This is a genomic window from Rhizobacter sp. Root404 (assembly GCF_001425865.1).
Taxonomy (GTDB): Bacteria; Pseudomonadota; Gammaproteobacteria; order Burkholderiales; family Burkholderiaceae_C; genus LMDS01.
On the sequence record NZ_LMDS01000009.1, the window covers coordinates 1 to 53,373 of the forward strand.

The window sequence follows — 53,373 nt, forward strand, 5'->3', positions numbered from 1 at the left end:
AGCCCAGGCACGGGCACAGGAGCCAGCGGCGTGCCGGTCTACCGCTTCGACATCCGCCTGCAGGGCGAGGGCGAGACGGTGTTCTTCGACATCTGAGCCCGACCCCCGGCCGCGCGTGCGGCCGGGGTGCAGGCCCTTACGGGCAGGCCGGCGTCGTCGCCGCGATGATCTGGCGCAGGCCCAAGGTGCTGGCCGAATCGTCCGGCCCCGACGTGTTCTTCGTGAACGTGCAGCCGTAGGTCGTCGCGGCCACGGTGGCGGGCGTCACCACATCGTCACCGGCCGGCTTGGCGCCGCCGGCTTCCCACTTGACCATGTCATCGAATGCGGTCACCTGCTCGGCGACCGTGAAGTCGCAGTGGCTGATGCCGCGGATTGCGCGCTGCACGAGCCAGGCGCTGTTGCCCTTGGCGGTCGGTGCGCAGCCGGTTGGCGTCGGCATCCGGCGTGATCTTCTGCACCGACGCGTTCAGCGCGGTCGTCGCGGCGGCGTCGCCGTCGATCGTGTACGTGAAACCGGTGGTGTCGAGCACGTTCTTGTTCAGGATGCCGGTGACCGAGTCGTAGGGTGTGTTCGGGTCGGCCGCGAAGGTGCCGTAGGCCGACGGGAACGACTGGCCGTAGGCCAGGCCCTGCGCGAACATCGGCCGCGGGCCGCCGGTGATGTTCTGCAGCACCGACACATACTGGGCGCCAGGCCCCGCGGTCGCCACGATCGACGGCGTCGGGAACGCCGGCGTGCGACGCCGGCGCGCACGTCGTAGTAGTTCTTCGCGTAGCTCGAGGCCGCCCACGCGTAGCCGTTCTGGATCAGGTAGCGACGAATCGTCGGAGCCCCGACGTTGAGGTTCGCCCCGGTGCCGGCGTAGCCGTGTGCATACATCACGAGCTTGCCGTTCCAGTTGGCGGGCACCTCGACCTGTCACCTGCGGGACAGCAACCTTGTAAAGGGATTTTTCAGACGGACGGCGGGCCGAGCAGGCGCTCGCGCACGAGGCGGTCCTCGAGCTCGCCGACCTGCGCGGCCAGTGCGTTGCTGCTCTGCTCGATGGCGATCCGCGAGTCGCTCTGCATGCGGTCGAGCCGCGCCATCAGTTCACTGCGCAATTCGGTGAAGCGCGACGCCTCAGCACGGTCCGCGAGGTCGCGCTGGGCCTGCAGCTCGCGGGTCTGGCGGCGGGCTTCCATCAGCGAGCTGGCCTGCATCGTGACCACCCATACGGTGAACAGCACGCACAGGAACGCGACCAGCCCGAGCATGATCAGGCCGAGCGGCGCCTGGACGGTGGTCAGGCCCAGGTTCAACGGCGTGAGCGCCGAGAACGCATCCCAGTTGAGCAGGGCGAACAGCCCGACGAGGACGAGGACGAGAAAGAATGCGAGCGCGCGGACCATGGTGTCGGCCTCCGTGTGGCAGGAAACGAGTAGGTTAGCCGCCGCCGACGACGCTGCCATCGGTGCAGCCCGCGTGGCGTGTCGGAATCGGCGCGCTCGTGGCGCCGGACGACGCGCCGTTCGCGCAGGTGCCGGAAGGCGCGAGAATGCCCACCACGCGTGATGCGGCCGATGCGCGTTCCTCTGTCCAGCCACGAGACCTTCTCCGCGATGCAACCCGTCATCACCAGCCTGCTCGACACCGACCTGTACAAGTTCACGATGTGGCAGACGATGCTGCACCGGCACCCGGCGACGCAGGCGGAGTACACCTTCGTGTGCCGCAACGAGCCGGCGTTCCCGCTGGCCGAGCTGGTCGACGACGTCAACCGGCAGCTCGACCACCTGTGCAACCTGAAGTTCACCGCGCCCGACCTGGCCTACCTGGGCGGGCTGCGCTTCATGCGCTCGGACTTCATCGACTTCCTGCGCATCTTCCACTTCCAGCGGGAGTTCATCAGCGCGCGCGCGGTCGGCAAGCAGCTCGAGATCGTCGCGAACGGTCCGCAGGTCCACGTGATGGCGTTCGAGATCTACGTGCTCGCGATCGTCAACGAGCTGTACTTCCGCCGCTTCGACCAGACGCCGGCGTTCGCCGAAGGCCGCAAGCGCCTGCACGCCAAGATCGAGCGCCTGCGCGCGTTCGATGACGAGCCCAAGCGCCGCCACCCGTTCGAGTTCTTCGACTTCGGCGTGCGCCGCCGCTTCTCGGGCGACTGGCAGCGCGAGGTCGTCGCGATGTTCAAGCGCGAGGTGCCGCAGTACTTCAAGGGCTGCTCGAACGTGCTGTACGCGCGCGACCTCGGCCTGGTCCCGATCGGCACGATGGCGCACGAGTACCTGCAGACCTACCAGACCCTCGGCGTGCGCCTGCGCGACTTCCAGCGTGCCGCCCTCGAGGACTGGGTGCAGGAGTACCGCGGCGACCTGGGCGTGGCGCTGACCGACGTGGTCGGGATGGACGCCTTCCTCGGCGACTTCGACCTCTATTTCGCCAAGCTGTTCGATGGCCTGCGCCACGACTCGGGCGACCCGTACGTCTGGGGCGAGAAGGCGCTCGCGCACTACGCGAAGCTGCGCGTCGACGCGCAGACCAAGCGGCTGGTGTTCTCCGACGGCCTGGATTTCGACCGCTCGATCGCGCTGCACCACCATTTCTCCGACCGCACGCAGTGCGGCTTCGGCATCGGCACCAACCTCACCAACGACATGGGGCTGAAGACGCTGCACATCGTGATGAAGCTGACCCACGCGAACCGCCAGCCGGTGGCCAAGCTCAGCGATTCGCCCGGCAAGCTCTTGTGCGACGACGAGACCTTCCTCGCGTACCTGCGGCAGGTGTTCGCGGTGAACAGCTGATGCCCGCGGTGCGCGCGCCGGAACGACCCGCGGCCGAGTCCTACGGCCGGCCGCAGACGGGCTGGCGGTTGCAGCTCTACACCATCATCTTCGAGGCCGACACGCGCGCGGGGCGCGCCTTCGACCTGGTGCTGATCGCCCTGATCGTGGCCAGCGTCGGCGTGGTCATGCTCGACAGCATGGCGGCCGTGCACGCGCGCCACGCCGATCTGTTCCACGCGCTCGAATGGGGCTTCACGCTGTTGTTCGCGGCCGAGTACGTGGCGCGGCTGATCTGCGTCCGGCACCCGATCCGCTATGCGCGCAGCGTGCTCGGCATCATCGACCTGCTCGCGGTGCTGCCGACCTTCCTCGCGTTCCTCGTGCCCGGCCTGCATGCGTTGATCGACGTGCGCATCCTGCGGCTGCTGCGTCTGTTCCGGATCCTCAAGCTGGGCGCCTACGTCGAGGAGTTCGGTGCGCTCGGGAGCGCGCTGGCCGCATCGCGCCGCAAGATCTTCGTGTTCGTGACCTTCGTGCTGATGGTCGTGCTCGTGATGGGCACGCTGATGTACGTGGTCGAAGGGCCCGACAACGGCTTCACCAGCATCCCGATGGCCGTGTACTGGGCGATCACGACGATGACGACCGTCGGCTTCGGCGACATCACGCCGCGCACCGACCTCGGCAAGAGCATCGCCTCCGTGATGATGCTGCTCGGCTGGGGCACGCTCGCCGTGCCCACCGGCATCGTCAGCGCCGAATACGCGGCGCAGCGCAGCGGCGCCGGTCCGACGACGCGCACCTGTCCCGAATGCCTCAGCGAAGGCCACCTGCCCAGCGCGCGGTTCTGCCGCGACTGCGGCGCCCGCCTCCCGCCGTGGCGCACCGACCTTCCCACTGCCCCATGAACCCTGCCGACAATTCGATCCACGAACCCGCCCTCTGGCGCGACAACGGCTGGACCGCACGCGTCATCAAGAACGAGGACGACGAGGGCTGGGCCGTCGCGATGACGCGCGACGGTGAAGCCGAGCCCGCGCTCGTCGGCCCGTGGACCATGGGCCGCGACAAGAAGAACCCGAAGCCGCTGGACACCGCGGCGTTCAACGTGCTGGTCAAGACCGCCGCCGAAGTGATCCGCCGCCACGAGCAGGCGCTCCACGCGCAGCACCACAAGAACGTCAGCGTCACGGTCGACGGCCGCCGCGTGCTGGTGACGCTGGACATCGTGCCCGACGAGGACGACCCGCACGCGGTGCTCGCGGCGCAGGATCCCTATGGCGAGACGCTGGCATCCCTGCGCGTCAAGCCCGATTTCCGCCTGACGACTGCCAGCGCGAGCGCCTGGATCGAGGACGGCTTTCGCAAGCCGGGCTGAGCGGCGTCAGCCGGCGGCCTGCATGCGCAGCCGCCGCGCTGCCTCTTCCATCTTGGCGTCGTCGATCTCGCGCAGCACGCCGCCCAGGTCGACCGCCCCGGCCTGGCGCTCGTAGCGGCCGGTCAGCGCGCTGTCGTTCGTCAGTTCGCCGCGCTCGTACAGGCTCCAGATCTCCGCGCCGTACTGCGTGGGCAGCAGTTCGGGCGCGGACTGCCCGAAGAAGTGACGCAGGTTCGCCACGTCGCGCAGCAGCATCCGCTGCGCGTGGTTGTTGCCGGCCGCGTCGACCGCCTGCGGCAGGTCGATGATCACCGGCCCGTCCGCAGCGAGCAGGATGTTGAACTCCGACAGGTCGCCGTGCACGACGCCGGCGCACAGCATGCGCACGACCTCGCGCAGCAGCGTGGCGTGGTGGGCGCGCGCCTCGTCTGGCGTGAAGCGGCAGTCGTTCAGGCGCGGCGCGGCGGCGCCGTCGGCATCGGCGACCAGTTCCATCAGCAGCACGCCTTCGTGGAAGTTGTACGGCCTGGGCACGCGCACGCCGGCCGCGGCCAGACGGTAGAGCGCGTCGACCTCGGCGCTCTGCCACGCGGCCTCCTGCGCCTCGCGGCCGAAGCGCGTGCCCTTGGCCATCGCGCGCGCCTGGCGGGTGTTCTTGACCTTGCGGTTCTCGGTGTAGTCGACGGCCTGGCGGAAGCTGCGGTGCGTCGCTTCCTTGTAGACCTTGGCACAGCGCGTCTCGTCGCCGCAGCGAACGACGAACACCATCGCCTCCTTGCCGCTCATCAGCTGGCGCTGCACCGAGTCGATCAGGCCTTCGTCGATCAGGGTCTGCAGTCTGGCGGGTGCTTTCATCGGCGGATTCTGCGCCCGCCGGCGTTCAGTGCGCCCCCACGACGACGGGGATCTCGGTCGCCGGCGGCGTGTTGCGGCTGCGGCCGCAGCGCACGATGCCGTCGATCATCACCATGCCGACGCCCGGGATGTCGCCAAGCTGCACGCTCTCCAGCAGCGTGCGCCCCGCGGTGTGCTGGGCGCGGTCCATGAAGACGAAGTCGGCCGCGCGCCCGGCCTCGATCAGCCCGCAATTGAGGTTGCGGATGCGCGCGGTGTTGCCGGTGGCGAAGCAGAACACCAGCTCGGCCGGGATGTTGCCGAGGCTGGACAGCAACGCGACCATCCGCAGGATGCCCAGCGGCTGCACGCCGGAGCCGGCGGGCCCGTCGGTGCCGAGGATCACGCGGTGCGGGCACTTCAACTGCAGCGCCGCCTGGGCCGCCGCGATCGCGATCTTCTCGTTGCCGTTGTGGACGATCTCGATCGCGCGGCTGCTCTTCTCGCAGAGTTCGCAGACATGCTGTTCGCTCAGCGACGTGTGGCCGCCGTTGATGTGGCCGATGATGTCGGCGTCGGCCTCGAGCACCACGTCCTTGTCGATCAGGCCCGAGCCGGGGATCGACGGCCCGCCGGTGTGGATCGTGCTCTGGATGCCGTGTTGGCGTGCCCACTTGACCATCGTCGCGGCCTCGGTGCCCCCCTTGACGGAGCCGAGCCCGATTTCGCCGAGCAGGCCGACGCCCGCCTCGGCCAGTTCCTTGAAGTCGCTCTCGACCATCCCCTTCTCGATCACCGGCGCGCCGGCCAGCACCTTCACGCCGCCGGGACGGAAGTTGTCGAACGCGCGCTGCGCGGTGATCGCCAGCGCCTTCAGGCCGACGATGTCCTTGGGCCGGCCCGGCAGGTGGACCTCGCCGGCCGAGATCATCGTGGTCACGCCGCCGTTCATCGTGCTGTCGATCCAGCCGAGCTGGTTCTGGCGCGGCGTCCAGTCGCCGAACACCGGGTGCACGTGGCTGTCGATCAGGCCGGGGGCGACGCAGGTCTGGCGCGCGTCGATCAGCGTGTCGGGTTCGTCGGTGTCCAGGTCGGCTTCGCGGCCGATGCCGACGATCAGGCCGTCGCGAACGACGATCGTGTCGGCGTCGAGGATCGGACGGTCGATGTCGCCCGACAGCAGCAAGCCGATGTTGCGGATCACGACCTTGCCCGATTTGCCGGCGGTTGCTGCGTCTGCCATGGGTGCTCCGGAATGCGCCGGCTGCCGGGTGCAGGGGCTCGCGGGAAATTATGACGTGGGCATGCGGCGCCGACCTACAACGCGCGCGCAGCGGTGTCCTAGGCTTCGCGTTCGCCATCTCTCCAGCGACCCCCCGCCGATGAACCTCCTGCACCACCCCGCCCCGCACGTCCTCGACGCCGAGTTCCGCTACCCCCTCTACAGCCCGCGCGGCGGCATCGAGGGGGCGATGCTGCTGGTCGACGAGGACGAGCTGCAGCTGGTGTTCGATCCGCACGACGCGGCCGGCGCCGCGGCCTTCGAGCGCCTGCGCGCCGGCGCCCGAATCCGCGTCGAAGCGCGCCCGCAGCCGGCCTCCGATCACCATGGCGAGCCCGCGCACCAGGTCTATGCCCTCGAGCGCCTGGTCGACATCGACGGCCGTGCGGCCAGGGACCCCGCGCAGGACCCGCGGCGCGCGCCCTACAGCGGCATCGTCGTGCGCCTGAATTTCGCGCGGCATGGCGAGCCGAACGGCTTCGTGCTGGACACCGGCGACTTCATCCACACCCGCCCCGAAGGCATGGCGCAGCTGCGACTCGGGATCGGCGACCGCGTCGAGGCGGACGGCGAGGCACGGCCGCTGGCCGGCGGCAGCGGCCGGGTCGTCGAAGCCTCGGTCGTCAACGGCCGGCCGCTCGGCAAGGCGAAGCGCCCGGTCCACGCCTGAGGCCCTTCCTGCGAGGCGCCGCCTATCATCGGCGCATGCCCAAACCGCCCTCGACCCTGCGGCTGCTCCAGGACGGCCTCGGCGACCTCGGCCGCAGCGGCCTGCGCTCGTCGATCGGCTGGTCGGTGAGTTGGTGGCATGTCGTCAAGGTGGGCGCGCTGATCATGGTGCTCGCCCTGTCGCCGTCGACCTACGACCGCGCGAACCGCCGCGCGCTTGCGCACCATGTCTACCTCGACACGGCGCCGATCCTGCCGTGGTTCGCGCTGCTGTCGGCGGTGATCAGCGTGGTGCTGATCCGCATCGTGCTGGTGACCGCGCTGAGCTACGGCCTGTCGCAGTACGCGCTGCAGCTGCTGATCCGGGTGCTGGTGCTGGAGCTGATCCCGCTGACCGCAGCGCTGTTCGTCGCGATGCAGGTCACGGTGCCCAGCGGTGCCGCGCTGCTGCGCCTGCATGCGCGCGGCGCCTTCACCGAGCTCGTGCAGGCCGGCGGCGATCCGCTGCGCCACGAGCTGATGCCGCGGGTGGTGGCCGGCATCTTCGCGGTGCTGCTGCTGGCGGCGGTCAGCTGCGTGATCGCGACCGGCCTGGCCTACGCCGCGGTGTTCGGCTTTACCTTTGGCGCGTTCGACGGCTTCACCCGCGCGATGGGCCAGATCTTCGATCCCGGCGTGACGATGATCCTGGCGCTGAAGACGCTGTTCTTCGCGCTCGCGGTCTCGCTGATCCCGGTCGCGGCCTTCCTGCGCGGGCCGCGCGGCGGCGCGGGCAGCGCCGAGCTCGACAGCCTGGTCCGCCTGTTCGCGGCGATCCTGGTGATCGAAGTCGTCTCGCTGATGGGCAACTACTACTGACTCGCCGATGGACGAACCCGCCGAACCCGTGACGTCGCCGCCGGCGCCCGCCCACCTCGAATTCAAGGCCTCGCTGCTGTTGCTCGTGCTGCTGCTGCTGGTAGCCGGTGCCGGGCTGTACCTGAGCTATGCGCGCGGTGCGTTCGAGCGCACCCAGCAACTCGTGCTCGTGGCCGAGGATTCCGAAGGGGTCGCGGTCGGCATGGACATGACCTTCGCGGGCTTCCCGATCGGCCGGGTGCGCCGCATCGAACTGGGCCCGGACGGCAACGCCCGCATCGCCGTCGACGTGCCGGTCAAGGACGCGCACTGGCTGCGCGAATCGAGCGTGTTCGCCGTGCAGCGCGGCGTGGTCGGCAACACCAACATCCGCGCCTACACCGGCGTGCTGACCGACCCGCCGCTGCCCGACGGCGCGGTTCGCACGGTGCTGCGCGGCGATGCGGCGGCCGAGATCCCGCGCCTGATGGCGGAGGCACGCCAGCTGCTGGTCAACCTGAACGCGATCAGCGCCGAGGGCTCGGCGATCAACGAGAGCCTGGCGAACCTGAAGACCTTCACCGGCAAGCTGAACGCGCCTGGCGGCGCGATGGGCGCGCTGCTCGGCGGCGACGCGCAGGCCGCCAAGATCCTGTCCGCGCTGGACCGGACCAACGCATTGCTCGCGCGGCTCGACGGCCTGGCCGCGAAGGCCGACACCCAGGTATTCGGCGCCGATGGCGTGATGCGCGACGCGAAGCAGACCGTGCAGCAGCTCAACGCCGTGCTCGGCGACGCGCGGGCGAGCTTGAAGAAGGTCGACGCGGTGCTCGATGACGCGAAGGCCGTCGGTGCGAATGCGCGCGTGGCCACCGCCGATCTGGGGACGCTGCGGGCCGAGGTCGAGGCCAGCCTGCGCAACATCGACCAGCTGATCGGCGAGGTCAACCGCAAGTGGCCGTTCGCGCGCGACACGGAGCTGAAACTGCCATGAGCGCGCGCTGGCTTGCCCACATGACCTGTGCCGCCGCGCTGGCTGCCTGCTCGAGCCACCCACCCGCGCCCGACTGGCAAGGCCGTGCCAAGGCGGCGAGCGAACGTGCGGTGGCCGCCTACCTCACCGGCGACGCGCGGGTCGAGGCCGCCGAACTGGCACGCGCACGCAGCGAGGTTTCGCGCACCGGGCGCGCCGATCTGCTGGCGCGGGTCGAGCTTGCGCAGTGCGCCGCGCAGGTCGCGAGCCTCGTCTTCGGTCCGTGCGCGGCGTTCGAGCCGTTGCGCATGGATGCCCCCGCCCCGGAACGCGCGTATGCGGCCTATCTGGCGGGCCGCGCCAGTAGGGACGACGTCGCGTTGTTGCCGGCAGCGCACCGCGGCGGGCCGGTGGCGGGCATCCCGGATCCGCTCTCGCGCCTGATCGCCGCCGGGGTGCAGTTCGAGACCGGGCAGGCCGATCCGTCGGTGATTTCTACCGCCGTGGACACCGCTTCCGCGCAGGGTTGGCGTCGACCGCTGCTGGCCTGGCTCGGCGTCCAGCTGCGTCTCGCAGCGCAGGCCGGCGACGCGGACGAGGTGGTTCGACTGAAACGGCGGATCGCGTTGACCGAGGGGCCGGCGGCGCCCTGAGTCGACCGCGGCTCAGCCCGGCAGGCGCTCCATGTCGTGCACCTCGCGCTCGTGCGTCGGCGGGCCGTCGAGGGAGATCGTTTCCCAGCCGCTGTCGTAGTCGACGACGCGGAAACGGCGCTCCGGCAGGTGGCCATGGGTCGACGGGAACAGCGCGAAGACCTCGTGCCCGGTGTGCAGCGCACGCACCGCGTCTGCCACCGGCGCGACCGTTTCGCCGTCGGCCCATTCGTTGCGTCGGGTGTCTACCTCACCCCACAGGACGTGGGTGATGCGCCCGTCGGCATCCAGTCGCACCTTGGAAACGGCATACACCTTCATCGAGATCTCCGCGCAGCGTGGCCTGGGCGCGATGATGCTACGGTTTCGGCGTCGCCGCGTCCTCGAGTTTCTCGCCGCCGCGGCCGATCGCCTCGCCGGTCTTGCGCACGCCCTTGCCGATCGCGTGGCCGGCCTTCTCGGCACCGTGCTTGATCGCATGCCCGGCGCGGTGCGCGCCGCGCTTCATCGAGTTCTCCGCGCGTGCGGCCGGGCCCGGTTGGGGATTGCGGTAATCCTCGTAGGCCTGGTCCATCCGCTCGCGGCGGGCGGCCTCGGCCGAAGCGTCGGCGGCAAACGTGCTCATCGAGGCGACGCCGAGCAGCGCGGCCGTCAGAGTCAATCGAATCGTTTTCATGGTGAGTCCTCGTGGTTGAGACAGGCGAACCTTATTCACGAAGCGCGGGCCAGGACAGCGGTCGACGACGGGCGTCCCTGTCGGTGCGGTCCTACCTTCCGTGCCGGCGACTAAACATCTCGAGACGTTTGATTGGTACGGACACATATGCGGCATACCTAGGGGTATCGCGACGTGCACGCGGCTACCTAGACTTTGTCCAATCTTGAACCTTCCTCATGGAGTGCGCATGTCTGCAGTATCGAAACCTCTCGTCGCCATCGCCGTCGCCGTGGCCGCCCTGACGGGCGCCAGCGTGGCGCAGGCTGCGGCTTGTACTGCCACGGCAGGGTTCGAAAGCTTCATCGGCAATGCATCGACCGACGATGTCACGCTCGGCGGGATGGATTCGTCGATGTGCGTGCTCTCCGGCGTCAATCCCTCGCAGGGGCCGAATGGCAACACCAGCGGCTTCGACGGCACCTTCGGTGGCGGCTGGACGTTGCTGAGCAAGGGCGCCGGTTCGGCGACGGTCGGCGGCGTGACCTTCACGCTGGGCTTCTCGCAGGCCGACGGCACCTGGTCGCTGACGACCGACCTGAACGCGACCTATGACCTCGTGTTCGCGATGCACGCTTCCGACCGCAGCGGCGCGTTCTTGTTCGACGACCACACCTCGTTCGCGTCGGTCACCCAGAACGGCACCTGGTCGATCGAGTGGCTGAACAACGGCGGGCAGGTGCCCGGGTTCTCGAACATCAACTTCTTCGTTCGCGACGTCGTGACCCCGGTGCCCGAGCCCGAGACCTACGCGTTGCTGCTGGCTGGCCTGGGCGCCATCGGCCTGGTCGCGCGCCGCCGCCGCGGCTGACCGGCGAGTCGGCGGCGACGCGAAGGCTCAGGCCTTCAGTCGCCAGCCCGTCCGCATGATCCACGTGGCGAACCACAGCGCCACGAAGAAGAACACCAGCGTCACCGAGAAGCTGACGCCGATGTGCAGTTCCGAACTGCCGAAGAAGCTCCAGCGAAAGCCGCTGATCAGGTAGACCGACGGGTTCAGCATCGACAGCTTCTGCCACAACGGCGGGAGCATGCTGATCGAGTAGAACGGTCCGCCGAGGAAGGTCAGCGGCATCACGATCAGCATCGGGATCAGCTGCAGCTTCTCGAACCCGTCGGCCCAGATGCCGATGATGAAGCCGAACAGGCTGAACGTGACCGCGGTGAGCACGAGGAACAGGAACATCCACACCGGGTGCTCGATGTGGATCGGCACGAACAGTGCCGCGGTCGCCAGGATGATCAGGCCGATCACGACCGACTTGGTCGCCGCCGCACCCACGTAGCTCAGCACGATCTCCAGGTGCGAGATCGGTGCCGACAGCAGCTCGTAGATCGTGCCGGTGAACTTCGGGAAGTAGATGCCGAACGACGCGTTCGAGATGCTCTGCGTCAGCACCGACAACATGATCAGGCCCGGCACGATGAACGCGCCGTAGCTGACGCCGTCGACATGCGCGATGCGCGAACCGATCGCCGAGCCGAACACCACGAAGTACAGCGCCGTCGACAGCACCGGCGAGATGATGCTCTGCGTGATGGTGCGCCAGGTGCGCGCCATCTCGAAGTTGTAGATCGCGCGCATCGCGTGCAGGTTCATCGTGCGCCCTCCACCAGACTGACGAAGATGTCCTCGAGCGAGCTCTCGCTGGTCTGCAGGTCCTTCAGGCGGATGCCGGCGCGCTGCAGGTCGTCGAGCAGCGAGGCGATCGCGTCCTGCGAGGCGCGCGGGTCGTAGGTGTATTTCAATTCGGTCCCTTCGGCGTTCAACGCCAGCGTGTGGGCCTCGAGCCCGGGCGGGATCCTGGCGAGCGGCTGTTGCAGCGACAGCGTCATCTGCTTCTTGCCGAGCTTCTTCATCAGCTTGGCCTTCTCCTCGACCAGGATGATCTTGCCCTTGCTGATCACGCCGACCCGGTCGGCCATGTCCTCGGCCTCCTCGATGTAGTGGGTGGTCAGCACGATGGTCACGCCGGACTCGCGCAGCTGCCGCACCATCGCCCACATGTCCTTGCGCAACGCCACGTCGACGCCGGCGGTCGGTTCGTCCAGGAACAGCACGCGCGGCTCGTGCGACAGCGCCTTGGCGATCATCACGCGGCGCTTCATGCCACCCGAGAGTTCGCGCAGCTTGTTGTCCTTCTTGTCCCACAGCGAGAGTGCGCGCAGCGTCTTCTCGATGTACGCCGGATCCGGCGCCTTGCCGAACAGGCCGCGGCTGAACGACACGGTGGCCCACACGGTCTCGAACGCGTCGGTCGTCAGTTCCTGCGGCACCAGGCCGATCATCGCGCGCACCGCGCGGTAGTCGGTGCCGATGTCCAGGCCCGCCACCGTCACCCGGCCCTCGCCGAGCTTGACGATGCCGCAGATCAGGCCGATCAGCGTCGTCTTGCCGGCCCCGTTCGGGCCGAGCAGCGCAAAGATCTCGCCCTGGCGGATCTCGAGGTCGATGTGGTCCAGCGCCCGAAAGCCGGTGGCGTAAACCTTCGAGACACCGGCGACGGAGATGATGGCGTTCATGCGGGGGTGGGCTTTCGGCGGCGAGGACGCGACATTAGACCAGCCGCGCCCCGATCGCGTCGGCGGTCGCCCGGCCGGCCGCGCCGCCGGCCGGAACGTCCGCCGGGTCGACATGGCGTCGAACGCATGAACCCATTGCGTCTGCCGCGCCTTCCGCCCGCGCGGGTGCCCACGTATCTTCATCGCACCCCGAGGCGCGATGGGCGCGCCATCGACATCGAAGGAGAAGCCGCATGGACAAAAGCACCCTCGACACCGCGATCGACGGCATCACGGCGGACTGGGGGCCCTTGAGCACCCAGGTCGTTGACGGCTGTCGCGCGCACCTGGAGCGCCTGCTCCAGGCCCCCGTCGCGGAATCGTGGCTGGCCGCGCTGCGCCGTGAAGGACCCGCGAATCGGGAACTGCACCGAGACCCCGACCGCGGCTTCGTGCTGCTGGCGCACACCGAACACGCCGGCCTGTACCGGCCGCCCCACGACCACGGCCGCGGCTGGGTGATCTACGCGATCCAGCAGGGCGAGATCGACATGGGGACCTACGGCCGGGTCGAGGACGCGGACGGCCGCGTCCGGCTGGTCAAGCGGAACTCGACCCGCGTCAGGCCCGGCGAAGTGCAGGTGTACCTGCCCGGGGACATCCATGACACCCGCTGCGTCAGCGGTCCCGCGCTGCTGTTCAGGTTCACTGAGCGGGACCTGAAGAAGGAGGACCAGGAGGCGCACCGCGTGACGCGTTACGTCGAACGGGACGGCGCGTGGACGACCGCCGGGTCGCCATGACCGCCTCCGTCGGTCCGGGCCTGGTCGGGCGCGAGCGCACCATGGCGATCGCCGCCGTGCTCGGCGCGATGGTGCTGGCGGTGCTCGACGCCGCCATCGTCAACGTGGCGCTCCCGACGATGGCCCGATCGCTGCAGGTGACGCCGGCCGCCGCGGTGGGGATCGTCACCGCCTATCAGGCGGCCCTGGTGATGGGCCTCCTGCCGTGTGCGGCGCTGGGCGACAAGCTCGGCCATCGGCGGGTCTTCACGGCGGGGGTCGTGCTCTTCACGCTGGCCTCCGGCGGCTGCGCCGAGTCCGGCTCGCTGCCGGCCTTGCTCGCGGCGCGCTTCGTTCAAGGGCTGGGCGCCGCCGCCGTGATGGCGCTCGGGATCGCCCTGCTGCGGCGTGTCGTACCGCCGCGCGAACTGGGCGCGGCCATCGGTTGGAATGCGCTGGCGGTGGCCCTGTCGTCCGCCGCCGGTCCCGCCCTCGGCGCGGCCGTCCTATCGTTCGCGGACTGGCCCTGGCTCTTCGCGCTGAACCTCCCGTTCGGCGTGGCGGTGCTCTTCGCGACGCGCGCGTTGCCCGATTCGCCCGGGACGGGCCGAAGCCTCGATCGGTTCAGCGTCACGCTCCATGCCGTCGCGTTCGCTTCGCTGGTGGTCGGTGCCGAGATGTTGGCGACGACCCCGGACCGTGCCGGCGGGTTGCTGCTCATGGCGGTGGTGAGCGGCACCGTGCTGATCCGACGTGAGCTGAAGCGCGACGTGCCGCTGGTCCCCTTCGATCTGCTTCGAGCCGTCTCCTTCCGGCGTTCCGTCCTCGCATCGGTCTGTTGCTTCGCCGGGGTGACCCTGGCGCTGCTGGCCCTGCCGTTCCACCTGCAGCACCAACTCGGTCGGTCCGCGCTGGCCACGGGGCTGCTGATGATGCCGTGGCCGCTGACCGTCGCGGTCGCGGCGCCGCTCGCCGGCCACCTCGCGAGTCGCGTGCCGACCGCGTGGCTGTGCGGCGCCGGCGCATCGTTGCTGTGCGGCGGGCTCGCCATCGCATCGTTGCTGCCGGTGCACGGTGGCGCGGGGCCGCTCGTCTGGACCACGGTGGCATGCGGTCTCGGATTCGGTCTCTTTCAAGTCCCGAACAACCGCAACATGTTCCTGTCGACGCCGGCCGAGCGCAGCGGTGCGGCCGGGGGCATGCAAGGCACCGCCAGGCTGGTTGGCCAGACCATCGGGGGCATCGGCATGAGCCTGCTGTTCGCGCTCGCGCCGACCGGGTCGGCGCCGCGAATCGGCCTGGGTCTCGCGGCTGGGTTGGCGCTCGCCGCGGCAGCGATAAGCCTGGCGCGCACCGAGCCTACGCCGGCGTCGGATCCGTCACCCTGCACACCTCCCTGACGCAGCCGCGCAGCCACCGGTGCGCCATGTCGCCATCGAGCCGCGGGTGCCACAGCAGCGAGACGGTGAACGGCGGGATGTCGAGCGGGATCGCAAAGCTGTGCATGCCGGCATAGAGGTTGCCGGTGTGCCGCTCGTGGACACAGGCGACCAGATCGGTGGCCCGGGCGAGCGCCAGTGCCGCCGTGAACCCGCCGACGGTCGTGGCCACCTTCCGCTCGAGGCCGAGCGCGGCGAGCGCCTCGTCCAGGGGCCTCTTGTCCTGGTCGCGGCGAGAGACGTGGACGTGGCTCGCGGCCGCGAAACGTTCTGGCGTGATCTCGCCCTGAGTGAACGGGTGACCGGGACGGACGACGCCGACATAGCGATCGCGAAACAGCGCCTGGGTGCGGACCTCGGGCGAAATGTCCTTGTCCAGCACGCCGGTTTCCAGATCGACGGTGCCGTCGCGCAGCGGGCCGCTGTCCTTCTCGAGCTTGTGCAGGAAGTGCAACCGGACCCCCGGTGCGTCCGCCGACGTGCGGGCCAGCAGTTGCACGCCGAAGTTCTCGACGAAGCCCTCGCTGCACCGGATCCTGAACGTGCGGTCCAGGGCGGCCAGGTTCAATTCGCCGGCCGGACGCAGCGCGGCCTCGGCCTCGCGAACGAGGCGGCCGATGGAATCGCGGAGTTCGAGCGCGCGTGGCGACGCCACCAGCCCGCGACCGGCCCGGACGAGCAGCGGGTCGCCGGTCGCTTCGCGCAGCCGTGCGAGGGCCCGGCTCATCGCCGAGGGACTCAGGTGCAAACGCCGCGCGGCGCGCGCCACGTTGCCTTCGGCCAGCAGCACGTCGAGCGTGAACAGCATGTTGAGGTCGGGTCGGGACACGTCTTGCTCCGGTGTCGGACATTCCTGCGCTCGGGCGACGCCATCTCGCGCCCGCCCCGACCCCTCACGCGACGCGGACTGTCGTCTCGTCGCAGCTGGGTCGCCCTTCAGTATCGCGCTTCGCAGAATGGGCTTCCTTCATCGATCGGAGCCCCATGAACCTCGTCGCATCCACCTTGCTCTCAGCCGCCGCGGCCTTGGCCGTCGCGCTCGCCACCGAACCGGCGCAAGCCGCAGGCTTCCAGCAAGGGACCGCAGCCGACCCCGCCGCCCCGGCGCTCCAGGTGGGCATCTGGTACCCGAGCCGCAGCGCGGGTCGGCTCATCGCGCTGGGACCGACGAGCATGACCGTTGCGACCGACGCGCCGATCGACGGTTCGGGGTTGCCGCTGGTGGTGATCTCGCACGGCACGGGCGGCTCCGTCCTCAGTCACTTCGACACGGCCATCGCGCTGGCCGACGCCGGCTTCGTCGTGGTGGCCCTGAGCCACACCGGCGACAACTACGCGGACCAGCGCCGCAGCGTCGACGTCATGGACCGACCGCGCCAGGTCAGCCGGGTCATCGACCACATGCTGTCCGCATGGTCCGGGCGCGCCGCGATCGACCCGGCGCGCATCGGGATGTTCGGCTTCTCGTCGGGCGGCTTCACCGCGCTCGCGAACATCGGCGGCGTGCCGGATTTCGCGACGGTCGCGCCGATGTGCCGCCAGCACCCGGGCGATTTTGCCTGCCGCTTGCTCGCCACCCGCGAGGCGCCGGGGGCGGCCCCGGCGCGGGTCGATTCGATCGACCTGCGCATCAAGGCGGCCGTCGTGGCCGCGCCCGCGCTCGGCTTCACCTACGCGCACGGCGGCCTGGACAAGGTCAGGGTGCCGGTGCAGCTGTGGCGGGCCGAGAACGACACGATCGTCCCCCATCCCCGGTACGCCGAAGCGGTGCGGCTGGCCCTGCCGAACGACCCTGAATACCATGTCGTCCCCGGCGCCGGCCACTTCGACTTCCTCGCGCCTTGCAGCGAGGCGCTCGCGACGCGGGTCCCCTCGATCTGCACCAGCGCGGACGGCTTCGACCGGGCGGCCTTCCACGCGGACTTCAATGCCGACACCGTGCGCTTTTTGAAGGCGAACCTGCCTGCCCGCTGAGGCGGCAGCGCCGCTTCAGGTCACCGGCGCCGGGTTGAACAGCACCAGCGCGTTGTGCAGCTTCCAGCGCTCGGCCCAGGTCTGCTGGCGGCCGCTGGCCACGTCGAGCATCAGGCGGAACAGCTCCCAGCCGACCTCCTCGATCGTCGCCTCGCCGTCGGCGATCCGGCCGGCGTTCACGTCCATCAGGTCGTGCCAGCGCCGCGCCAGGTCGCTGCGGGTCGCGACCTTGATCACCGGCACCTGCGCCAGGCCATAGGGCGTGCCGCGGCCGGTGGTGAACACGTGCAGGTTGATGCCGGCGGCGAGCTGCAGCGTGCCGCAGATGAAGTCGCTCGCCGGCGTGGCGGCGTAGACCAGGCCGCTGGTGATGCCGCGGTCGCGCAGCTTCTCGCCCGGCGACAGCACGCCGCTGATCGGCGCGCTGCCGCTCTTGACGATCGAGCCCATCGCCTTCTCGACGATGTTGGACAGCCCGCCCTTCTTGTTGCCCGGCGTCGTGTTGGCGCTGCGGTCGACCCGGCCCTTGGCGAGGTAGGCGTCGTACCAGGCCATCTCGCGGATCATCGCGTCGGCGACCTCGGGGGTCGACGCGCGTGAAGTCAGCTGGTCGATGCCGTCTCGCACCTCGGTGGTCTCGCTGAACATCACGGTCGCGCCGGCGCGCACCAGCAGGTCGGTGCAGAAGCCGACCGCCGGATTCGCGGTGACGCCGCTGAACGCGTCGCTGCCGCCGCACTGCACGCCAACGACCAGGCTGCTGGCCGGGCAGGTCTCGCGGCGGCGTGCGTTCAGGCGTTCCAGGTGCAGCTCGGCCGCGGCCATGATCGACTCGATCATCGACATGAAGCCCACGTGCGCCTCGTCCTGCAGGCACACCACGTCGAGCGGGGTCTCGGCGCTCGCGCCGACGTCGGCGACGCTGCGCTCGTCGACGATCGCGAACGAGCCCGGCGGCAGCAGCCGCTCCGGCTGCAGCTTCTCGCAGCCGAGGCTGACGACCATCACCTCGCCGCCGAAGTTCGGGTTCAGCGAGATGTTGCGCAGCGTGCGGATCGGGATGATCGCGTCAGGCGCATCGATCGCGACACCGCAGCCGTAGGTGTGCTCGAGCCCGACCACGTCGTCGACCCTCGGGTACTTCGGCAGCAGCTCGGCCTTGATGCGCTTGACCGCGAAGTCGAGCACGCCAGCCACGCACTGCACCGTCGTCGTGATCGCCAGGATGTTGCGCGAGCCGACCGAGCCGTCGGCGTTGCGGTAGCCCTCGAAGGTGTAGCCGGTCAATGGTTCGAGCGCGGGCGGCCTGACGGTGGCGATCGGCAGGCCGTCGAGCGAGCGCGCGTCGGGCATCTCGAGCAGGCGCTCGTGGACCCAGCTGCCCTTAGGAATCGCACGCGCGGCGCGGCCGATCACGACGTTGTAGCGCCGCACCTCGTCGCCGGGTGCGAAGTCGACCAGCGCGAGCTTGTGGCCTTGCGGCACCTTGTCGACCAGCGTCAGCCCCGAGGCGAACACGGTGCCGGCCGGCAGCCCGCCGTCATTGGCGACGATCGCGACGTTGTCGAGCGCGTTCATCGTGATGAACAGCGGGGCGCGGGTCGAAGTGATCTCGGTCATGGGGGCTCTCGTGGAACGGCGGTCTGATTTTCGGTCAGGTTCGGCTAATCGTCATACCATTCGCGTACAACCGAACCACGGAGACAAGCGCATGCAGATTTCCCGTCGCCACTTCACCCTGACCGCCACGCTCGCGGCCCTTGGAGGCCGCGCCTCCGCGCAGGACAAATGGCCCGGCAAGCCGATCACCTACATCGTGCCGTTCCCGGCCGGCGGCACGACCGACGTGCTCGGCCGCCTGATCGGCCAGAAGCTCGGGCCGATGCTGGGCACCACGATCGTCGTCGACAACAAGGGCGGTGCCGGCGGCAGCGTCGGTTCCGAGATGGCAGCACGCGCCGCGCCGGACGGCTACACGCTGCTCGGCGGCACGATCAGCTCGCACGCGATCAACGTCAGCCTTTATCCGAAGCTCGGCTACGACCCGATCAAGTCGTTCGCGCCGATCACGCTGATCGGCACCAACCCGGTCGTGCTCGTCGTCAACCAGGCCAGCCCGTACAAGACGCTGGCCGACGTGGTCGCGGCAGCCAAGGCCAAGAAGCCGCTGAGTTCCGCGTCGGCCGGCAGCGGCACCTCGCAGCACTTGGCGCTGGAACTGCTCAAGTCCAAGGCCGGTATCGACATCACGCACATCCCGTACAAGGGCAGCGGCCCGGCGATCCAGGACGTGATCGCCGGTCAGGTCGACATGATGTTCGACACCACCGTCGTCGCCGGCCCGCACATCGAGAGCGGCAAGCTGCGTGCGCTGGCCGTGACCTCGGCCAAGCGCCTGCCGACGATGCCGAACGTGCCGACCGTCGCCGAGAGCGGCGTGCCCGGCCTGGCCGACTACGAAGTGATCTCGTGGCAGGCGATCTTTGCGCCGGCCGGCACGCCAAAAGCCATCGTCGACAAGCTGCACGCCGACATCGGGAAGATCCTGAAGGAGCCGGAGATGCAGGAGCGCATCGCCAAGCTCGGCATGCAGGGCGCCGACATGACGCTCGAGCAGATCGCCGCGTTCCAGAAGGCCGAGGTCGCCAAATGGGCCGCGGTGATCAAGTCCGCCAACATCAAGCTGGAGTGAACGACAACATGCAGAAGATCGGATTCATCGGTGCTTCGGGCCTGATGGGCCACGGGATGGCCAAGAACCTGCGCGCCAAGGGCCATCCGCTGGCGCTGACCGTGCACCGCAACCGCGAGCGCGTGGCGGACCTGCTCGCCGCGGGTGCGACCGAGGCGGCCTCGCCGGCTGCGCTCGCGCAGGCGTGTGAGATCGTCTTCATCTGCGTCACCGGCTCGCCGCAGGTCGAGGCGGCGGTGACGGGTGCGAACGGGCTGCTCGGCGCGGCGAAGCCGGGGCTCGTGATCGTCGACTGCTCGACCAGCGAGCCCGGCTCGACGACGACGCTGCGCGAGCAGTGCGCGGCCGCCGGTGTCACGTTCGTCGACGCGCCGCTCGCGCGCACGCCGGTCGAGGCCGAGCTCGGCAAGTTGAACGTGATGGTGGGCGCCAGCGCCGAGCACTTCGCGCAGCTGCAGCCGGTGCTCGCGACCTTCGCCGAGAACGTGATCCACGTCGGCGGCCCCGGCGCCGGCCACACGATCAAGCTGCTGAACAACTTCATCGCGCAGGCGATCTGCACCGCGACCGCGGAGGCTTTCGCGACCGGCCAGCGCGCGGGTGTCGACCTGAAGAAGCTGGTCGAACTGGTCTCGGCCGGGGCGGTCAACTCGGGCCTGTTCCAGGCGATGGCCAAGACGCTGAACGGCGACATGACCGGCCTGAAGTTCGAGCTCGACAACGCCCGCAAGGACCTGCGCTACTACACCCATCTGGCCGAGTCGCTGAACGTGCCGAGCGTGATCGGCGAGGCGGTGCACCAGTCGCTCGCGATCGCCAGCGCGCTGGGCCACGGCGGCAAGTACGTGCCGGCACTGGTCGAAGCGCAGGAGCAGCTCACCGGCGCAAAGATCGTCCCGCGATGAAGGGACGCTCGGCGAGCGGCGGGCTCGTCTACTCCACCGACGCTGGGCGCATGTGCCCGGCGTGCCGCCAGCCGATCGCGGCGTGCGTCTGCGGTCAGAGGGCGGTGCCCGCGGGCGACGGCATCGTGCGCGTCTCGCGCGAGACCAAGGGCCGCGCCGGCAAGGGCGTGACGCTGGTGAAAGGTCTTGCGCTCGACGCGGCGGCGCTGACCGTGATGGGCAAGCAACTCAAGGCCGCCTGCGGCTCCGGCGGCACGGTCAAGGACGGCGTGATCGAGATCCAGGGCGATCACGTCGAGCGCGTGATCGAACGCCTGAAGGCCGAGGGCCACGTCGTCAAGCGCGCGGGCGGCTAGCTCAGGCGCGCTGCACCGGATACGCCCGCACCATCCACAGGTACAAGCCCGCGCCGACCACCAGCGCCCCGGCCGCGATCTCGAGTGACAGCGTGAAACCGGCCCCCGCGCTGGCGCTGCGGTGCAGCAGCCACGCGACCAGCGGCGGGCCGACGATCTGGCCGATGCCGTAGGTGGCGGTCAGCAGCCCCATGTAGCTCGACGCCAGGGCCGGGCGCAGGCGCCGCACCTCCTGCATCGCGAAGAAGGTGATCGCGGTGAACGGCACGCCGAGCATCAGGCTGCCGATCGCGAAGCCGGCCAGGCTCGGGCTCCAGACACTGATGCCGATGCCCGCCGCCTGGATCGCGTAGCTGCCGGCGAGCAGCAGCCGCAGGTCGCCGTCGGTGCGCAGCCGCGTCGCCAGCAGCGCGCCGATCATCACGCCGGCGCCGAAGATCGGCCAGAACATGTCGAGCCACGGCGAACCGGGCAGCGCGGCGCGCGCGATCACCGGCAGGAACGTGGCGGTGACGATGTAGCCGAAGCCGGCGATGCCATAGGCCGCCGTCAGCGCCGCGATCTCGCCGCGGCCATGGCCCGCGTCCGGCAGCACGCCGGTGGCCCTCGCGCCCGCCGCGGGCGCCGGCGCGCCCGCGGCGCCGCGGAACGTGCGCCACACGAGTGCGATAAGCCCGGCGGCCAGCACGCCGAAGATCGCCCAGCCGGTCGCCGCATGCCAGCCCCACTGCACCATGCCGCTGGCGAACACGCCGCTGACGACGATGCCCGCGCCCGGGCCGGTGTACATCACGCCGCCCATCGCACTCGCGCCGCGCCGCGCGAGCTGCGCCAGGCACCAGCCCGAGGTGTAGACGAACACGACGGCGCTCGCCACGCCCGCCGCGAAGCGCAGCAGCGGCCACGCCGTCGCCACCGGCAGCGCCATCCCCAGCGTCAGCAACGCGGTGGCGACCAGCCCGGCGCGCAGCAGCCAGGGCCCGTTGACCGGCGGCAGGCGCGGCGCGCGCTTCCAGATCCACGGCTGGAAGGTGCACAGCAGCGCGCCTGCCAGGTAGCCGAGGTAGTTCGCGCTGGCGAGCCAGCTGGCGGTGGGCAGGTCGACGACGCCGTCGTGCAGCATCATCGGCAGCAGCGGCGTGAACGCGAAGCGGCCGATGCCCATCGCGACCGCGAGCGACACCGCGCCGGCCAGCGCGACGGCCCAGCGGCCCGGCTGCGGCGCCGTCACTTCGACGGCGGCGCGCCGAGCGGCTTGACGTCGCCGCAGTCGGCACCGAGCCACTTGCCCGTCATCTCCATCGTCATCTGCCGGGCCTGGCCCTGGGCCTGCGTCGTGACGTTCGCGGTGCCGGTGTAGGCCTTGTCGCTCACGTAGGTCAGCTGGCCTTCGCCGTTGACCTGCTGTGGCGTCGTGCAGGCGAATTTGTAGCTCATCGTGTTGCCGCTGCGCTTGATGTCGGCCGGCTTGCAGTCGCCGGTCATGCGCGCCTCGGGCGGCTTGGCCGCCTGCTCTTTCGTGAGGCAGAACTTCGCGGTCGTCCCCTGCGCGCCCATCGTGACGCCGCGGCTCTTCATCATCGCGTCCATCTGCTTGCGCTGCTCGGGCGGCATCGCGTCGAGCTGCGCCTGCATCTGGGCTTGCGCCTTCTCCATCTCGCCGCCGGGCGACTTCATCCTGAAGGTGTGCTCCCAGAGGCCCGGCGCCTGGGTCTGGGCGTGGGCGACGCCTGTGACGACGGTCAGGGTCAGTGTGGCGGCGATCAGGCGGCTGGATGTCATGGCGATCCTCGGTCGGTGAGGCGCCAGTTTACGGGGCGACCATCGTCACGATCAGGCCCGCGACGGCGCAGCCCGCGAGCAGCGGCAGCACGCCGACCTTGAAGCGGAACAGCGCGATCGCCGCGGCCAGTCCGATCGCGGCCGAAGCCCCGCTGAACGGCCCCTGCAAGCCGTGCGGCCACAGCACGTGGACCGCGAAGAACAGCGCGAGGTTCAGGATCACGCCGACGACCGCGGCCGTGATCGCGGTCAGTGGCGCGGTGAACTTCAGCTGCCCGTGGGTCGACTCCACGATCGGCCCGCCGGCCAGGATGAACACGAACGACGGCAGGAAGGTGAAGAAGGTCACCACGCTCGCCGCCAGCGCCGCGCCGAGGAACAGCGCGTCGGGCCCGAGCACCTGCTTCGCCCAGCCGCCGACGAAGCCCACGAACGCGACCACCATGATCAGCGGGCCGGGCGTCGTCTCGCCGAGCGCGAGGCCGTCGATCATCTGCGCGCCGGTCAGCCAGTGCTGGTGCTCGACCGCGCCCTGGTAGACGTAGGGCAGCACCGCGTACGCGCCGCCGAAGGTCAGCAGCGCGGCCTTGGTAAAGAACCAGCCCATCTGCGTCAGCGTGCCGTCGACGCCGACGCTGGCGAGCAGCACCGCCATCGCCGCGACCCACAATCCGAAGCCGATCGCCAGCACCCGCGCGAGCCGGGCACGCGTGAACCGCGCGTGCGGCGGTGTCGGCGTGTCGTCGTCGATCAGCGCCCGGCCGTACGACGCCTGCGCCGCGCCGTGTCCGCCGCCGAGCGCGAAGTGTGCCGGCGCGTGGCGGCCGCCGAAGTGACCGATCAGCCCCGCCGCCAGCACGATCAGCGGGAACGGCGCGTCGAACGCGAAGATCGCCACGAACGCCGCTGCGGCGATCGCCCACAGCCAGCGGTTCTTCAGCGCCCGCGAGCCGATGCGGTGCGCCGCGTGCACGACCAGCGCCGCGACCGCCGGCTTCAGGCCGAAGAAGAGGCCGGCCACCACCGGCACCTGGCCGAACGCGATGTAGATCCAGGACAGCGCGATCAGGATGAACAGCGACGGCAGCACGAACAGCGCGCCGGCGACGATGCCGCCGCGCGTGCGGTGCAGCAGCCAGCCGATGTAGGTGGCGAGCTGTTGCGCCTCCGGCCCGGGCAGCACCATGCAGAAGTTCAGCGCGTGCAGGAAACGCTTCTCGCTGATCCAGCGGCGCCGTTCGACCAGCTCGGTGTGCATGATCGCAATCTGCCCCGCCGGCCCGCCGAAGCTGATGAAGCCGAGCTGCAGCCAGAACGCAAACGCTTCGCGGAAGGGGACGGCACGCGGCGCCTCCGAGGGTTCGGCGGCTTGTCCGGCATGCTTGTCGACGGCGGCATCGGGGTTCATCCGGCCGCACTCTACCGTGGCGCTACAGTCGCCTGACCATGCCTTTCCGCTTCGATCTGCCCGCGTTGCGCGGCGGCCTGCTCGCGCTGGCGGCGGCGCTGCTGTTCGGGCTCAGTACGCCGCTGGTCCAGCGCTTCGGTGCCGGGCTGGGCAGTTTCACGACCGCGGCGCTGCTCTACGCAGGCGCCGCAGCGGTCGGCGCGCTGTCGCGGCGCTCGGCTGCGCGCGAGGCGCGGGTGCGGCGCGAGGACATCGGCCGGCTGGCGCTGATGGCACTGTTCGGCGCGGTGATCGGCCCGGTCGCCCTGGCCTGGGGGCTGCAGCGCAGCGGCGGCGCCGCGGCCTCGTTGCTGCTGACGCTGGAGGCCGTGTTCACGGCGGTGCTCGCGCGCGCCTGGTACGGCGAGGCGATCGACCGGCGCGTCGTGGCTGCGCTGGCGCTGCTGACGGCGGGCGGGATGCTGCTCGTCTGGCGCCCCGACGCCGCGGCCGAAGGCCTGTCCGTCGGCCTGCTCGCGGTCGCGCTCGCGACGCTCGCCTGGGGCGTCGACAACGCGCTGTCGCGCGGTGTCGCGGCGCGCGACCCGGGCGCGGTCGTGATGCTGAAGTGCGCGCTCGGCGCCTCGGCCGCGTTGGCGATCGCGGTCGGCCTCGGCGAGCCCGTGCCGGCCGCGGGGGCGGCGCTCGCGCTGCTCGCGGTGGGCGCGGCCGGTTACGGTCTCAGCCTGCGCCTGTACCTGCTGGCCCAGCGCGCGTTCGGCGCTGCCCGCACCGGCTCGGTGTTCGCGTTCGCCCCGTTCGTCGGCGCGCTCGGGGCGATCGCGCTGGGGGACCGCAGCGGCACCGCATCGACGCTGCTGGCCGCCCTGCTGATGCTCGGCGGCATCGCGCTGCACCTGGCCGAGCGCCATGCGCATGCCCATGCGCACGAGGCGCTGACCCACGAGCACGCGCACCGCCACGACGACGGGCACCACGACCACCCGCACGCCGAGATGCCCGAGGGCGCGCACAGCCACCCTCACCACCACGCGCCGCTGCGCCACGCCCATCCGCACGTGCCGGACGCGCACCACACCCACGCGCATTGAGCGCGGTCGCCTCGCCGGGCTTGCGGCCCGGGTCCGACGCCCGCCGCGAACGCTGCAACGGCACGGCACCGCGCGAGACGCTCGCCGTCTTTCCCTATGCCGGCGTCACGGCGCGCAGCACCGCGTCGATCAGGAACGCCTCCCAGTGCGCCAGCGCCGCGGGCGTGTCGAGCTGCTCGCCGAGGAAGGCGGAGAGGGTGAACCGGTTCGACAGGTAGAAGTAGCCCATCGACGCAATCATCAGGTAGACGTCGCGCGCCGCCACGTCGGCACGGAACAGGTTCTGCTGCACCCCGCGCGCCAGCACGTCGCCGAGCGCGCTGACTGCGGGCGACGAATACTCGCGCGCCCGCAGCGACTTGGCGATGTGCTTGCCGCGGTGCAGGTTCTCGGTGTTGAGCAGCGTGATGAACTCGGGGTGCTTCTGATAGTGCACCCACATGAAGCGGATCACCGCCTGCAGCGCCTCGACCGGGTGCGCGTCGGCGAGCGAGAGCTTCGACTCGGCCTCGTTGAAGCGCCGATACATCTCCTCCAGCACCGCAATGAAGAGGCCTTCCTTGCTGCCGAAGTAGTAGTAGATCATCCGGTCGTACGACTTCGCGGCCTTGGAGATCTGCTCGATCCGCCCGCCCGCATAGCCGTGCTTCGCGAACACCTTGGTCGCGGCGCGCAGGATGTTCTCGCGCGTCGCCGCCGCCGCCTGGGCCCGGACCCCGAGCGGCCGAGTCGCGGTCATTGCTCGGCGAAGGCTCGCTCGATGACGAAGGCGCCGGGGGTCGACGTGTTGCCTTCCTTGAAGCCGCGTCCTTCGAGCATGTGTTTCAGGTCGCGCAACATGCCGGGGCTGCCGCAGATCATCACGCGATCGACCGCCGGGTCGAGCGGCGGCAGGCCGAGGTCGGTGAACATCTTGCCGCTCTCCATCAGCTCGGTCACGCGGCCCATGTTCTTGTAGGCCTCGCGCGTCACGGTCGGGTAGTAGCGCAGCTTGCTGCTGACCATGTCGCCGAGGAACTCGTGCGCCGGCAGGTGCTCGGTGACGAGGTCGTGGTACGCCAGTTCGTCCTTGGTGCGCACGCCGTGCACCAGGATCACCTGCTCGAAGCGCTCGTAGGTCTCGGGGTCGCGGATGATGCTCATGAACGGCGCCAGGCCGGTGCCGGTCGACAGCAGGTACAGGTGCTTGCCGGGCGTCAGGTAGTCGATCACCAGCGTGCCGGTCGGCTTCTTGCCGACGATGATCTTCTCGCCCACCTTGATGTGCTGCAGCTTGCTGGTCAGCGGGCCGTCCGGCACCTTGATGCTGAGGAACTCGAGGTGGTCCTCGTAGTTGGCGCTGACGATGCTGTAGGCGCGCAGCAGCGGCTTGTTGTTGACGCGCAGGCCGATCATCGTGAAGTGCCCGTTCGAGAAGCGCAGCGCGGGATCGCGCGTGGTCGTGAACGTGAACAGCTTGTCGGTCCAGTGGTGCACGCTCAGCACGGTTTCTTCGTTGAAGGCGCTCATGTCGGGTCCAGCGGTAAATGGGAGTTGTTCGGTTGCGTGGCCCGGATCGGCCATGTAGTATCCGCAACACCGTCGTTCAGTAAATACTACATGAAACGGTGGTCCGGGGCTTGCATCAGGGTCTGAACTCAATCGTACCGCGATGAACGAACACACCAAGACCGACGGCTTGCCCGAGACCCTGCAGGTGCTCGAGCGCTCGCGCCCGCGCAACGAGCGCATGGCCACCGACAAGATCGAGTGCAACGCCTGCCCGGTGCTGTGCCAGATCTCGCCCGGCAAGACCGGCGCCTGCGACCGTTACGCCAACGCCGACGGCACCCTGATCCGGGTCGATCCGGTGGTGCTGCTGCGGCGCACGCTGGAGAGCGGCGACGCCGCGCTGGTGCCGTTCGTCGCCCGCAGCGATGAGAGCGACGCGGCCATCGCCGCCAACCCGCTCGCCGCGCAGGACGAGGTGTTTGTCACCGGCGTCGGCTCCGGCACCACCTACCCCGACTACAAGCCGGCGCCGTTCATCGTCGCCTCGCAGGCGGCGGGCGTCGACATGGTCACCGTCGTCACCGAGGGCATCTTCAGCTACTGCAGCCTGAAGGTGAAGATCGACACCGACCGCTGGCTCGGTCCGGAGCAGGCCAACGTGCGCTGCAAGGGCGAGGTGGTCGGCCACGTCACGACGGCCGAGTACGGCTCGCAGATGCTCTCGCTCGGCGGCGTGCACCACCTGACCGGCGGCAGCAAGAAGGAGGGCCGCGTCACTTGCGAAATGATGCTGGCGCTCGGCAACAAGCAGGCGGTCGAACTCTCGATCGACGGCGGCGCGCAGGTGGTGATCCAGTCCGGCAAGGCGCCGATCGTCGGCGGCGTCGAGGAGCAGCGGATGCGGGTCGGCTGCGGCTCGGCCACCGTCGGCATCTTCGCGAAGCAGTTCTTCGGTCAGGCCGACGAGGTCGTTGTCGTCGACGACCACATCACCGGCGTGTTGACCCAACACCAGGCCGGCCGCTGCCTCGACATGCGGCCCTCGGGCATCCAGATCCGCGGCCGCAAGTCGACGCCGGGGCGCTACTTCCAGGTCGCCAACCCGGGTACCGGCTGGGGCGGGACCGACCTGGTCGATCCGCTGGCGATCGTCGAGGGTTGGGACGAGTCGGTCGCGTGGCCAGGCCTGAAGTTGCTGATGGTCTCGACCACCGGCGAGCACGCCGCGTGGTACGTGCTCGACGACGCGCTGGTGCCGCAGCAAGCGGCGATGCCGGCGGCCGTCCAGGCGGTCGTCGACCGCATCGGCGAGAACTGCGAACCCTCGCTGACGACGGTGCTCTTCCTCGGCGGCGCGGGCGGCAGCCTGCGCGCCGGCGTCACCGACAACCCGGTGCGGCTGACGCGCTCGATCAAGCAGGCCGTCGTCAACGTCACCTGCGGTGGCGCGCCGGCCTATGTGTGGCCGGGCGGCGGCATCACGGTGATGGTCGACGTCGCGCGGATGCCCGACAACAGCTTCGGCACCGTGCCGACGCCGGCGATCGTCGCGCCGATCGAGTTCAGCATGACGCTGGCGGACTACCAATCACTCGGCGGACACATGGAGCACGTGCGCTCGCTCGGCGACGCGCTCGCCCGCGGCGCCTGGCACGACGACGGTGCGCCAACCGCGCGGCGCTTCGAGGCCCTGTCGGCCGCCAATCCGTGGCCGCTCGGGCAGCCGCCGCTGCTGGGCTGAGCGCGATGCACGCGACACGCGCTCGCCTGGCCGATGGCCGCTGGCATTTCCAGCACGGACCGATCGATCTCGTGATCGGCGCCGAGGGGGAGCCGGGCGTCGTCGAAGCCGCGCACGCGGCCGCCTGGGCGCGGTTCCAGACCGTTCTGCCCGAACTCGTCGCCGAGCTGCGCACGCTGCGCCTGCCGGTGCGCGGGCCCTGCCCGTTGCAGGGCGTGGTCGCGCGCCGCATGTGGCTCGCGTGCCGGCCGTTCCATTCGCAATTCATCACGCCGATGGCGGCGGTCGCGGGCGCGGTTGCGCAGGAGATCGTCCCGGCCTATGAGCGCCCCGGCATCGACCGCACGTGGGTCAACAACGGCGGCGACATCGCGCTGCACCTCGCGCCGGGCGCATCGGTCAAGGTCGGCCTGTTCGCCGACCTCGCGCGCTTCGACCCTGCCGATGGCACGCCGCGCCTCGACGGCAATTTCACCGTCACCGCCGACCTGCCGGTGCGCGGCATCGCGACCAGCGGCTGGCGCGGGCGCAGCTTCTCCCTCGGCATCGCCGACAGCGTGACGGTGCTGGCACGCACCGCCGCGATGGCCGACGCCGCGGCGACCGTGATCGCCAACGCCGTGACCGTCGACGACACGCGCATCGCACGCCGCCCGGCGTGCGAACTGAAGGACGACAGCGACCTCGGCGACCTGCTGGTCACCGTCGCGGTGCCGCCGCTGCCGCCCGTGCAGGTGCAGGCGGCCCTGCAGGCCGGCGCGGCCCGCGCGCGGGCGCTGCAACGCGACGGGTTGATTCATTCGGCGCTGCTCGTATGCCAACATCGCGCCCTCGGCGTTGAAGCCCCAGTGCCTGGCGAATTGCCGTCGGCCGCCGCGGCGGTTGGTTCAGTATTTGCTTAACGAAAGTCGAGATGCACGCCACTGACTTCACGACCGCAAGGAGCACCCGGTGATCGAGATCCGCCGCGTCTTCACGCATGTCGAGGACATCCGCCATGAGTTCGGCCCGGTCGCCGCGGTGCCGTTGCGCCGCGGCGCGATCGGCGCGGTGCTGACGAACCCGTTCGCCGGCCGGTACGTTCAGGACATCCTGCCGATGATGGACGCGCTGCAGCCGGTCGGCGTCGCCATGGCGCAGCAGCTGCGCGCCGCGATGGATGTGCCGGTCGAGCGGATAGAGGGCTACGGCAAGGGCGCGATCGTCGGCGCCGCCGGCGAGCTCGAACATGGCGCGCTTTGGCATGTGCCGGGCGGCTACGCGATGCGCGAGCTGCTGGGCTGGAAGGGCGACCGCAACGCGTATGCGGCGGGGCAGTCCGGGGCCGTCGCGACACCTGCCGGGCAGACCCAGAACGCGCTCGCGATCGTGCCGTCGACCAAGAAGGTCGGCCCGCCCGGCGCGACGCTCGACGTGCCGCTGACCCACATCAACGCCGCCTACGTGCGCAGCCACTTCGACGCGATCGAGGTGCGCGTGCCGGGCGCGCCGCTGCCCGACGAGATCGTCTTCATCCTGGTGATGAGCACCGGAGCGCGCGTCCATGCGCGCGTCGGCGGGCTGAAGGCCGCGGACATCGCGAAATGGGACGGGCTGCGCTGAGCGCAGCGAACGGCCTGCCCTGAGAACAAGGACGACTCACATGCTTGCGAAAATCAGAAAACTCATCGTCCAGGTCGACGAGACCCGCATCGAGATGGGCCGGGCGGTCACGCCGCCCACCCGCCGCGCGCTCGCGATGGCCGTGATCGAGAACCCGTTCGCCGGCCGCTTTGAGGAGAACCTCGACGCGCTGATCGCGATCGGCGAGGAGCTCGGCGGCCTGCTCGGCGACAAGTGCGTCGCCGCGCTCGGCATCGCGCCCGGTGCGGCGCAGAGCTACGGCAAGGCCGCGATCGTCGGCGAGGCCGGCGAGCTGGAGCACGCCGCCGCGATCCTGCACCCCAAGCTGGGCGCGCCGCTGCGCAAGGCGGTCGAGAAAGGCGCGGCGCTGGTGCCGTCGGCCAAGAAGCGCGGCGGCCTGGGCACCGCGATCGACGTGCCGCTCGGCCACAAGGACGCCGCGTTCGTGCGCAGTCATTTCGACGCGATGGAGGCGCGCGTGGCCGATGCGCCGCGCGCCAACGAGATCGTGGTCTGCGTCGCCGTCACCGACAGCGGCCGGCCGCTGCCGCGCATCGGCGGCCTGCAGGCCCACGAGATCAAGGGCGAGGATGGTTTGCGCTGATACGCGCAGCATTCGTCACCCTCACAATCCCCCGACCTGATTCCCCAAGGAGCTCCCGATGATCCAACGCCGCCCCCTGCTGCTTGCCGCCACTGCTGCCGCGGCCTCGCTGATGTTCTCGGCCGCGCACGCGCAAGGCGGCCCGACCATCAAGATCGGCGAGGTCAACAGCTACAAGGCGCAGCCCGCCTTCCTCGAGCCGTACAAGAAGGGCATGGAACTGGCCGTCGAGGAGATCAACGCGGCCGGCGGCGTCAACGGCAAGAAACTCGAGCTGATCACGCGCGACGACAACGCCAGCCCGGGCGACGCGGTGCGTGCCGCCGAGGAGCTGGTCTCGCGCGAGAAGATCGACGTGCTGGCCGGCGCGTTCCTGTCGAACACCGGGCTGGCGCTGACCGACTTCGCGAAGCAGAAGAAGTTCTTCTACCTCGCCGGCGAGCCGCTGACCGACAAGATCATCTGGGGCAGCGGCAACAAGTACACCTTCCGGCTGCGCCCCGGCACCTACATGCAGGCCGCGATGCTGGTGCCCGAGGCGGCCAAGCTGAAGAAGAAGCGCTGGGCGATCGTCTACCCGAACTACGAGTACGGCCAGTCGGCCGTCGCCGCGTTCAAGGAACTGCTGAAGGCCGCTCAGCCCGACGTGGAGTTTGTTGCCGAGCAGGCGCCGCCGCTCGGCAAGCTCGACGCCGGCAGCGTCGCGCAGGCGATCGCCGACGCGAAGCCCGATGCGATCTTCAACGTGCTGTTCGGCGCCGACCTGACCAAGTTCGTGCGCGAGGGCACCACCCGCGGCATCTTCCAGGGCAAGGAAGTCGTCAGCGTGCTGACCGGCGAGCCCGAGTACCTCGACCCGCTGAAGGACGACACCCCGAACGGCTGGATCGTCACTGGCTACCCGTGGTACGGCATCCAGACGCCCGAGCACAAGGCGTTCTTCCTCGCGTACCACGGCAAGTACAAGGACTACCCGCGCCTGGGCTCGGTGGTCGGCTACACGATGATCAAGTCGATCGCTGCCGGCGTAAAGAAGGCCAAGAGCACCGAGGCCGACAAGCTCGTCGCCGCGTTCGAGGGGCTGCAGATGGATTCGCCGTTCGGCAAGTTCACCTACCGCGCCGAGGACCACCAATCGACCATGGGCGCGTTCGTCGGCAGGACGAAGAACGAAGGCGGCAAGGGCGTGATGGTCGACTACAAGTACCTCGACGGTGCGAAGTTCCTGCCGTCGAACGACAAGGTCAAGGCACTGCGCGCGCCCAACTGAGTCCTCCCGCCACCGCATGAACTTCTCCGGCCTCGTCGTCCAACTCCTCAACGGCCTGGCCGGCGCCTCTTCGCTGTTCCTCGTCGGTGCCGGGCTGTCGCTGATCTTCGGCGTCACCCGCATCGTCAACTTCGCGCACGGCTCGTTCTACATGCTGGGCATCTACATCGCCTACATGCTGACCGAAAGGCTCGGCGGCGGCCTGTGGTTCTGGCCGGCGCTGCTGCTCGCGTCGCTGGCCGTCGGCGTGATCGGCGCGATCGTCGAGATCGTGCTGCTGCGCCGCGTCTACCGCGCCCCCGAGCTGTTCCAGCTGCTCGCCACGTTCGCGCTGATGCTGGTGATCAAGGACGCAGCGCTGTGGATGTGGGGCGCCGAGGACCTGCTCGGCCCGCGCGCGCCGGGGCTCTCGCATGCGGTGCCGATCCTCGGCCGCATGTTCCCGACCTACGACCTGTTCCTCATCGTCGTCGGCCCATTGGTGCTCGGCCTGCTGTGGCTGCTGCTGACCAAGACGCGCTGGGGCACGCTGGTGCGCGCCGCGACGCAAGACCGCGAGATGGTCAGCGCGCTCGGCGTCAACCAGGCGTGGCTGTTCACGGCCGTGTTCGCGCTCGGCACGATGCTCGCCGGCCTGGGCGGCGCGCTGCAACTGCCGCGCGAGCCGGCCAACCTCGGGCTCGACCTGGCGACGATCGGCGATGCGTTCGTCGTCGTCGTGGTCGGCGGCATGGGCTCGATCCCGGGCGCGTACGTGGCCGCGCTGCTGATCGCCGAGATCAAGGCGATCTGCATCGGCATCGGCGCCGTCGAGATCTTCGGCATCGCGTTCTCGTTCTCGAAGCTGACGCTGGTCGTCGAGTTCCTCGTGATGGCCGTCGTGCTCGTCGTGCGGCCGTGGGGGCTGATGGGCAAGCCGCAGGCGGTGAGCCGCAATTCGGCACCGGCCGAGGCACCGCTGCGCCAGGCGGATGCCGCGCTGAAGATCGCCGGCGGCGTGCTGCTGCTGGCGCTGCTGGCGTGGCCGGTCGCGACCGCGAACTCGCCGTACCTGACCGTGCTCGCGATCGACCTGCTGACCGCCGCCCTGTTCGCGACCAGCCTGCACTTCATCATGGGCCCGGCCGGCATGCACTCGTTCGGCCACGCCGCGTACTTCGGCCTCGGCGCGTACGGCGCGGCGCTGCTGGTGCGCTCGCTCGGGCTGCCGATGGAGCTGACGCTGCTGCTGTCGCCGCTGGTGGCCGCCGTCGGTGCGCTGGTGTTCGGCTGGTTCTGCGTGCGGCTGTCGGGCGTGTACCTGGCGATGCTGACGCTCGCGTTCTCGCAGATCGTCTGGTCGGTCGTGTTCCAGTGGGACGACTTCACCGGCGGCAGCAACGGCCTGACCGGCGTCTGGCCGGCCGAGTGGCTGGCCGACAAGCGCACCTACTACTACCTGACGCTGGCGCTCGTGGTCGGCGGCATCCTGCTGATCCGCCGCGCGCTGTTCGCGCCGTTCGGCTACGCGATGCGCGCGGGCCGCGATTCGCCGCTGCGCGCCGACGCGATCGGCATCGACGTGAAGCGCATCCAGTGGGTCGCGTTCGTGATCGCCGCGGTGTTCGCGGGCCTGGCCGGTGCGCTGTACGCGTTCTCGAAGGGCAGCATCTCGCCCGACACCGTGGCGGTCGGCCGCTCGGTCGACGGCCTCGTGATGGTGCTGCTCGGCGGGCTGCAGACGCTCGCCGGCCCGATCGTCGGCGCGGTCACCTTCACCTGGCTGCAGGACGCGGTCGCGCGCAACACCGACTACTGGAAGGCGCTGCTCGGCGGCATCATCCTGCTGCTGGTGCTGGTGTTCCCGCAGGGGATCGCCGGCTTCGTCGGCGGGCTGTTCGATCGGCGCCGGGAGGCCAAGGCATGAGCCTGCTCAAGGTCGCCAACCTCGGCAAGAGCTTCGGCGGCAACCGCGCGGTCGACGGCGTGAGCTTCGAGGTCGCGGCCGGCGAGCTGCTGGCGCTGATCGGGCCGAACGGCGCGGGCAAGTCGACCACGTTCAACATGGTCAACGGCCAGCTGCGCGCCGACACCGGCTCGATCACGCTCGATGGTGTCGAGCTGATCGGCCGCAAGCCGCGCGACATCTGGCACCGCGGCGTCGGCCGCACCTTCCAGATCGCCGAGACCTTCGCGTCGCTGACGGTCGTCGAGAACGTGCAGATGGCGCTGCTCTCGGCCGACGCCAAGCTCTACCAGCTCTGGCGGCGGGCGGCGATGCACCGTCGCGACGACGCGCTCGCGCTGCTGGCACAAGTCGGCATGCAGGCGCAGGCCGATCGGCCGTGCAGCGAGCTGGCGTATGGCGACGTCAAGCGTGTGGAACTGGCGATTGCGATGGCCAACGATCCCAAGCTGCTGCTGATGGACGAGCCGACCGCCGGCATGGCGCCGAAGGAGCGCAACGAGCTGATGGCGCTGACCAAGCGCCTGGTCGTCGAACGCGGGCTGGCGGTGCTCTTCACCGAGCACAGCATGGACGTGGTGTTCGCGCATGCCGACCGCATGATCGTGCTCGCGCGCGGGCGGCTGATCGCCGAGGGCAAGCCGGCCGAGATCCGCGACCACCCGAAGGTGCAGGAGGTGTACTTCGGCACCGGCAAGACCTTCGAAAAGAAAGTCGCGGCATGAGCACGCCGCTGCTCGAAGCGAAGGGGCTGAACGCCTGGTACGGCGCCGCGCACATCCTGTTCGATGTCGACCTGCAGGTGAACCGCGGCGAGGTCGTCGCGCTGATGGGGCGCAACGGCGCCGGCAAGTCGACGACGCTGAAGACGCTGATGGGCCTGCTCGCCAAGCGCAAGGGCACGATCCACTTCCTCGGCAAAGACGTGTCGAAGGCCGACCCGCACGACGTGGCCCGCGCCGGCCTCGGCTATGTGCCGGAGGACCGCCGCGTGTTCGGCGATCTGACGGTGATGGAGAACCTCGAGGTGGGCAAGCAGCCACCGCGCACCTGGGGCGACGGCAGCGCCGCGCCGGTCTGGACGCCGGAGAAGCTGTTCAAGCTCTTCCCCAACCTCGGCGAGATGCCGGACCGCCCGGGCGGCCGCATGAGCGGCGGCGAGCAGCAGATGCTGACGGTCGCGCGCACGCTGATGGGCAACCCGTACCTCGTGCTGCTCGACGAGCCGAGCGAGGGCGTCGCGCCGGTGATCGTCGAGCAGATGGCGCAGATGATCCTCGAGCTGAAGGCGCAGGGCGTGAGCATCCTGCTGTCCGAACAGAACATGCATTTCGCGGAGCTGGTGTCCGACCGGGCCTACGTGCTCGAGAAGGGCCAGATCCGCTATCAGGCTTCGATGGCCGAACTCGCGGCCGACGAGGACGTGCGGCGCGCCTACCTGAGCGTGTAGCCGCGCGGCAGCCATTCAGCACCCTACCGGAGGTCCCGCCATGCACCACACCACCCGCAGATCCCTGTTGAAGGCCTTGTCCGGCGCCGGCGCGCTGGCGGCCACCGGCTTCTCGGCCAGCCGCGCCTTCGCCGCCGCCAGGTTCACCCCCGACGCGAAGAGCGCGCTGATCGTCGTCGACGTGCAGAACTGCTTCGTCACCGGCGGCACGCTGCCGGTCAAGGACGGCGAGGCCGTCGTGCCGGTGATCAACAAGCTGGCCGCGTCGTTCCAGAACATCGTCGTCACGCAGGACTGGCACACACCGGGCCACGCCTCGTTCGCGAGCACCTACCCGGGCAAGAAGCCGTTCGAGACCACCAAGCTCAGCTACGGCACGCAGGTGCTGTGGCCCGACCACTGCGTGCAGGGCACGGCCGACGCCGACCTGCACAAGGACCTGAAGCTGCCGACCGCGCAGATCATCATCCGCAAGGGCTTCCACAAGGAGATGGACAGCTACTCGGCGATCGAGGAGGCCGATCACAAGACCGCCACCGGCCTGGCCGGCTACCTGAAGGCGCGCGGCATCAAGACGCTGTACGTCACGGGTCTGGCGACCGACTTCTGCGTCGCCTGGACCGCGATGGACGCGCGCAAGGCCGGCTTCAACGTCTACGTGATCGAGGACGCGACCCGCGCCATCGACCTGAACGGCTCGCTCGCCGCGGCCTGGAAGCAGATGACGGCCAAGGGCGTGAAGCGCATCCAGGCCAGCGACATCGTTTCATGAAACCCCCATGCCGCCGCTGCGCGGCGGCCGCCCCCCGAGGGGGTCAAGAAGGCTTGGGGCGGCCCGGCGCCTTCTTGCCGCGCCCGTGATCGCGTCGACCGTGGCGCTGACCGTCAACGGCCGCGCGCACGCGCTGGCCGTGCCGCGCGATGCGCCGCTGCTGAACATCCTGCGCAACGACCTCGGGCTGAACGGCCCGAAGTACGGCTGCGGGTTGGGCGAGTGCGGCGCCTGCACGGTGCTGGTCGACGGCATCGAGGCGCGCTCGTGCGTGATCCCGGTCGGTGGCGTCGAGGGCCGCGCGATCACGACGCTCGAAGGCCTGGGCCGCGACGGCGAATTGCACCCGGTGCAGCAGGCGTTCATCGACTGCCAGGCCGCGCAGTGCGGCTACTGCCTGAACGGGATGATCGTCAGCACCGTCGCGCTGCTCGAACGGATCCCGCAGCCGACCGAGCAGCAGGCGCGCGACGCGCTCGCGCACAACCTGTGCCGCTGCGGCACGCACCTCGAGATCCTGCAGGCGGTGCAGCGCGCGGCCGTGCTGATGGCGCCGCGATGACCGGCCTGCGCGCGCAGACGCCGCACTCGCGCGCCGATCTGCGCGCCGCGACGGGCGTGTTGCTGGTGTCGCGCCCGCCGCCGCCCGCAGGCGTGCCGGCCCAAGGGCAGCCGGCGGCGGTGCCGTCGAACCCGGCCGAAGGCGACGAGATCCTGATCGCGGTGTGGGACGACGGCAGCGTCAGCGCGCTGCACGGCCATGTCGACCTGGGCACCGGCATCCGCACCGCGCTGGCGCAGATCGTCGCGGAGGAACTGGATGTCGAGCTGACGGCGGTCCACGCGATTCTCGGCAGCACCGCGATCGCGCCGAACCAGGGCGCGACGATTGCCAGCAGCTCGATCCAGATCCACGGCGAGCCGCTGCGCCGCGCCGCCGCGCAGGCGCGCGAGTGGCTCGCTGCGCAGCCGGGCACAGGCGTGCGCGAGAAGCTCGCCGGTCGCCACGTCGAACTGATGCTGACGAGCGCGGCGCCGCTGAAATCGCCGCAGGACTACCGCGTGGTGGGCAGTTCGCCGCCGCGCGTCGACATCCCGGCCAAGGCGCGTGGCGACGACGTCTTCGTCCACGACAAGCGCCTGCCCGGGATGCTGCACGGCCGCGTCGTGCGGCCGCCCTATGCAGGCGTCGACGCCGGCGACTTCGTCGGCAACACGCTGGAGGCGGTCGACGAATCCTCGATCGCTCATATTGCAGGCATTCGCGCGGTTGTCGTGATCCGCGATTTCGTCGGCATCGTCGCCGAGCGCGAGGAACAGGCCGACGCGGCGATGCGCACGCTGAAGGTCACCTGGCGCGACTGGCCCGGCAGCGCGCCGCTCGACGATCTCGCCAACGCGCTGCGCAACAACCCGTCGACCCGCCGCGTGCTGGTCGATCAGGGCGATGTGGACGGCGCGATCGCCCGCGCCGCGCAGCCACTGCAGCGCACCTACGTCTGGCCGTACCAGCTGCACGCGTCGATCGGCCCGTCGTGCGCGCTGGCCGACTGGCACCCGGACCGCATGACGGTCTGGTCCGGCACGCAGAACCCGCACGTGCTGCGCGCCGACCTGGCGACGCTGACCGGCCTGCCCGACACCGCGATCGACGTGATCCGCATGGAGGCGGCCGGCTGCTACGGCCGCAACTGCGCCGACGATGTCGCGGCCGACGCCGCGCTGCTGTCGCGCGCCGTCGGCGCGCCGGTGCGCGTGCAGCTCACGCGCGAGCAGGAGCACCTGTGGGAGCCGAAGGGCGCTGCGCAGCTGATGCAGGTGAACGGCGGGCTGGATGCGGGTGGCGGCATCGCGGCCTACGATTTCCAGACCTCGTACCCGAGCAACGGTGCGCCGACGCTGGCGCTGCTGCTGACCGGCACGGTCGCCCCCGACGCGCACGCCTACGAGATGGGCGACCGCACCGCGGTGCCGCCTTACCAGGTCGAGCACCTGCGCGTCGTTGCCAACGACATGCCGCCGATCCTGCGCGCCTCGTGGTTGCGCGGCGTGTCGGCGCTGCCGAACGCGTTCGCGCACGAGTCGTATGTCGACGAGCTCGCCACGGCCGCGGGCGTAGACCCGGTCGAGTTCCGGTTGCGGCACCTGAAGGACGAGCGCGCGAGCGATCTCGTGAAGGCGACGGCCGCGCGCGCCGGCTGGCTGGCCCACACGCAGCCGCAGCAGCAGGCCGCCGACGGCCATCTGCTGAAGGGCCAGGGCTTCGCGTATGCGCGCTACGTGCACAGCAAGTTCCCGGGCTACGGCGCCGCGTGGGCGGCCTGGGTCGCCGATGTCGAGGTCAACCGCACGACCGGCGAGGTCCATGTCAGCCGCGTCGTCGTCGGCCAGGACGCCGGGCTGATGATCAACCCGGCGGGCGTGCAGCACCAGATCCACGGCAACGTGCTGCAGACGACCTCGCGCGCGCTGAAGGAATCGGTGCCGGTCGATGCGACGACCCACGTGCCGGTGGCGCGTGAATGGGGCAGCTACCCGATCCTGAACTTCCGCGAGGTGCCGGTCGTCGACGTGCTGATGATGCCGCGGCCCGGCGAGCCGCCGCTGGGCGCCGGCGAGTCGTCGTCGGTGCCGGGCACCGCGGCGATCGCCAATGCGATCTTCGACGCGACCGGCGTGCGCTTTCGCGAGCCGCCGTTCACGCCGGAGGTGGTGCGCAGGGCGCTCGGGATCGAGGAGCCGGCGAAGAACGAGGCCGCCTCTTTCGCCTCGCGCTCACTTTCCTCTGGTGGGAAGACTGGCGCGAGGGCGACGCGCGGCGGCCTCGCCAAGGCGGCTGCGCTGCTCATCGGCCTCGGCGCCGCTGCGCTCGGGCTGCTCGGCTGGCGTTCCACGATCGCGCCGATCGCGGCCGGCAGCGCGAACGTTTACACCGCCGCGACGATCGAGAAGGGCCGCCTCCTCGCCGCGGCCGGCGACTGCATCGTCTGCCACACGGCGCCCGGCGGCGCGCCGAACGCCGGCGGCCGCGCGCTGGAAACGCCGTTCGGCACCGTCTATTCCACGAACCTCACGCCCGATCCGGTGCACGGCATCGGCAGCTGGTCGTTCAGCGCCTTCCAGCGCGCGATGCGCGAGGGCATCTCGCGCGACGGCCGCCACCTGTATCCGGCGTTCCCGTACACCGCCTTCACGCGCGCCACCGACGACGACCTGACCGCGCTGTACGCCTACCTGATGGCGCAGCCGCCGATCGCCGCCGCCGCGCCGGAGACCCGGCTCGCGTTCCCGTTCAGCGTGCGCCCGCTGATGGCGCTCTGGAATGCGCTGTACCTCACGCCCGGCCCGGTCGCCGCGGTCGCGACGCAGTCCGCCGAATGGAACCGCGGCGCCTACCTGGTCGACGGCGTCGGCCACTGCGGCGCCTGCCATACCGCGCGCAACGCGCTTGGCGCCGAGCGCGGCGGTGCCGGCTACCTGGCCGGCGCGATCGTCGACGGCTGGGAGGCGCCCGCGCTCACCACACTCAGCCGCGCCCCGGTGCCGTGGACCGAGGCGGCGCTCTTCGACTACCTTCGCCACGGCCGTTCGGCCCAGCACGGCAATGCCAGCGGCCCGATGGCGCCCGTCGTGCAGCAGCTCGGCCAGCTGCCCGAGGCCGACGTCCGCGCGATGGCCACGTACCTCGCATCGCTCACGGCCCCCGGTTCCGACGCGCGCGACGCGGCAGCACGCATCGCGCGCAGCCACGCGCCGGAAGCCCTCGCCACGGGGCCGGCGCAGCGGCTCTTCACGACCGCCTGCGGCGCCTGCCACCACGACGGCAGCGGCCCGCAGCTGCTCGGGCAGAACCTCCCGTTGGCCCTGAACACCAACCTGCACAGCGACCGACCCGACAACCTGCTGCGCGTGATCCTCGAGGGCATCCGCGAACCGGCGACGCGCGAGATCGGCTTCATGCCCGCGTTCCGGGATCACCTGAACGACCCGCAGATCGCGCAGCTCGCCGCCTACATGCGGCAGCGTTTCGCGCCGGACAAGCCCGCGTGGCCCGACCTGGCGGCCACCACGACGCGCCTGCGCGCGGCGGCGTCGCACTGAGCGGGCGGGTGTCGCGCTAGAGCCGGCCGACGCAGCCCGGCGCGCCGCAGCGGCAGCGCAAGCGCCCTTCGTGATGCGTCTCGCCGTAGTTGACCGTCAGTTCCTCGCCGATCGCCACGTCGCGCATCGCATAGAACTCGACCCGGCCCTGGCGAATCCGCAGCACCGCGTTGGGCCGGCAGGAGTGGTTCGTGAAGCGCAGCGGGTCGGCCGATTGCGACGCGTCGATTGCGCGGGTCTGGCTGAGCTCGACGATCATGATCCGCGCGGCGCCCTTGGCGCGCCGCCGGGCCTCGCGCACGCTGATCGATTCGCCGCGGATCTCGCCGATCTTGCGCCGCGCCGGGATCGGCTCGGCGGCGAACGCGCCCTGGCCGTCGATGCGGCTGGCGGCGACGTGCACCGCGTATTTCTGCGGGCCGGGACGCGGCGCGACCGGGGCTGGCGCCGCTGCCGGAATCGGGTTCAGGGTCGGCATCGTGCGATTGTCGCGCGGTGCCTCCGCGTGCCGGCCGGACGCAAAAAACCCCGCCGAGGCGGGGTTGTCTGGCGAGCGCCTGTCAGGCGCTTCAGGCTTGCTGCTTGCGGCGGCGGGCCATGAAGCCGACGACGCCCAGGCCGGCGAGCATCAGCGCGTAGGTCTCGGGTTCCGGGACGGCCGGCATGGTCGAGTAGACCTTGACGTCCGAGCTCGAGCCGTAGGCCAGTTGCAGCGAGGTGATGCCGGCGCCCGCGTCGAGCGAATAGAACACCGTGGTGTCGCCCGCGTTCGGGGTCGGGCTGTTCGTGCCGCCGCCGTAGTGGATCCCGATGTAGGTCAGACCGACCAGCGGCGTGGCGAAGTTCAGCGTGGTGACGCCGCCCAGGCCCGACTGGTTGTCGGCGGTGACGGTGGTGACGCCGTCCCAGGTGAAGCCCAGCTGGCCCAGGGCCTCGATCTGGACGGCGACGTCGCCGGGATTGCCGCTCAGGTACTGGCTGCTGTAGAAGCCGCGGCAGTCGATCGCGTTGATCGTGATGTCGGTCACCGAGCAAGGGGCGACGACGGGCGGCAGGTCGGCGTATGCGGAACCGGCAAGGCCCAGAAGGGCAGTGGCGGCGGCGGCGCGCAGATGGTAAGAAAAGGACATTTGGTGGCTCCTGAGACAGCGTTAAGGGGAAAACTCGCCGGGCTTCAACTCTCTCAACGACCCGGAGTGATTCGGCTGAGTCGATTGTGCGCGCCTGATTTTCGTTAGCAATGCACAGGACCCCCCCCACTCGCGGGGGAAAAAGCTCCCAAATTGGCTTGCCGAACCCCCTAGTTTGATGATTGGCGTCGCTCATGGCGCAATCCGGGCGTCGCGACCGCGCGGATCACCCTCTCGCCTAGAATCTCCGCTCCCGCACCTTTGGAGCTCCCCATGTCGATGGCCGACCGCGATGGAAAGATCTGGATGGACGGCACGATGGTCGACTGGCGCGACGCCAAGATCCATGTGCTGACCCACACCCTGCATTACGGATGCGGAGCCTTCGAGGGAGTGCGCGCTTACAACACCGTCAACGGAACGGCGATCTTCCGGCTGCGCGAGCACACCGATCGTCTCTTCAACAGCGCCAAGATCCTGCGCATGAAGATCCCGTTCAGCTTCGACGAGGTGATGCAGGCGCAACTCGCCGTCGTGCGCGAGAACAAGCTGGAAAGCTGCTACCTCCGCCCGCTGACCTGGATCGGCTCCGAGAAGCTGGGCGTCTCGCCGAAGGGCAATCAAGTCCATCTGATGGTGGCGGCCTGGCCCTGGGGCGCGTACCTGGGCGAGGAAGGCCTGAAGCGCGGCATCCGCGTGAAGATCTCGAGCTACACCCGCCACCACGTGAACATCACGATGACGCAGGCCAAGGCGGTCAGCAACTACACCAACTCGATCCTGGCCAACATGGAGGCCACTGACGACGGCTACGACGAGGCGATGCTGCTCGACGCGAACGGCTTCGTCAGCGAGGGTGCCGGCGAGAACCTGTTCGTGGTCAAGAACGGCGTGATCTACACGCCCGACCTGTCGGCCGGCGCACTCAACGGCATCACCCGCAACACCGTGTTCGCGATCTGCGCCGATCTGGGGCTGAAGGTGGTCGAGAAGCGCATCACCCGCGACGAGGTCTACATCGCCGACGAGGCCTTCTTCACCGGCACCGCCGCCGAGGTCACGCCGATCCGCGAGCTCGACCGCATCGAGCTCGGCGCCGGCTCGCGCGGGCCGATCACCGAGAAGATCCAGAGCGCGTTCTTCGACATCGTGAACGGGCGCAATCCGAAATACGCCGAGTGGCTGAGCAAGGTGTGACCATGACGACCCCTGTTGCAACGGTCGAAGTGACCGCGAACGACCTGGAAGGCCCGGGCGTGGTGTTCTGCCCGAACCCGAAGATGGCGTTGTGGAGCACCCACCCGCGCGTGTTCATCGACGTGGCGACCACCGGCGAAGGCAAATGCCCGTACTGCGGCACCGTCTATCGCCTGAAGGCCGGCGAAAAAGTCCACGCCCATTGACGGTGTGAGCCGCTCGCTGATCATCGCCCCGCAATGGATCGGCGATGCGGTGATGACCGAGCCGCTGCTGGCGAGCCTGGCGGCGCGCGGTGAGCAGCTGACGGTCGCGGCGCTGCCGTGGGTTGCGCCGGTGTACCGCGCGATGCCGCAGGTCACCGAGGTCATCGACCTGCCGTTCGCGCACGGCAGGCTCGACTGGGCCGGGCGCCGTCGCGTCGCAGCCGCGCTGCGCGGCCGCTTCGACACCGCGTATGTGCTGCCCAACTCGTTGAAATCGGCGCTGCTGCCCTGGCTGGCAGGCATCCCGCGGCGCGTCGGCTATCACGGCGAGGGTCGCTATCTGCTGCTGAACCGGCGCCTGCCGAACCCGGCGGGCCGGCCGCCGATGGTGGCGTTCTACAGCGCGCTGGCCGGCGAGCCCCCCGTGGCGGGCGAACGTCCGACGCTGCGGTTCGACGCCGCGACGCTGACGCGCGCGACCGCGGCCGCGGGCGTCGCGCCCGGGGCGTACTGGGCATTCGCGCCCGGCGCCGAGTACGGGCCGGCCAAGTGCTGGCCGCCGGAGCACTACGCCGAACTGGCCCGCGTGCTGCACGCGCGCGACGGGCAACCCGTGCTGCTGCTCGGCTCGGGCAAGGAGGCTGCGCTGTGCGCACAGATCGAGGCGGCGGCCGACGGCGCCTGTCGGGTGCTGGCCGGGCAGACCTCGCTGATCGACGCGATGGCGCTGATCGCGGCCGCGCGGGGTGTCGTCAGCAACGATTCAGGGTTGATGCACGTGGCGGCCGCGTTCGGCGTGCCGCAGGCCGCCGTCTTCGGCTCGACCAGCCCCGAGCACACGCCACCCCTGAACCCGCGCGCGCGGGTGCTGTGGCTGAAGGAAGAACTGCAGCTCGATTGCGCACCGTGCTTCGACCGCGTCTGCCGGTTCGGTCACACGCGCTGCCTGACCGGCGTCAGCGCCGGACGCGTCGAGCAGGCGCTCGACGACGCGCTGGGCGGGCCTCAGAGCGTCAGCTTGCCGACGTAGAGCACCGGACCGGTCGGTGCGCCGGTCGGCGAGCCGCCCGGCGGCTCCAGGCTGACGGCGAGGTGGTCGGTCCCCGGCGGCAGCACCGCCTTGCGGACCACGGTGGCGCCGTTCGCCGAGATCAGCCCGAGCGAGCGCGGTGCGCCGGTGCCGGCCGCGGCCCAGAGCTCGAGCGCGCGATCCGGTTGCAGCGCGACGTTGGTGAGCGGTCGGGTCACGACCGCGCGCCCGTCGCCGCTGATGCTGGCGACGAACGACGCCGGCACCACCGCGCCGGCCGGCGCCCCCGGTGCGGGCGCCGTGGCCGACAGCACCACGACGACTGGCGGCTGCACCGGGCCCGGGTTCGCGACCATCAGGCCGAGGGTCAGCGCCGCGACGCCGGCGAACGCCGACACGCCGCGCCAGAACGCCAGTTGACGCCACCAGCCCGGCTCGGCCGACGCGGCGGCGTTCGCAGCGGGGGCCGCGCCCCCATGGACGCGGGCCTCGATCTTCGTCCAGACAGCCGGCGACGGCGTTTGCGGCGTGATCGCGGAGGTCAGCGGCATCAGGCGGTCGTGCCAGCCCTGCACCGCGCCGCGCAGCGCGGGGTGCGCCGGCAGCAGCGCCTCGAAGCGGCGCCGCGCCGGCCCGCGCAGCAGCCCCACGGCGTACTCCGCAGCGAGGCGATCGGCGAGTTCGGGGCGGCTGTAGTCCATGGCGGTCTCGGGGGGCGGCGCTCAGCCGCCCGCGGTGCCGGCGTCGCGGCGCACCGCGGCGTCCAGGCAGCTTTTCAACGACAACAGCGCACGCCGCACCCACGACTTCACCGTGCCGAGCGGCTGGGCCATGTTCTCGGCAACTTCCGCGTGGCTCAGCCCGTCGAAGAACGCCAGCGCGACGCTCTGGCGCTGCGGCGCGCTCAGGCCCTCCATGCACGCGGCGAGCGCGCGGGCATCCGAGGCCCGGCTCAGCAGATCGAGCGGGCCGGGCGCGTCGCTGGCCACGGTGTCGTACACGTCGGAATCCTCGTTGTCGGGGTTGGAGAAATGGGTCTGCAATTGCGGCTGGGTTTGCGTGCGGCGCAGGCTGTCGATCGCGCGGTTGCGCGCAATGCTCGTCAACCAGGTCAAGGGCTGGCTTTGGGCGGCATCGAAGCTTCGCGCCGCGCGCCAGACGTTGACATACACCTCCTGGAGAATGTCCTCGGCCTGGGCCCGGTCACGCTGGATACGCAGGATCACGCCCAGCAGATGCGGGCTGCTGCGCTCGTAGAGCGTGGCAAATGCCGCACGATCGCCGAGACCCGAGCGCGCAAGCAGCCTCGAAAGCTCGAGGCTGCGTTCGGACCAGTCGCTTTGGGGCGTCGGCATCGGTGGTGGCTTGTTCCGGCGGGGTCGGTCAGGGGCGCGGGCGAGGCGCCGGGCGCGGTTTCACGGGTCGTTCGTACAATCGAACGCGGAGCGAAGCCTATCCTAATGTCTGAACACCGCGAATTCATCCTGACCCTGTCCTGTCGCGACACCAAGGGCATTGTTTACGCCGTGTCCGGACTGCTGTACGAAGCCGGCTGCAACATCCTCGACTCCCAGCAGTTCGGCGACGTGCTCAGCAGCGACGCCACCGGCCTGTTCTTCATGCGGGTGCATTTCGAGGCGCCGCCGGCGTTGGCAACCGACCCTGCGGCGCTGGAAGCGCTGGTCGCGCCGCTGCGCGAACGCTTCGCGATGGACCTGAAGGTGCACGCGCAGGCGCGCCGCCCGCGCCTGCTGCTGATGGTCAGCAAGCACGGCCACTGCCTGAACGACCTGCTGTTCCGCTGCCAGTCGGGCCAGTTGCCGGCCGAGATCGCCGCCGTCGTCTCGAACCACCCCGACTTCGCCGAGCTGTGCGCGAGCCACGGCGTGCCGTTCCGGCACCTGCCGCTCGCGACCGGCGCGAGCGCCGAGGCCAAGCGCGCGCAGGAACTGCAGGTCGAGCAGCTGATCGCCGCCGAGCAGATCGATCTGGTCGTGCTGGCGCGTTACATGCAGATCCTGAGCCCGGCGTTCTGCGAGTTCCTGCGCGGCCGCGCGATCAACATCCACCACAGCTTCCTGCCGAGCTTCAAGGGCGCGAAGCCGTACTACCAGGCGCACGAGCGCGGCGTGAAGCTGATCGGCGCGACCGCGCACTACGTGACGGCCGAGCTCGACGAGGGGCCGATCATCGAGCAGGACGTCGAGCGGGTCGACCACTCGCGCGGGCCGGAGGACTTCACCGCGGTCGGCCGCGACGTGGAGAGCGTCGTGCTCGCGCGCGCCGTGCGCTGGCATGTCGAGCACCGCGTGCTGATCAACGGCCGCAAGACCGTCGTGTTCACCTGAGGTTGCCGATGGCCCGCCGCCCACCCGCCCCGCCGATCGCCTCGCCCGACGAGATCGAGCAGCAGTTCTACGAAGCGCTACAGCGCGGCGACCTGGAGCGGCTGATGGCCGTCTGGTCGGACGACGAGGAGATCAGCTGCGTGCACCCGGGCGGGCCGCGGGTGGTCGGCGCGACCGCGATCCGCTCCGCCTTCGAATCGATCTTCGCCAACGGCGCGGTCAACGCGCAGCCCGAGAAGGTGCGGCGGCTGCAGACCCACGACTGCGCGGTCCACAGCGTGCTCGAGCACATCCAGGTCATGACGGCCGAGGGGCCGCAGTCGGCCTGGGTGGTCGCGACCAACGTCTACGTCAACGGGGCGCGCGGCTGGCGTCTGGTGTCGCACCACGCGAGCCCGGGTTCGCCGCGCGAGGTCCAGGAGATCGTCGAGGCGGCGTCGGTCCTGCACTGACCGCGCCGCGGATGGACGACGATGGCTATCTCGCGCCGCGCTGGCTGATCGGCGGCAACGCCCAGACGATCTGGCCGGCGCTGTTCGGCAAGCGCTTCGACGGGACGGTGCCGACGTTCCGCCGCGAGCGCTGGGACACGCCGGATGGTGACTTCATCGACGTGGATTGGCAGGTCTCGCCGAGCGCTCGCGACGCGACGACCGACCGGCCGCTGCTGGTGCTCTTCCACGGCCTCGAAGGCTCGTCCGGCAGCCACTACGCGCAGGCCTTCGCGCACTGGGCGCGCGCGAACGGCTGGGACTTCGCGGTGCCGCACTTCCGCGGCTGCTCGGGCGAGCTCAACCGCGCACCACGCGCCTACCACTCGGGCGACTTCGAGGAGATCGGCTGGGTGCTGCAGCGCATCCGCGCGGGACGAGGCGGCAGGATCGCCGCGGTCGGCGTTTCGCTCGGCGGCAATGCGCTGCTGCGCTGGGCCGAGGAAGCGGGCGAGAGCGCGGCGCGGATCGCCGACGCGGTGTGCGCGGTCTCGTCGCCGATCGACCTGGCAGCCGGCGGGCGGGCGATCGGCACCGGCTTCAACCGGCAGGTCTACACCCGCATGTTCCTGCGCACGATGAAGCCCAAGGCGTTGGCCAAGCTGGCGCAGCACCCCGGCCTGTTCGACCGCGAGCGGCTGCTGGCCGCGCGCACGCTGTACGACTTCGACAACGTGTTCACCGCGCCGCTGCACGGCTTTCGCGATACCGACGACTACTGGTCCCGCGGCTCCGCCAAGCCGCACCTGCACCGCATTCGCATCCCGGCGCTGGTGCTGAACGCGCGCAACGATCCGTTCGTGCCGGCCGCGTCGCTGCCGCTGCAGCGGGACGTGGGGCCGTCGGTCACGCTGTGGCAGCCGCGGCATGGCGGGCACGTCGGCTTCCCGGGCGGGCGCTGGCCCGGCCACGTTCTCACCTTGCCCGAGCGGGTCATGGGCTGGATCCAGGCCGCGATCTAGGATTTGCGTCAGGATCGAAGGATGGACGACATCGTCAAGCAGGCCCTGAAGAAGTGGCCGAACGTGCCGCACTGCTACGACTGGCTCGCGCTCGACGCGCGCGGCGACTGGTACATGCGCGACGAGCGCATCCAGCACGCCGGGCCGTTCCCGCAGGTCAAGGGCAGCCGCATCCAGCACGAGAAGCTGCGCGAGTTCATCGAGCGCAACTACCTGCACGACGACGCGGGCTGCTGGTTCTTCCAGAACGGGCCGCAGCGAGTCTATGTCGAGCTCGAGGCGGCGCCGTGGGTGTGGCGGCTGGGCGGCGACGCGAACGCGCCGGCGATCAACAGCCACACCGGCCGAGCCGCGCAGTTCCAGAGCGCGTGGCTGGACGAGCACGGCCGCCTGTTCCTCGCCGCCGACCTCGGCCTCGGCGTGGTGCACACGCTCGACATGGAGCTGGCCGCAGACGCGGTCGAAGCGGGTCGGTGGTCGCCCACCGAGATCCGCTTCGACGAACTGCCGGAACGCTTCGGCTTCGTGCTGAAGCCGAAGAAGGCCTGATCACATCCCGTAGAACACGTAGTCGGCTTCGTACGCGACGACCTGGCGCTTGCCCTTGCCCATCGCATCGCAGGCCATCGCCGGCGCCACGCCGCCCTTGGTGTTCAGGCGCTGGATGTAGCTGACGCCTGTCATCGCGCCCGCGCCCATCGCCGGGTCGGCCTTCACGAGCTGCAGCGGGATGCTGCCCGGCTTCGCCGGCGCGACCGCGACCTGCTTGCCGGTGACCTTCGAGCCGTCGGCCGCTTCCCAGGTCGGGCCGGCGTAGTACTTGCCGACCATCTTCTTGTCGGCGCCATACAGCGTTGCGACCGGGCCGACGAACGCCCACTCGTGCGCCCCGGCCGTGTCCTTCTTCTCGCGGCATTCGTAGGTGATCTCGCCGGTGGCGGACGTGGTCATCATCAGCTTCTGGCCCGCCGGCACGCGCACGGCTTCGGGCAGGGCGGCGTTGTCCACCTTCATCATCATCGGGCTGGTGGCGCAGGCGCCGAGAACGGCTGCGGCGGCAATCATCAGGACGGTCTTCATGGGTGGGCTCCTCTGGGGTTGTTGGATGTGGCGCGATCGGCCACGCCCATCACCTACGGCCGGACCGTGCAACTGGATGCAGCCGCGGCGAAAACCCCGTGGCACCACGAGGCCACTGCATCGTGCGCGGACGCAAAAAAAGCCGGCCCGGGGCCGGCTTGTTCGCGAACGCGGCGGGATTACTTCGATGCGTTGACCATGTAGGTCACGACCGCCTTGATCTCGGCGTCCGACGCGGTCGAGCCGCCCTTCGGCGGCATCGCGCCCTTGCCCTTGATCGCGATGGCGGTGACGCCGTCGATGTCCTTCGCTTCGGCCAGGCGCGCGGCCCAGGCGGCCTTGTCGCCCACCTTCGGTGCGCCCGCGACGCCGGTGGCGTGGCAGGTCTGGCACAGCTGCGTGTAGAGCGCCGGCACGGCACCCGCGGCATCCGCCTTCGCCGGTGCGGCGGCCGCGACAACCGGCGCTGCCGCCGGAGCCGCCGCCGAAGCGGGCGCGGCCGCGGCGGCCGGTGCCGCCATTGGCGCCGGCGCTGCCGCCGTGGTGGCGGCCGCTGCCGAGGCGCCGGCGGCCGGGGCCTTCGGCTCGTCAAACTTGCCGCCGGCCTTGTTGGCCATGTAGACCACCGCGCGACCGATCTCGAGATCGGTGTAGTCGCCGCCGCCTTGCGCGCCCATGTTGCCCTTGCCGGCCAGCGCCGAGTGCAGCAGCGCGTCGTAGCCGGTCTTCAGGCGCGGGCCCCAGGCATCGGCGTCGCCGAGCTTCGGCGCGCCGACGAGGCCGGCGGTGTGGCAGGTCGTGCACTGGGCGGCAAAGACCTGCTCGCCGGTCTTCAGGGTCGACAGGTCCGAAGCGTCTTTCACCTGCACCATGCCGACCGGGCGGATGCGCTCGGCCACGGCGGCCGGCGCGAGCGCCTCAGTGCCGGCAGCGGGCCGGTGGTCGCTGGTCACGTATTCGACCAGCAACACGATCACGATGACCGGTACGACGAACGCATACAGGACCGCGAGGATCAGTTGCTTGGGCGTCTTGATGGGGCCTTCGTGCGGGCCATCGTGATCGTGCTGGTTCTGGGCGTCGCTCATGAGATCCTCAAACTGCGCAAATCGGGGAGGCGGGGAGGGCCGGCGAGCCCCGAGCCCCGAAAGGCCCCGCGCAAAACCTCGGAATTATAGGGCCGACGCCCAGCTCGCCCGCCGCCGCGACCGGGGGTCCGCAAGGGGCGCTGATAGAATCGCGGGCGTCGCGTCCGTAGCTCAATGGATAGAGTACTGCCCTCCGAAGGCAGGGGTTGCTGGTTCGATCCCAGCCGGGCGCACCAATGAATAATGGCCACTTGTGTGGCCATTTTCTTCTTCGGAGTACGGAACTGGGTGCGGCGCGCTGGTTCGGGGATCGGTTCGCTCAATACTCAATGCGGAACTGTCGTCGGGGCCCGTCGCCTCTAGCTCCCCCATGAGGTCGGCGATTACTGCTTCGTCCCCATGAAGGTCATCGCGTCCGTTCGACCGGCGTTTGTGGCGCCGGCAATGAGCGTCTTCGTATCGGCTTCGTACAGCGCAACACCAGTGAAGGTTTGCCCGGCATAAAAGCAGGGCGCCGGCCCGAACGTAATCGACACGTTGTAGGCGTTGCCGCCGTACCTGGGGCTTGATGAGCCACTGTCGTTGGCTGCCGCGCGGGGCGTGATCGTGCCTGTCGTGTTGCAGCCCGCCGCAGAACCAGCGAACGCGCCGTCAGCGTTGATGGTGCCGCTGCCGGCTTGCTGGCCGGTTACTACCGTTGACGCGGTTCCGGTGTACGTGCCGGCAATCGTCTCAATCGAAGGCGTCTGTGCGAACGTCGTGTTGTATGCACCGACGAACCCTTCCGTCGATCCGCTTGTGAATCCGATGGTCGCGTTAACACTAGCGCGCGGGGTGTAGTAGACCGTTGCGGTGCCGAAGGCAGTCCCTAGTCCTTCGTAGTTGAAGTCCCGCACATTGGCGCTCGTGAAGGCCGCAACGGAGACGCCGCTGATGTCGCCTTGAACAACGCCGCCAATCGTCGCCGGATTGCCGATGGCCGAGTAGAAGACCCAGTAGCTGTCAGCACCTAGGATCAGTGCCGTCGCCGCGCGACCGTTGACAGTGGTGTAACCGTCATACCGACCCTCTGGGTGAGGCACGGACTCGGGCTGCGTATCGTTGGAGCCGCCGCCTCCGCAGGCGACGAGCACACAGGTACACGCGAGCGCGACCGCGCCCTTGAGCTTTTGCATTCCTACTCCCTGAGACTGTTGTTGCAAATTGCAAGCGGACTGTCTCACGGGCGACGTACACGCGTACCCCATGTCTAAGGGGGCAGCGCGCAATCGAGGGGGTGGTGACGCATCAGAACTCGACCTGCTCGGGGTACAGATCGGGCCATTGCCGAGGGATCGAGACTCGGACGGCTGACTTCCACGGCCGGTATCCAATCTACGCTTGACGGCCGCGGGCCAAGCGCCACGTGGGTGTGGATTCGATCAGCCGTTCGGCTGGCCTTGAACCGAGTCGACTTCCTCGGTCACGAACCCGGCCGGCAGAACGATCTCCAGCATCTCGATGTCTTCGCTGTGCCCGAGCTCGCGATGACGAAGCTCGGTGGCTGATGGACGCACGAACCCGCTTCAAGGCGTACGGTACCTTGACCTTCGTATTCGAACTCGATCCAGCCCTTGAGGATGTAGACCATCTGGAAAGAGGTCTTGTGCAGGTGGGGCTGGCTGGAGAACGCCTGACCTGCAGCCGCCCGGATCACATGGGCGTCGACTCGGCCCCCGGTCGCCGCCTTGATGCCAAGGTCCCGATACTCATAAAAGGAGCGCAGACCACGCTCGAACTCTGCATCCTTGGCGTGCGACGCGACGAAACCTTCCGTTGTCATGGATCGTCCCTTCCCGGGCATCTCGATCTGGAAATATAGCGCTCGCGCGCTGCGACCCTAGTCAAGATCCATGTCCGCGACGCTCAGGAGCGGCATCGGCGCCGACGGCGAGGCTAAGTCGGCCCCACGCAAGAAGCTTCGCTTCGCGCGGTAGCCGATCAACCACGCCACCAGCTGGTCGCTCGGCAGCGGACGGCTGAGCAAGTAACCCTGAATCTGATCGCAGCCCAGTGCCCGCAGACAGTCTGCCTGGTGCAGCGTCTCGACCCCTTCGGCCACTACCCGCAGGTCGAGACTGCGTCCAAGCGCCACTACCGCTGTCGCAATCGCGTGGTCCTCTTCGCTGTTGGTGATGTCGCGCACAAACGATCGATCGATCTTCAAGGTGTCGATGGAGAATCGCTTGAGATAGCTGAGAGACGAGTGCCCCGTGCCGAAATCGTCGATCGCCACCTTGACGCCCAGTTCGGCGAGTCCATCGAGCAGTGCGCGGCTCTTGTCGCTGTCCTCGATCAGCTGGCTTTCGGTCAGCTCGAGCTCGAGTCGGCTCGGAGCGATCCCCGAATCCAGGAGGGTGTCGGCAATCAGCTGTTTCAGGTGATTGTCGCGAAACTGGCGCGCGGACAGGTTGACGGCCATCGCCAGCGGCGGCATGCCGATGCTGTCCCAGCGAGCGAGTTCGGCGCAGGCCGTGCGGATGACCCAGGCGCCCACGGGAAGAATCAAACCGGTGTCCTCGAGCATGGAGATGAACCGGTCGGGCGGGACCATGCCTTCTTCGGGCCGACACCATCGGAGCAGCGCCTCGACGCCGGTGACGCGGCCGGTCAGCAGGTCGGCCTTGGGCTGGTAGTGCAGCGTGAACTCGTTGCGCTGCAGCGCATGGCGCAGGCTCGCCTCGGTTTGCAGCCTCGCTTCGACCGCGGCGCTCATCTCGAGGCTGTAGAAGCTGTACATGCCGCCGCCATGGGTCTTCGACCGGTACATGGCCATGTCGGTCTGACGGATCAATCCATCGAGATCGCATTCTCCACGGGGGTACAGGGAGATGCCGATGCTGCACGAAATGAATATCTCCTGCCCGTCGATCAGGCACGGTTCGAGCAGCGAGTCCAGAATTCTTTGGGCAACCAATGCAGCATCTTCCGGGCCGCGGATGGCCTCGAAGATGATCGTGAATTCGTCGCCCCCCAGACGTGAGACCGTCACGGTCTCTGAATCGACGTTGCGGGCGACAGAGTCGACTTTTCGCACGCAGTTCGCCAGCTTGGTCGAAACGTGTTGCAGTAGCAGGTCTCCGGCTGCGTGGCCAAGACTGTCATTCACGACCTTGAAGCGGTCGAGGTCCAGGAACATCAGCGCCACGGGAACGCCGCTGCGCTCCGCACGGCGCATCGCCAGGCTCAAACGATCGCGGAACAGGGCTCGATTGGGCAGGCCCGTGAGGCTGTCGTAGTTGGCCAGAAAGGACAGCCGGTCTTGCGCCGCCTTCCGCTCGGTGATGTCCCGCAGGATGACCAGCAGGCAAGGGTGTCCGCCACCCTCGATCAGGCTCGCGCTGACTTCGACAGGAACTTTTCCAGCGCCGCCGCGATGCACAACGGTTTCGAGAATCCCCAATGGAAACACGGTGACGCCGTTCACAGTCTGACTGGGTTCGGTCACGACCCAGTCGGTCAGGTTGCGGCCCAACAGTTCCCCGCTGGCGCCACCCAGCAGGCGCGCCGCTGCGTCGTTGCACGACAGGAGCCGACCGTCCGGCCGCATCACGACGATGCCCTCGAGGCTGTTCTCGAAAACGATGCGGAACTTGTCGTCGCCTTTCGCGCTGACGCCAGCCGAGCGGTATCCGCTGGGCCGAAAAGATGGGGGAGCGAGGCGTTCAGGGGCCTGAACCGGTGCTCGCTCGCCGTTGGGCTTAACCCAGTTCGAAATTCGATCGCGAACGGCCATCAGGGACTTTCTCGCCGTGTGG

59 protein-coding genes and 1 tRNA gene are annotated in these 53,373 nt (G+C 69.7%); 35 read left to right on the forward strand and 25 right to left on the reverse strand.

Features of this window, described 5'->3' with window-relative positions; genetic code table 11:
• Positions 1-136: 136 nt before the first annotated feature.
• The 3 genes from ASC76_RS23625 to ASC76_RS23635 all read right to left on the reverse strand — a co-directional run bounded on the left by ASC76_RS23625 (position 137) and on the right by ASC76_RS23635 (position 1,395).
• The gene (locus ASC76_RS23625) at positions 137-334 is read right to left on the reverse strand and encodes a hypothetical protein (RefSeq protein WP_157616011.1); all 198 of its coding nucleotides are present in this window, start codon (positions 332-334) and stop codon (positions 137-139) included.
• Entirely contained in the window at positions 318-683 is a 366-nt protein-coding gene (locus tag ASC76_RS23630) for a hypothetical protein (RefSeq protein ID WP_056472919.1), read from the reverse strand. The genes ASC76_RS23625 and ASC76_RS23630 overlap by 17 nt, the downstream gene beginning before the upstream one ends.
• A gap of 274 nt (positions 684-957) precedes the next feature.
• On the reverse strand, positions 958-1,395 hold the full coding sequence (locus ASC76_RS23635; RefSeq protein WP_056472922.1) for a hypothetical protein: 438 nt from the start codon (positions 1,393-1,395) through the stop codon (positions 958-960).
• Positions 1,396-1,605: 210 nt separating this feature from the next.
• Between ASC76_RS23635 and pncB the strand changes: the two genes are divergently transcribed.
• Genes pncB through ASC76_RS23650 form a run of 3 tightly spaced genes read left to right on the forward strand, consistent with a single transcriptional unit; the run spans position 1,606 to position 4,153 of the window.
• Complete coding sequence (pncB, locus tag ASC76_RS23640; protein WP_056473071.1) at positions 1,606-2,793, forward strand: nicotinate phosphoribosyltransferase; 1,188 nt, start codon at positions 1,606-1,608, stop codon at positions 2,791-2,793.
• Positions 2,793-3,683 carry an ion transporter gene (locus ASC76_RS23645; protein ID WP_056472925.1) on the forward strand — a complete coding sequence of 297 codons (891 nt, stop codon included), beginning with the start codon at positions 2,793-2,795 and terminating at the stop codon, positions 3,681-3,683. The genes pncB and ASC76_RS23645 overlap by 1 nt, the downstream gene beginning before the upstream one ends.
• Positions 3,680-4,153 carry a hypothetical protein gene (locus ASC76_RS23650; RefSeq protein WP_056472928.1) on the forward strand — a complete coding sequence of 158 codons (474 nt, stop codon included), beginning with the start codon at positions 3,680-3,682 and terminating at the stop codon, positions 4,151-4,153. Before ASC76_RS23645 ends, ASC76_RS23650 begins: the two co-directional genes overlap by 4 nt.
• Before the next feature lie 6 nt (positions 4,154-4,159).
• Here the strand turns inward: ASC76_RS23650 and ASC76_RS23655 are convergent, their stop codons facing one another.
• A complete protein-coding gene (locus tag ASC76_RS23655) occupies positions 4,160-5,008 on the reverse strand; it encodes a PA4780 family RIO1-like protein kinase (protein WP_056472931.1) in 849 nt (282 codons plus the stop codon).
• Between the two features lie 25 nt (positions 5,009-5,033).
• A complete protein-coding gene (locus ASC76_RS23660; RefSeq protein ID WP_056472935.1) occupies positions 5,034-6,230 on the reverse strand; it encodes an amidohydrolase family protein in 1,197 nt (398 codons plus the stop codon).
• A 139-nt stretch (positions 6,231-6,369) separates the two neighbouring features.
• Between ASC76_RS23660 and ASC76_RS23665 the strand changes: the two genes are divergently transcribed.
• Genes ASC76_RS23665 through ASC76_RS23680 form a run of 4 tightly spaced genes read left to right on the forward strand, consistent with a single transcriptional unit; the run spans position 6,370 to position 9,401 of the window.
• A complete protein-coding gene (locus ASC76_RS23665; RefSeq protein ID WP_056472938.1) occupies positions 6,370-6,939 on the forward strand; it encodes a hypothetical protein in 570 nt (189 codons plus the stop codon).
• 35 nt (positions 6,940-6,974) lie between these two features.
• Positions 6,975-7,796 carry an ABC transporter permease gene (locus ASC76_RS23670; protein WP_082549432.1) on the forward strand — a complete coding sequence of 274 codons (822 nt, stop codon included), beginning with the start codon at positions 6,975-6,977 and terminating at the stop codon, positions 7,794-7,796.
• Positions 7,797-7,803: 7 nt separating this feature from the next.
• Positions 7,804-8,769, forward strand: a complete 966-nt coding sequence (locus ASC76_RS23675) for an MlaD family protein (RefSeq protein WP_056472940.1) — start codon at positions 7,804-7,806, stop codon at positions 8,767-8,769.
• Positions 8,766-9,401 (forward strand): hypothetical protein, encoded by a 636-nt coding sequence (locus tag ASC76_RS23680; RefSeq protein ID WP_056472944.1) that lies wholly within the window; start codon positions 8,766-8,768, stop codon positions 9,399-9,401. Before ASC76_RS23675 ends, ASC76_RS23680 begins: the two co-directional genes overlap by 4 nt.
• 12 nt (positions 9,402-9,413) lie before the next feature.
• Here ASC76_RS23680 and ASC76_RS23685 read toward each other — a convergent pair whose 3' ends face one another.
• Both ASC76_RS23685 and ASC76_RS23690 read right to left on the reverse strand, forming a co-directional pair.
• Positions 9,414-9,722: a hypothetical protein gene (locus ASC76_RS23685; RefSeq protein WP_056472946.1), complete on the reverse strand. Its 309-nt coding sequence runs from the start codon at positions 9,720-9,722 to the stop codon at positions 9,414-9,416.
• Between the two features lie 37 nt (positions 9,723-9,759).
• Complete coding sequence (locus ASC76_RS23690; RefSeq protein WP_157616015.1) at positions 9,760-10,077, reverse strand: hypothetical protein; 318 nt, start codon at positions 10,075-10,077, stop codon at positions 9,760-9,762.
• A 229-nt stretch (positions 10,078-10,306) separates the two neighbouring features.
• Between ASC76_RS23690 and ASC76_RS25960 the strand changes: the two genes are divergently transcribed.
• Positions 10,307-10,927: a PEP-CTERM sorting domain-containing protein gene (locus ASC76_RS25960; protein WP_056472951.1), complete on the forward strand. Its 621-nt coding sequence runs from the start codon at positions 10,307-10,309 to the stop codon at positions 10,925-10,927.
• 27 nt (positions 10,928-10,954) lie between these two features.
• Here ASC76_RS25960 and ASC76_RS23700 read toward each other — a convergent pair whose 3' ends face one another.
• Together ASC76_RS23700 and ASC76_RS23705 are read right to left on the reverse strand one after the other, a co-directional pair.
• Complete coding sequence (locus ASC76_RS23700; RefSeq protein ID WP_056472954.1) at positions 10,955-11,716, reverse strand: ABC transporter permease; 762 nt, start codon at positions 11,714-11,716, stop codon at positions 10,955-10,957.
• Positions 11,713-12,639 carry an ABC transporter ATP-binding protein gene (locus tag ASC76_RS23705; RefSeq protein WP_056472957.1) on the reverse strand — a complete coding sequence of 309 codons (927 nt, stop codon included), beginning with the start codon at positions 12,637-12,639 and terminating at the stop codon, positions 11,713-11,715. Before ASC76_RS23705 ends, ASC76_RS23700 begins: the two co-directional genes overlap by 4 nt.
• A 233-nt stretch (positions 12,640-12,872) precedes the next feature.
• On the opposite strand from ASC76_RS23705, the gene ASC76_RS23710 reads away from it, so the two are divergent.
• Both ASC76_RS23710 and ASC76_RS23715 read left to right on the forward strand, forming a co-directional pair.
• Entirely contained in the window at positions 12,873-13,421 is a 549-nt protein-coding gene (locus ASC76_RS23710; protein WP_056472961.1) for a hypothetical protein, read from the forward strand.
• Positions 13,418-14,800: an MFS transporter gene (locus ASC76_RS23715; protein ID WP_200947210.1), complete on the forward strand. Its 1,383-nt coding sequence runs from the start codon at positions 13,418-13,420 to the stop codon at positions 14,798-14,800. Before ASC76_RS23710 ends, ASC76_RS23715 begins: the two co-directional genes overlap by 4 nt.
• On the opposite strand, the gene ASC76_RS23720 is transcribed toward ASC76_RS23715, so the two are convergent.
• Entirely contained in the window at positions 14,760-15,668 is a 909-nt protein-coding gene (locus tag ASC76_RS23720; RefSeq protein ID WP_056472964.1) for a LysR family transcriptional regulator, read from the reverse strand. The genes ASC76_RS23715 and ASC76_RS23720 overlap by 41 nt on opposite strands.
• Positions 15,669-15,823: 155 nt before the next feature.
• Between ASC76_RS23720 and ASC76_RS23725 the strand changes: the two genes are divergently transcribed.
• Positions 15,824-16,813, forward strand: coding sequence for a dienelactone hydrolase family protein (locus ASC76_RS23725; protein ID WP_056472967.1), 990 nt, complete (start codon positions 15,824-15,826; stop codon positions 16,811-16,813).
• 15 nt (positions 16,814-16,828) lie between these two features.
• On the opposite strand, the gene garD is transcribed toward ASC76_RS23725, so the two are convergent.
• Entirely contained in the window at positions 16,829-18,433 is a 1,605-nt protein-coding gene (gene garD, locus ASC76_RS23730) for a galactarate dehydratase (RefSeq protein WP_056472971.1), read from the reverse strand.
• Between the two features lie 91 nt (positions 18,434-18,524).
• Between garD and ASC76_RS23735 the strand changes: the two genes are divergently transcribed.
• Genes ASC76_RS23735 through ASC76_RS23745 form a run of 3 tightly spaced genes read left to right on the forward strand, consistent with a single transcriptional unit; the run spans position 18,525 to position 20,766 of the window.
• Positions 18,525-19,505: a tripartite tricarboxylate transporter substrate binding protein gene (locus tag ASC76_RS23735; protein WP_056472972.1), complete on the forward strand. Its 981-nt coding sequence runs from the start codon at positions 18,525-18,527 to the stop codon at positions 19,503-19,505.
• Between the two features lie 8 nt (positions 19,506-19,513).
• A complete protein-coding gene (locus ASC76_RS23740; protein WP_056473078.1) occupies positions 19,514-20,410 on the forward strand; it encodes an NAD(P)-dependent oxidoreductase in 897 nt (298 codons plus the stop codon).
• Complete coding sequence (locus tag ASC76_RS23745) at positions 20,407-20,766, forward strand: translation initiation factor Sui1 (RefSeq protein WP_056472975.1); 360 nt, start codon at positions 20,407-20,409, stop codon at positions 20,764-20,766. Before ASC76_RS23740 ends, ASC76_RS23745 begins: the two co-directional genes overlap by 4 nt.
• Position 20,767: 1 nt before the next feature.
• On the opposite strand, the gene ASC76_RS23750 is transcribed toward ASC76_RS23745, so the two are convergent.
• Genes ASC76_RS23750 through chrA form a run of 3 tightly spaced genes read right to left on the reverse strand, consistent with a single transcriptional unit; the run spans position 20,768 to position 23,956 of the window.
• A complete protein-coding gene (locus tag ASC76_RS23750; protein WP_056472978.1) occupies positions 20,768-21,997 on the reverse strand; it encodes a YbfB/YjiJ family MFS transporter in 1,230 nt (409 codons plus the stop codon).
• Positions 21,994-22,548: a DUF3617 domain-containing protein gene (locus ASC76_RS23755; RefSeq protein WP_056472981.1), complete on the reverse strand. Its 555-nt coding sequence runs from the start codon at positions 22,546-22,548 to the stop codon at positions 21,994-21,996. The genes ASC76_RS23750 and ASC76_RS23755 overlap by 4 nt, the downstream gene beginning before the upstream one ends.
• Before the next feature lie 28 nt (positions 22,549-22,576).
• Positions 22,577-23,956 (reverse strand): chromate efflux transporter, encoded by a 1,380-nt coding sequence (gene chrA / locus ASC76_RS23760; protein ID WP_056472985.1) that lies wholly within the window; start codon positions 23,954-23,956, stop codon positions 22,577-22,579.
• Between the two features lie 38 nt (positions 23,957-23,994).
• Here chrA and ASC76_RS23765 point away from each other — a divergent pair, with 38 nt between their 5' ends.
• Positions 23,995-25,047, forward strand: coding sequence for a DMT family transporter (locus ASC76_RS23765; RefSeq protein ID WP_056472987.1), 1,053 nt, complete (start codon positions 23,995-23,997; stop codon positions 25,045-25,047).
• Positions 25,048-25,141: 94 nt separating this feature from the next.
• On the opposite strand, the gene ASC76_RS23770 is transcribed toward ASC76_RS23765, so the two are convergent.
• Together ASC76_RS23770 and ASC76_RS23775 are read right to left on the reverse strand one after the other, a co-directional pair.
• Complete coding sequence (locus ASC76_RS23770) at positions 25,142-25,786, reverse strand: TetR family transcriptional regulator (RefSeq protein WP_056472991.1); 645 nt, start codon at positions 25,784-25,786, stop codon at positions 25,142-25,144.
• On the reverse strand, positions 25,783-26,556 hold the full coding sequence (locus ASC76_RS23775) for a ferredoxin--NADP reductase (protein ID WP_056472993.1): 774 nt from the start codon (positions 26,554-26,556) through the stop codon (positions 25,783-25,785). Before ASC76_RS23775 ends, ASC76_RS23770 begins: the two co-directional genes overlap by 4 nt.
• 142 nt (positions 26,557-26,698) lie before the next feature.
• On the opposite strand from ASC76_RS23775, the gene ASC76_RS23780 reads away from it, so the two are divergent.
• The 11 genes from ASC76_RS23780 to ASC76_RS23830 all read left to right on the forward strand — a co-directional run bounded on the left by ASC76_RS23780 (position 26,699) and on the right by ASC76_RS23830 (position 40,044).
• On the forward strand, positions 26,699-28,279 hold the full coding sequence (locus tag ASC76_RS23780; protein ID WP_056472996.1) for a hypothetical protein: 1,581 nt from the start codon (positions 26,699-26,701) through the stop codon (positions 28,277-28,279).
• A gap of 5 nt (positions 28,280-28,284) precedes the next feature.
• Positions 28,285-29,181, forward strand: a complete 897-nt coding sequence (locus tag ASC76_RS23785) for a UPF0280 family protein (protein WP_056473081.1) — start codon at positions 28,285-28,287, stop codon at positions 29,179-29,181.
• A 49-nt stretch (positions 29,182-29,230) separates the two neighbouring features.
• The gene (locus tag ASC76_RS23790) at positions 29,231-29,881 is read left to right on the forward strand and encodes an amino acid synthesis family protein (protein WP_056473000.1); all 651 of its coding nucleotides are present in this window, start codon (positions 29,231-29,233) and stop codon (positions 29,879-29,881) included.
• A 40-nt stretch (positions 29,882-29,921) separates the two neighbouring features.
• Positions 29,922-30,506, forward strand: coding sequence for an amino acid synthesis family protein (locus ASC76_RS23795; RefSeq protein WP_056473003.1), 585 nt, complete (start codon positions 29,922-29,924; stop codon positions 30,504-30,506).
• A gap of 58 nt (positions 30,507-30,564) precedes the next feature.
• Positions 30,565-31,776, forward strand: a complete 1,212-nt coding sequence (locus ASC76_RS23800; protein WP_082549433.1) for an ABC transporter substrate-binding protein — start codon at positions 30,565-30,567, stop codon at positions 31,774-31,776.
• A 16-nt stretch (positions 31,777-31,792) separates the two neighbouring features.
• Positions 31,793-33,682, forward strand: coding sequence for an ABC transporter permease (locus ASC76_RS23805; RefSeq protein WP_056473005.1), 1,890 nt, complete (start codon positions 31,793-31,795; stop codon positions 33,680-33,682).
• The gene (locus ASC76_RS23810) at positions 33,679-34,446 is read left to right on the forward strand and encodes an ABC transporter ATP-binding protein (RefSeq protein ID WP_056473009.1); all 768 of its coding nucleotides are present in this window, start codon (positions 33,679-33,681) and stop codon (positions 34,444-34,446) included. Before ASC76_RS23805 ends, ASC76_RS23810 begins: the two co-directional genes overlap by 4 nt.
• Entirely contained in the window at positions 34,443-35,171 is a 729-nt protein-coding gene (locus ASC76_RS23815) for an ABC transporter ATP-binding protein (protein ID WP_056473012.1), read from the forward strand. The genes ASC76_RS23810 and ASC76_RS23815 overlap by 4 nt, the downstream gene beginning before the upstream one ends.
• 40 nt (positions 35,172-35,211) lie before the next feature.
• Positions 35,212-35,943 (forward strand): bifunctional nicotinamidase/pyrazinamidase, encoded by a 732-nt coding sequence (pncA, locus tag ASC76_RS23820; protein ID WP_056473015.1) that lies wholly within the window; start codon positions 35,212-35,214, stop codon positions 35,941-35,943.
• 85 nt (positions 35,944-36,028) lie between these two features.
• The gene (locus tag ASC76_RS23825) at positions 36,029-36,505 is read left to right on the forward strand and encodes a (2Fe-2S)-binding protein (RefSeq protein WP_371262175.1); all 477 of its coding nucleotides are present in this window, start codon (positions 36,029-36,031) and stop codon (positions 36,503-36,505) included.
• The gene (locus ASC76_RS23830; protein ID WP_056473016.1) at positions 36,502-40,044 is read left to right on the forward strand and encodes a molybdopterin cofactor-binding domain-containing protein; all 3,543 of its coding nucleotides are present in this window, start codon (positions 36,502-36,504) and stop codon (positions 40,042-40,044) included. Before ASC76_RS23825 ends, ASC76_RS23830 begins: the two co-directional genes overlap by 4 nt.
• A 16-nt stretch (positions 40,045-40,060) precedes the next feature.
• On the opposite strand, the gene ASC76_RS23835 is transcribed toward ASC76_RS23830, so the two are convergent.
• Positions 40,061-40,522, reverse strand: a complete 462-nt coding sequence (locus ASC76_RS23835) for an SET domain-containing protein (RefSeq protein ID WP_082549434.1) — start codon at positions 40,520-40,522, stop codon at positions 40,061-40,063.
• 91 nt (positions 40,523-40,613) lie between these two features.
• Positions 40,614-41,174 carry a PEP-CTERM sorting domain-containing protein gene (locus tag ASC76_RS26320; protein ID WP_082549435.1) on the reverse strand — a complete coding sequence of 187 codons (561 nt, stop codon included), beginning with the start codon at positions 41,172-41,174 and terminating at the stop codon, positions 40,614-40,616.
• Between the two features lie 273 nt (positions 41,175-41,447).
• On the opposite strand from ASC76_RS26320, the gene ASC76_RS23845 reads away from it, so the two are divergent.
• From ASC76_RS23845 to waaF, 3 genes are read left to right on the forward strand one after another with little or no spacing between them, the layout of a single operon-like run.
• Positions 41,448-42,371, forward strand: coding sequence for a branched-chain amino acid transaminase (locus ASC76_RS23845; RefSeq protein WP_056473023.1), 924 nt, complete (start codon positions 41,448-41,450; stop codon positions 42,369-42,371).
• 2 nt (positions 42,372-42,373) lie between these two features.
• Positions 42,374-42,577 (forward strand): zinc-finger domain-containing protein, encoded by a 204-nt coding sequence (locus ASC76_RS23850; RefSeq protein ID WP_056473026.1) that lies wholly within the window; start codon positions 42,374-42,376, stop codon positions 42,575-42,577.
• Positions 42,578-42,581: 4 nt separating this feature from the next.
• A complete protein-coding gene (gene waaF / locus ASC76_RS23855; protein WP_056473028.1) occupies positions 42,582-43,607 on the forward strand; it encodes a lipopolysaccharide heptosyltransferase II in 1,026 nt (341 codons plus the stop codon).
• Here waaF and ASC76_RS23860 read toward each other — a convergent pair.
• Together ASC76_RS23860 and ASC76_RS23865 are read right to left on the reverse strand one after the other, a co-directional pair.
• Positions 43,583-44,308: an anti-sigma factor domain-containing protein gene (locus tag ASC76_RS23860; RefSeq protein ID WP_056473030.1), complete on the reverse strand. Its 726-nt coding sequence runs from the start codon at positions 44,306-44,308 to the stop codon at positions 43,583-43,585. The two genes, waaF and ASC76_RS23860, sit on opposite strands and share 25 nt — an antisense overlap.
• Before the next feature lie 21 nt (positions 44,309-44,329).
• The gene (locus ASC76_RS23865) at positions 44,330-44,962 is read right to left on the reverse strand and encodes a sigma-70 family RNA polymerase sigma factor (RefSeq protein WP_056473033.1); all 633 of its coding nucleotides are present in this window, start codon (positions 44,960-44,962) and stop codon (positions 44,330-44,332) included.
• Positions 44,963-45,067: 105 nt separating this feature from the next.
• Here ASC76_RS23865 and purU point away from each other — a divergent pair, with 105 nt between their 5' ends.
• The 4 genes from purU to ASC76_RS23885 are packed head-to-tail and all read left to right on the forward strand — an operon-like array spanning position 45,068 to position 47,957.
• On the forward strand, positions 45,068-45,955 hold the full coding sequence (gene purU / locus ASC76_RS23870; protein ID WP_056473038.1) for a formyltetrahydrofolate deformylase: 888 nt from the start codon (positions 45,068-45,070) through the stop codon (positions 45,953-45,955).
• Between the two features lie 8 nt (positions 45,956-45,963).
• Positions 45,964-46,407, forward strand: coding sequence for a nuclear transport factor 2 family protein (locus tag ASC76_RS23875; protein ID WP_056473093.1), 444 nt, complete (start codon positions 45,964-45,966; stop codon positions 46,405-46,407).
• Positions 46,408-46,418: 11 nt separating this feature from the next.
• Positions 46,419-47,408 carry a YheT family hydrolase gene (locus ASC76_RS23880; RefSeq protein ID WP_056473041.1) on the forward strand — a complete coding sequence of 330 codons (990 nt, stop codon included), beginning with the start codon at positions 46,419-46,421 and terminating at the stop codon, positions 47,406-47,408.
• Positions 47,409-47,429: 21 nt separating this feature from the next.
• Positions 47,430-47,957 (forward strand): DUF2946 family protein, encoded by a 528-nt coding sequence (locus ASC76_RS23885; protein WP_056473043.1) that lies wholly within the window; start codon positions 47,430-47,432, stop codon positions 47,955-47,957.
• Here the strand turns inward: ASC76_RS23885 and ASC76_RS23890 are convergent, their stop codons facing one another.
• Together ASC76_RS23890 and ASC76_RS23895 are read right to left on the reverse strand one after the other, a co-directional pair.
• A complete protein-coding gene (locus ASC76_RS23890; protein WP_056473046.1) occupies positions 47,958-48,488 on the reverse strand; it encodes a DUF3455 domain-containing protein in 531 nt (176 codons plus the stop codon).
• A 179-nt stretch (positions 48,489-48,667) separates the two neighbouring features.
• Entirely contained in the window at positions 48,668-49,576 is a 909-nt protein-coding gene (locus ASC76_RS23895; RefSeq protein ID WP_056473048.1) for a cytochrome c5 family protein, read from the reverse strand.
• 160 nt (positions 49,577-49,736) lie between these two features.
• Between ASC76_RS23895 and ASC76_RS23900 the strand changes: the two genes are divergently transcribed.
• Positions 49,737-49,812, forward strand: a tRNA-Arg gene (locus ASC76_RS23900).
• Between the two features lie 147 nt (positions 49,813-49,959).
• On the opposite strand, the gene ASC76_RS23905 is transcribed toward ASC76_RS23900, so the two are convergent.
• Complete coding sequence (locus ASC76_RS23905) at positions 49,960-50,751, reverse strand: hypothetical protein (protein WP_056473052.1); 792 nt, start codon at positions 50,749-50,751, stop codon at positions 49,960-49,962.
• Positions 50,752-51,038: 287 nt separating this feature from the next.
• Positions 51,039-51,197 carry a hypothetical protein gene (locus ASC76_RS26325; protein WP_235580573.1) on the reverse strand — a complete coding sequence of 53 codons (159 nt, stop codon included), beginning with the start codon at positions 51,195-51,197 and terminating at the stop codon, positions 51,039-51,041.
• Here ASC76_RS26325 and ASC76_RS26330 point away from each other — a divergent pair.
• Positions 51,123-51,437 carry a hypothetical protein gene (locus ASC76_RS26330; RefSeq protein ID WP_235580574.1) on the forward strand — a complete coding sequence of 105 codons (315 nt, stop codon included), beginning with the start codon at positions 51,123-51,125 and terminating at the stop codon, positions 51,435-51,437. The two genes, ASC76_RS26325 and ASC76_RS26330, sit on opposite strands and share 75 nt — an antisense overlap.
• 18 nt (positions 51,438-51,455) lie before the next feature.
• Here the strand turns inward: ASC76_RS26330 and ASC76_RS23915 are convergent, their stop codons facing one another.
• Positions 51,456-53,351, reverse strand: a complete 1,896-nt coding sequence (locus ASC76_RS23915; protein WP_162247160.1) for a bifunctional diguanylate cyclase/phosphodiesterase — start codon at positions 53,349-53,351, stop codon at positions 51,456-51,458.
• Positions 53,352-53,373: the final 22 nt, after the last annotated feature.

What these genes read in the sequence shown, in the direction of transcription:
- ASC76_RS23915 (WP_162247160.1), bottom strand. Translation starts at nt 53,351, where the DNA reads ATGGCCGTTCGCGATCGAATTTCGAACTGGGTTAAGCCCAACGGCGAG.
- ASC76_RS23770 (WP_056472991.1), bottom strand. Translation starts at nt 25,786, where the DNA reads ATGACCGCGACTCGGCCGCTCGGGGTCCGGGCCCAGGCGGCGGCGGCG.
- ASC76_RS23680 (WP_056472944.1), top strand. Translation starts at nt 8,766, where the DNA reads ATGAGCGCGCGCTGGCTTGCCCACATGACCTGTGCCGCCGCGCTGGCT.
- ASC76_RS23865 (WP_056473033.1), bottom strand. Translation starts at nt 44,962, where the DNA reads ATGCCGACGCCCCAAAGCGACTGGTCCGAACGCAGCCTCGAGCTTTCG.
- ASC76_RS23890 (WP_056473046.1), bottom strand. Translation starts at nt 48,488, where the DNA reads ATGAAGACCGTCCTGATGATTGCCGCCGCAGCCGTTCTCGGCGCCTGC.
- ASC76_RS23705 (WP_056472957.1), bottom strand. Translation starts at nt 12,639, where the DNA reads ATGAACGCCATCATCTCCGTCGCCGGTGTCTCGAAGGTTTACGCCACC.
- ASC76_RS23755 (WP_056472981.1), bottom strand. Translation starts at nt 22,548, where the DNA reads ATGACATCCAGCCGCCTGATCGCCGCCACACTGACCCTGACCGTCGTC.
- ASC76_RS23775 (WP_056472993.1), bottom strand. Translation starts at nt 26,556, where the DNA reads ATGAGCGCCTTCAACGAAGAAACCGTGCTGAGCGTGCACCACTGGACC.
- ASC76_RS23685 (WP_056472946.1), bottom strand. Translation starts at nt 9,722, where the DNA reads ATGAAGGTGTATGCCGTTTCCAAGGTGCGACTGGATGCCGACGGGCGC.
- ASC76_RS23785 (WP_056473081.1), top strand. Translation starts at nt 28,285, where the DNA reads ATGCACGCGACACGCGCTCGCCTGGCCGATGGCCGCTGGCATTTCCAG.
- ASC76_RS23655 (WP_056472931.1), bottom strand. Translation starts at nt 5,008, where the DNA reads ATGAAAGCACCCGCCAGACTGCAGACCCTGATCGACGAAGGCCTGATC.
- ASC76_RS23845 (WP_056473023.1), top strand. Translation starts at nt 41,448, where the DNA reads ATGTCGATGGCCGACCGCGATGGAAAGATCTGGATGGACGGCACGATG.
- ASC76_RS23875 (WP_056473093.1), top strand. Translation starts at nt 45,964, where the DNA reads ATGGCCCGCCGCCCACCCGCCCCGCCGATCGCCTCGCCCGACGAGATC.
- ASC76_RS23835 (WP_082549434.1), bottom strand. Translation starts at nt 40,522, where the DNA reads ATGCCGACCCTGAACCCGATTCCGGCAGCGGCGCCAGCCCCGGTCGCG.
- ASC76_RS26320 (WP_082549435.1), bottom strand. Translation starts at nt 41,174, where the DNA reads ATGTCCTTTTCTTACCATCTGCGCGCCGCCGCCGCCACTGCCCTTCTG.
- pncA (WP_056473015.1), top strand. Translation starts at nt 35,212, where the DNA reads ATGCACCACACCACCCGCAGATCCCTGTTGAAGGCCTTGTCCGGCGCC.
- ASC76_RS23665 (WP_056472938.1), top strand. Translation starts at nt 6,370, where the DNA reads ATGAACCTCCTGCACCACCCCGCCCCGCACGTCCTCGACGCCGAGTTC.
- ASC76_RS23745 (WP_056472975.1), top strand. Translation starts at nt 20,407, where the DNA reads ATGAAGGGACGCTCGGCGAGCGGCGGGCTCGTCTACTCCACCGACGCT.
- ASC76_RS23645 (WP_056472925.1), top strand. Translation starts at nt 2,793, where the DNA reads ATGCCCGCGGTGCGCGCGCCGGAACGACCCGCGGCCGAGTCCTACGGC.
- ASC76_RS23830 (WP_056473016.1), top strand. Translation starts at nt 36,502, where the DNA reads ATGACCGGCCTGCGCGCGCAGACGCCGCACTCGCGCGCCGATCTGCGC.
- ASC76_RS23670 (WP_082549432.1), top strand. Translation starts at nt 6,975, where the DNA reads ATGCCCAAACCGCCCTCGACCCTGCGGCTGCTCCAGGACGGCCTCGGC.
- ASC76_RS23715 (WP_200947210.1), top strand. Translation starts at nt 13,418, where the DNA reads ATGACCGCCTCCGTCGGTCCGGGCCTGGTCGGGCGCGAGCGCACCATG.
- ASC76_RS23765 (WP_056472987.1), top strand. Translation starts at nt 23,995, where the DNA reads ATGCCTTTCCGCTTCGATCTGCCCGCGTTGCGCGGCGGCCTGCTCGCG.
- pncB (WP_056473071.1), top strand. Translation starts at nt 1,606, where the DNA reads ATGCAACCCGTCATCACCAGCCTGCTCGACACCGACCTGTACAAGTTC.
- ASC76_RS23795 (WP_056473003.1), top strand. Translation starts at nt 29,922, where the DNA reads ATGCTTGCGAAAATCAGAAAACTCATCGTCCAGGTCGACGAGACCCGC.
- chrA (WP_056472985.1), bottom strand. Translation starts at nt 23,956, where the DNA reads ATGAACCCCGATGCCGCCGTCGACAAGCATGCCGGACAAGCCGCCGAA.
- ASC76_RS23725 (WP_056472967.1), top strand. Translation starts at nt 15,824, where the DNA reads ATGAACCTCGTCGCATCCACCTTGCTCTCAGCCGCCGCGGCCTTGGCC.
- ASC76_RS23635 (WP_056472922.1), bottom strand. Translation starts at nt 1,395, where the DNA reads ATGGTCCGCGCGCTCGCATTCTTTCTCGTCCTCGTCCTCGTCGGGCTG.
- ASC76_RS23810 (WP_056473009.1), top strand. Translation starts at nt 33,679, where the DNA reads ATGAGCCTGCTCAAGGTCGCCAACCTCGGCAAGAGCTTCGGCGGCAAC.
- ASC76_RS25960 (WP_056472951.1), top strand. Translation starts at nt 10,307, where the DNA reads ATGTCTGCAGTATCGAAACCTCTCGTCGCCATCGCCGTCGCCGTGGCC.
- ASC76_RS23905 (WP_056473052.1), bottom strand. Translation starts at nt 50,751, where the DNA reads ATGCAAAAGCTCAAGGGCGCGGTCGCGCTCGCGTGTACCTGTGTGCTC.
- ASC76_RS23850 (WP_056473026.1), top strand. Translation starts at nt 42,374, where the DNA reads ATGACGACCCCTGTTGCAACGGTCGAAGTGACCGCGAACGACCTGGAA.
- ASC76_RS23735 (WP_056472972.1), top strand. Translation starts at nt 18,525, where the DNA reads ATGCAGATTTCCCGTCGCCACTTCACCCTGACCGCCACGCTCGCGGCC.
- ASC76_RS23690 (WP_157616015.1), bottom strand. Translation starts at nt 10,077, where the DNA reads ATGAAAACGATTCGATTGACTCTGACGGCCGCGCTGCTCGGCGTCGCC.
- ASC76_RS23885 (WP_056473043.1), top strand. Translation starts at nt 47,430, where the DNA reads ATGGACGACATCGTCAAGCAGGCCCTGAAGAAGTGGCCGAACGTGCCG.
- ASC76_RS23780 (WP_056472996.1), top strand. Translation starts at nt 26,699, where the DNA reads ATGAACGAACACACCAAGACCGACGGCTTGCCCGAGACCCTGCAGGTG.
- ASC76_RS23740 (WP_056473078.1), top strand. Translation starts at nt 19,514, where the DNA reads ATGCAGAAGATCGGATTCATCGGTGCTTCGGGCCTGATGGGCCACGGG.
- ASC76_RS23800 (WP_082549433.1), top strand. Translation starts at nt 30,565, where the DNA reads ATGATCCAACGCCGCCCCCTGCTGCTTGCCGCCACTGCTGCCGCGGCC.
- ASC76_RS23895 (WP_056473048.1), bottom strand. Translation starts at nt 49,576, where the DNA reads ATGAGCGACGCCCAGAACCAGCACGATCACGATGGCCCGCACGAAGGC.
- ASC76_RS23660 (WP_056472935.1), bottom strand. Translation starts at nt 6,230, where the DNA reads ATGGCAGACGCAGCAACCGCCGGCAAATCGGGCAAGGTCGTGATCCGC.
- ASC76_RS23860 (WP_056473030.1), bottom strand. Translation starts at nt 44,308, where the DNA reads ATGGACTACAGCCGCCCCGAACTCGCCGATCGCCTCGCTGCGGAGTAC.
- ASC76_RS26330 (WP_235580574.1), top strand. Translation starts at nt 51,123, where the DNA reads ATGGACGCACGAACCCGCTTCAAGGCGTACGGTACCTTGACCTTCGTA.
- ASC76_RS23815 (WP_056473012.1), top strand. Translation starts at nt 34,443, where the DNA reads ATGAGCACGCCGCTGCTCGAAGCGAAGGGGCTGAACGCCTGGTACGGC.
- ASC76_RS23710 (WP_056472961.1), top strand. Translation starts at nt 12,873, where the DNA reads ATGGACAAAAGCACCCTCGACACCGCGATCGACGGCATCACGGCGGAC.
- ASC76_RS23675 (WP_056472940.1), top strand. Translation starts at nt 7,804, where the DNA reads ATGGACGAACCCGCCGAACCCGTGACGTCGCCGCCGGCGCCCGCCCAC.
- purU (WP_056473038.1), top strand. Translation starts at nt 45,068, where the DNA reads ATGTCTGAACACCGCGAATTCATCCTGACCCTGTCCTGTCGCGACACC.
- ASC76_RS23700 (WP_056472954.1), bottom strand. Translation starts at nt 11,716, where the DNA reads ATGAACCTGCACGCGATGCGCGCGATCTACAACTTCGAGATGGCGCGC.
- ASC76_RS23880 (WP_056473041.1), top strand. Translation starts at nt 46,419, where the DNA reads ATGGACGACGATGGCTATCTCGCGCCGCGCTGGCTGATCGGCGGCAAC.
- ASC76_RS23805 (WP_056473005.1), top strand. Translation starts at nt 31,793, where the DNA reads ATGAACTTCTCCGGCCTCGTCGTCCAACTCCTCAACGGCCTGGCCGGC.
- ASC76_RS23650 (WP_056472928.1), top strand. Translation starts at nt 3,680, where the DNA reads ATGAACCCTGCCGACAATTCGATCCACGAACCCGCCCTCTGGCGCGAC.
- garD (WP_056472971.1), bottom strand. Translation starts at nt 18,433, where the DNA reads ATGACCGAGATCACTTCGACCCGCGCCCCGCTGTTCATCACGATGAAC.